The following is a 57671-nucleotide window of genomic DNA, read 5'->3' on the forward strand; positions in this document are numbered from 1 at the left end:
ACTCAAACACCTCTCTGTTTCTAAAAGTTACTACCAGTATTGCATGGACAAACAAATAGAATAAGGTGTATTTCGATTAACGCTTACAGTTATGCGGCGTTTCAGCGAAATATGCGGCGTTTTAAGGAAGTATGCTGAGTTAGGAGAAATTTTGCCGCGTTTCGTGGAGTTTTGCCGCGTTTGATGAAGTTATGCGGTGTTCGATTACTATCAAGATCTTCCATACTGATATTACCAAATTGTTTTTTTCACGTGGGCGGTTCTTTGTGTTTGAGCGATTTAAATCGCGCCGAATGGGTTTTGACAATTTAACGGGTTTTGTGGGGAACTTGTTATGCGGCGATTGGAGGAGTTATGCCGCGTTTTAAGGGAGTATGCGGCGTTAGGAGGAATTTTGCCGCGTTTTGTGGAGTTATGCCGCGTTTGATGAAGTTATGCGGTGTTTGATTACTATCAAGATCTTCCATACTGATATAACCAAATTGCTTTTTTCACGTGGGCGGTTCTTTGTGTTTGAACGATTTAAATCGCGCCGAATGGGTTTTGACAATCCAACGGGTTTGTTTCGGGGAAATTGTTATGCGGCGATTGAGCTTGATATGCGGTGTTTTAAGGGAGTATGCTGAGTTAGGAAGAATTTTGCCGCGTTTGATTACTATCAAGATCTTCCATACTGATATTACCAAATTGTACTTTTCACGTGGAAGGTTCTTTTTTTAAAACGATTTAAATCGCGCCGAATGGGTTTTGACAATCCAATGGGTTTGTTTCGGGGAAATTGTTATGCGGCGATTGGAGGAGTTATGCGGCGTTTTAAGAAAGTATGCTGAGTTAGGAGGAATTTTGCCGCGTTTCGTGGAGTTTTGCCGCGTTTAAGCTTGATGTGCTGGATTTGATAAATGAAGCTTTTGCATTTGAAAGTACGCTGTCACCTGTTGAGATACATATGTTTTGTAAGCGATTCGTTCAAAGGGTAAAATGGCTATATGGATTGTTATAGAAAGCAGGTTTTGTGATGAAAAAGGCCATTATTCTTTTGATGTCTGTACAATTTTTTGTTTACCTTGGATTTGGTATTATCATTCCAGTTCTTCCTGAAGTCATTGTTCAACAGAATTTATCCGAAGTGCATGTCGGAGGTTTGTTGACGATATATGCTTTAGCTTCGTTTTTTACTGCTCCGCTATGGGGTTCCTTGTCAGACAGGACGGGTCGGAAGAAGTTAATTATGATTGGGCTGACTGGATTTAGTTTAAGCTTTTTCCTGTTTGCTCTTTTCATTGAAAATCTGCCATTGCTTTATGTTTCACGTATTGTTGGAGGGATTTTCTCAGGTGCACTCTATACAGCAGTAACTGGGTTCGTCGGTGATATGACGACGGAAGAAAATCGCAATAAGTATATGGGCTTTCTTGGTATGTCTATCGGTCTTGGCTTCATATTCGGACCGGCTCTTGGCGGTATTTTAGGAGACATCAGTTTACAAACTCCGTTCATCGCATCAGGAATTTTGACCTTGCTCATTCTTATTTACGCGGGCATTATTTTGAAAGAACCGGAGCGACAAGGTGAAGCGACGAAACGTGCTTTATTACCAAAAGGGAGTGCAATGTTTTGGAAGTATCGGATCCGGAACTTATTTCTCCTATCGTTCATGGTGACATTCATTCTATCAGGCATTGAATCGACGTTCCAACTGTTCCAGATTTCAAAAATTGAAATTACACCGATTCAAATCGGGTATTTATTCATGGCAAGCGGATTAGTGGATGCGGCCATACAAGGCGGGGTTGTCCGCCGTGTAAAAGACGGCTCGGAGACGAAGTGGATTATTGGTGCGCAAATTATTACGGCCATCGGATTAGTCTTAATACCGTTTACGACAAATCTTTTTTGGGCGGGCTTTGCACTTAGCGTGTTTACAGCTGGGAATGCGTTAGCTCGGACGATCCTTGTGTCACTCACTTCCAAGGAATCCGGAGGCAAGTACGGAACGGCTGCCGGTATGACGTATTCCATGGATAATATGGGACGAATTCTTGCACCTTTACTGTTCACGTTCCTCATTACAAAAATGGACGGTGCCATTTATTACGTCTCTGCCACACTTGCAATCTTGTCAATTATACTTGTAATGCTGTTTGCAAAATCGCATAAGACGTTACGAAGTGCGTGAAAAAAGCGAAGTTCTCACCTTCTTTAAAAGGTTGAACTTCGCTTTTTCGCGTTTCATTTCACTTTTTCTGTAGATAAAAGCTCCAGCGCCTTCTTCATGTCGACATCCTCTTCCAAATGTTCAGGCGTCCACGGTATATGAACATGCGGCGTGATGCCAACACCCGTCATTCCCTCACCTTTATCAATCCGCGATAACCTTGACGTCGGATACATGAGCTGAATTCTTTCATCCCTTTTCGCACTGACCAAAATGGAATTTACTACACTGTTTCTACGTTTACTGTTTTTGTACGATCTAATTCTGGATGTGCTTCTCGTACGACAGATGGACGGGCCATTATGAGGACCACGACAATTAATATCGAACTCGATGCAAGGAGAATCCATTGTGCAGGTACCACGTCGTATAGGAAGCCGAACAGTACCATTCCGAGTGGCATGAGTGCCATCGCCATTGTTTCTAACAAAGAAAAGACGCGACCTTTGTAATCGTCATCAATCATTTTTTGCATCATAACAAACAACGGTGTGTTAACAAGAATGGATAGCAAGCCAAAACTAAGCATAAGACCTAAGTAAAAAGCGAACATACCGTTATAAGGAATATGGATAAGTAGCGGTACTGCCACTGCTCCCATGACAATTCCCATTGCAATTATCCCCCATTTACCAATCCATAAAGGATATTTAATCTCTTTTCTGATAGATAAGTAGATGGACATTAGCAACGTTCCAACTGCTGTTGCGCCTTCCGTATAACCAAAGTGTGTCGAAATCATTTTTAACTTTTCTATGAGTATGAAGGCATAACCAACTTGAAATGCACCAAATAGAAAATTAATGACTAGCGAAATCCAAATAAGCGTCATTAATATTGGTTGCTTTCTCAAATAAGTAACTCCCGCTTTCATACTTTGAAGCATTGATTCTTTTGGCTCTCCCTCTACAACTTCTTTCCTGTTCGCAAAAAGATTGAAGTTCATTGTCGACTCTAAAATGACTGCTGTTACAGAAGCAACCATATACATTGTTAAAAACATAGGCATTGACACTACACCATATAAGTATCCGCCTAATGCAGGGGCTCCAATGGCAGCGAATGAAATAGACATTTGGTTCATGGACATTGCACGTTGGATGCGCGCTTCATCGACGAGACCCGTTATCGACGAAGTGAAGGTGACACCGGAAAACGTCGAGGTCATCGCTAACACAACAGTTGTCGCATAGATGGCAATGAGTGACAGCCCGTACGTCAGACTCACTGCCAGCAATCCCCCAATTGCTAACGTCGTCGCAATTTGAGCGACGATGACGATTGTCTTTCTTGAATACTTATCCGCTACATATCCAGCAAACGGCGCTAATACTGTCCGTGGCAAAATGCTGCATATCAAATTCGTTGCGAAACTTGTAGCTGATCCCGTCACTTGTAAAATGTAAAAGCTGATGGCAAATGCGTAAACTTGTGCCCCGAACGAAGAAATCATCTTACTAATTGTGAAGGTCCATAGATGATAGGTTGCTCTCTTTAACTTTATCGCTTCACTCAAAATAGTCAATCCTTTCAGTAAGTTTAATGAGGTTAAACAAATAATAACACGCACACTCTTTCTTTTCAACCAAAAGTTTAATATAATTAAACATATACAGAAGTAGATACGTTTGATTCAACACAAATGATGTTAAAATGAGTCTCAATACATACTTTTTAGGAGGTGTTCCAATTGTCTACGTTAGGAGAGCGTATCCGAACATTCCGCAAACAACAGAAAATGACTTTGGAAGCGTTAGCTGGCAATCAGTTGACGAAAGGAATGCTCAGTTTAATTGAAAACAACAAAGCGAATCCTTCGATGGATAGCCTGACGTATATCGCTGAGCGGCTTGGAGTTGAAGTGGCTGAGCTGATGGAGGAAGTGAGTCTAAAGGAATTAAGGGAAGTTTTAAAAGTGGCAGAAAAACTATTTAGTGTGGAATTCGATGAGTTAACCGATGAGCATGAGCAGATTATTGTGCTAATCGAACCTTATATCGAGAAATTGTCACACGGCTATGAAGCTGCTCGACTGTTAGACATTTATAGCCGTTCCTTGTACTACGAAAAGAAAGACGGTTGGCAGGAACTTTTAGACAAAGCTGGCGCAATTTATGATCAAATGAATATTACTCCTCGACTTGCAGCAGTCGGTATTTTCCGCGCTATGGTGAAATTCACTGCGCATGATTACGACAGGGCTCTTAAACTTTTATTGAGGGAGCGTTCCGATATTGAAAGTCGCAATGCATTTATTGATCCTTTAACACGGCTCGATTTTTATTATTTAGAAGGGGTTCTTCACTACGCAGTAGGAAACGCAGTTGAGGCCATACAAGTCTTGAACGAAGGAATCGAATTTTCGAAGGAAAAACAGATTTTCTATCGTATTGATCATTTGTACCGAATTGCTACTTTCCATGCCATGATGAATAATGATGTACAATCAATGGAGTATTATGAGCGTAAACTTTTACATTACGGAAACTTCGCGGATGATCAGGATGCAATCTTTTTCACTAAATTTGCAAGTGTTCATTATTTAACCTCCTATAAGAGAGATTTTGAAGAGGCTTTAGCGATCATCAATGCTCAATTTGATAAGCAAGTTGTTCCCAATGCGTTTCTCCCTTATGCTCATTTGGAAAAAGGTAAGGCATTATTCGGCATAAAGAAATACGAGGAAGCACTGAGCTGTTTTAAAGAAGTGAAAATTGCTGACTATGTACATCATCCATTCGATTTATCCATCTTCTATGAAAAAGATGCATATGCTGCACTTTGTTACCTATCGTTGGGAGACAATAAGAAAGCAATAACAGCGATACGAATAGCGGTGGCTAATGTCGATCCAATGCCTTATACACCTTACAAAAAGTTTATTATGGAGACGTTTGTATTTATAAAAGAACGTTTAGATTAGAAAAGAGTTCGGCTTCGCTCGAACTCTTTTTATTTGAGTAGATTATTAATTAAACTCTCTATAGAGAATAGTGAATTTGCATACGAGATACTCAGCAAAATAGCTAGAACTACATATATCGATGCTGTCAGTAGAATAACTTTCTTTAACTTTAATCTTCTAAAAGTGAGCGTTCCTATTAAACATGTTGCTGTAAATAGTAAACCTACATACCAGAGCGTTTTAAGGTAGATTATTTCACTTTCTAAAAGAGCGATTTTCAGTTCATTGTCAGTAGACAATGCCACACGTTGTATGTCAGCACCTTTTCCAATTAACACTTCGCCACTCTGTTTATCAAACGAGTAGCCGCCTGGGTAAATCGATAAGAAGTGAGTAAGTAAGAAAAACAAAAGTAAGGCTAACAGTGTGACGATTAGGATCCACCACTCCTTTTTGTTACCCCTTTGAACTTTCACTACCGTTTCAATGATGATCATCCTCCCTGAAGAAAATATACATTTTCCACCATTATATTATACCCACTCATTTTTATCTAATATTTAAGAAAATAAAAAACGACCGGCCGTAGTTGAACCGATCGTACGAATTGTAAACAATGAATTGTTGCTTTTGTGGCATCTGCCGTTAGGATGCTTCAATAGATTGGTGTTCAATGGAATCGTTATAAATGTCTCGGTTCAACTCTCCAGTTGCACGTGCAGTCGTCACGCCCGCCGTCATGGAGCCGCTGACATTCAAAGCAGTACGTCCCATATCAATCAACGGTTCTACCGATATTAACAGCCCCGCCAATGCAACCGGTAGATTCAGCGCAGACAAAACGAGAATTGCTGCAAACGTTGCTCCTCCACCAACACCCGCAACTCCAAATGAGCTGATGGCAACAATGGCAATGAGGGTAATTAAAAATGTAGGTTCTAATGGATTTTGCCCGACAGTTGGTGCAATCATGACAGCTAGCATCGCTGGATAAACACCTGCACAGCCATTTTGTCCGATTGATAAACCGAACGAACCTGCGAAATTCGCAATGCCATCTGGCACACCGAGCCGATCTGTTTGTGTTTTAATGTTCAACGGCAGTGTTCCAGCACTTGAGCGGGAAGTGAACGCAAACAAGAGCGCTTCCGCTGTTTTTTTCACATACGTAATCGGGTTTAGACCTGATAGCGTAATGATGATGAGATGAATGACAAACATAACGAGTAGTGCGACGTAGGAAGCAAGCACAAACTTCCCTAAGCTATAAATGGCTGCAAAATCGGATGTTGCTACAGTTTTTGCGATGATTGCCAAAATCCCATAAGGTGTTAAGCGCAATACGATTCGCACGACACCCATAATGAGGGAATAAAGCGCATCGATCCCCTTTTTCACGAGATTCGCATTTTCCTCATCCCGTCTTCTAAGTGCTAAATAAGCGAAACCAAGAAAAGCTGCAAAAATGACAACGCCAATCGTGGATGTTGGACGAGCGCCTGTAAAATCCAAGAACGGATTCGCCGGTAGTAGATCTAAGATTTGATCCGGCAATGCTTTATCAGCAACTGACGCAGAACGTTCTTCAATGGAAAGTCCACGTGCCGCTTCCGCTTCCCCTTGTACGATTTCGGATGCATCCAAACCAAAAAGCATAGAAGAAGCAATTCCGATAACGGCCGCAATTGCGGTTGTTCCTACTAAAATCCCTAAAATCAAACCGGCCATCTTCCCAAAGTTTTTGCCGATCGTCACTTTGGTGAATGCGCCAAGTATTGAAATGAATACTAAGGGAATAACAATCATTTGAAGAAATTTAATATAGCCAGTTCCTACTATACTGATCCAACTGACCGATTGAGCTAATATTTCTGATTCTGCACTATAAGCAACATGTAAAATCAATCCGAATCCAATTCCGAGTCCTAAACCGGTAAATACTCGTTTTGAAAACGAAATCTTCTTTCGGTGCATAGAATAGAGCAAGCCGACTAAGATTAAAAAGCCTAAAACGTTAATGACGACCAACAAATTATTCATATTTGAATTCCTCTTTCCCTACTTTTATTTGTTAGAAACACTATATACCCTTAATTCATATCAGTCAAGTAGGTTTTAAGTGGAGAAGGAGTATATTATTCTTTTTCGGGTACTTTTCTGTATACTAATAGAAAGAGTCATTTAAGGAGGACGTATATGGCAAGTTTAATCACCATCTCAATAACAATTATTTATATCTTAAATACCTTACTTGCAATTGCGCTTATTTTTTTGGAGCGTAGAGACCCGACAGCAACGTGGGCTTGGCTTCTTGTTTTATTTTTCGTCCCCTTGTTTGGTTTCTTCATCTACCTGCTATTTGGAAGAAGGTTACGAAATAAACACGCTTCGAGGTGGGAAGGGAAAAATCGCATCGGAATTGAAACGCTCATTGATTACCAAATGGACGCGATTGAGGATGAAACATTCGACTTCAAATTGGACGATACCGCGCATTATTATGACATGATCTACTTACATCTTCGGAATAACCACGCAGTGCTGACACAAGACAATGATGTCAAAATCTTTAATGATGGCGCCGCAAAATTTGATTCTTTATTAAACGATCTCGAAAATGCGAAAGACCACATCCATTTTCAATATTATATTTTGCGTTTGGATTCATTAGGTAAAAAAATCTTGGATGTACTGATTCGTAAAGCAAAACAAGGCGTCAAAGTGCGTGTCTTGTATGATGATATCGGATCACGCGGTTTACGTATTAAGCATTTGAAGGAATTAACGGATTGTGGCGGTGAAGTCGCTGCATTTTTCCCGGCAATTTTACCATTAATTAATCCCCGTCTAAACTATCGTAACCACCGGAAGATTGTTGTCATCGATGGACGGATTGGTTATGTGGGAGGTTTTAACGTTGGGGATGAGTATTTAGGGTTAGATAAAAAATTCGGCTATTGGCGCGATACGCATTTGCGAATTGAAGGAAGTGCACTCCATCCGCTACAGACACGCTTTTTGATGGATTGGAATCAAGCGACAAATAGCGATGACATTGAATACGCAGAACGGTATTTCCCTGCTATTCCCACAAAAGGTTCTGTCGGCTTACAAATTGTTTCGAGTGGACCAGATGAGGAATGGGAACAGATTAAAGATGGCTATTTGAAAATGATTTTCTTAGCAAAAGACTACATTTACATTCAAACACCTTATTTTATTCCGGACGTTAGCTTTTTAGACGCAATTCGGATAGCCTGTTTGTCAGGTGTCGATGTCCGCATTATGATTCCAAATAAGCCTGATCATATGTTCGTTTACTGGGCGACCTATTCAAATGTCGGAAAGCTGTTGAAAGCAGGCGCCAAAGTGTATATTTACGAGAACGGCTTCATTCATTCCAAACAAATTGTCGTGGACGATGAGCTGTCAACGGTTGGTACAGCGAACATCGATGTCCGTAGTTTCAAGCTCAACTTTGAAATTAATGCTTTCATTTACGACCGAGAAAAATCCCATGAGCTCGCAGAATTATTTGAACAAGATATGCAATTGTCAACCGAGTTGACGTATGAGATGTACATGAACCGGACGCGCGGTATTAAGATTAAAGAGTCCATTTCAAGATTGTTGTCACCAATTTTATGATGATTTTTGGCGATGCAGGTGCCCTTTGGTACTGCATCGTTTTTTTGGTGGAGCAGATTACGGTGTTTGGGGTACGGGATGTGGTGTGTTGGCCTGCTTTGTGCGCTGTACGGTTCGTTTCCATGGGTGGTGGGCTCCACTTAGGACGTGGGGAGCTTTGCTTCGGCGTAGAAGCTCACCAAAAGGGGCGCCCGGCATCCTATTGATCGGGATACTCTACAGAGGGCATGCGGGCGTCTGCAAGTACTACTGAAAAGCCAATGACGCGATTGCCAAAAAGAAAAAGCATCCACTTTTTCGGTTGAACCGTTTCGTGGATGCGATGTGTGATTTATTGGACGCCGAGGTATTCTTCTAGTGTAATGTTGCGTTTGAAAATCTCTTCTGATGCAGGTTTTCCGACGTAGCGGAAATGCCACGATTCGTGCATGTACCCCGTGATGGCTTCTTTGCCTTCCGGATAGCGGAGGATGAATCCGTAGCGATGGGCGTTTGCAGCTACCCATTTACCTGCTTCGGTGTCGCCAAACGAGGAGGACGCCCAGTGCTTTTCGTAGTTCACTTCACCGATGTCGAATGCGAGTCCTGTTTGGTGTTCGGAGTAACCCGGACGTGCGCTGTAGCGATCTGCTGCTTCAACGCCGTCTTTTTTGGCGTAGCGATCATAGAGTGATACTTGGTATTCGTATGAACGGTAGGTGCTGAAGGCCGTAATATTAAAACCTGATAGTTTTGCTTCTGCAGCCATTTCATCAAATGCATCTCGAGCTTCTGTGTTTTCACCTGGAGCAAACGTGCTTGGTAATGGATATTGTTTGTTTGCTAGCAGTATTCCGTTAATGTACGTTGGCTCTTTTGGCAATTCCTGCCCTTCTATATAGCCACTTTTGTTTTTATTCACAGGTGGCTTGTTTGTCACTTGCGCTTTGTCTTCTTCTTTTGGAGCTGGTGTGACAGGCTTCTGCTGCTCTTTAGTAGGTGTTGTCGTTTCTGTATCCTTCTGGTCTTTAGTCTCAGTCTCATTTGTCACGTCATTTTCTTCGGGATCTTTCTCTTGCTCCTCTACTGCGTCTGGTGTTTCCAATGGCGTTTCTTGTGGTTCCACTTCAGTCCCGATGCCTACTTGTTTTAGCGTTTTCGTTACATCCCAGCCATTTAATCCGATCCACACGACAAGTGCTGTCATGACAATACTTGATGTGAGTAAGGTGATGGTAAGGGCTTTATTGGTTTTATTGTTGCTTTTCCGTTTCATTTTTTGTTGGCCTTCCTTCTACTTTGCGTATCACTTTTTGTTGCTGTTCTATGGAGAATGAGTAGCAGCCAGCAATCTATCTTTCTCTTTCAAGCTGGTGTATGCTATCATTTATTTTCATAAGTGTTTGAATGATTGCGAGGTTAAGTAATGAATAATCAACGATGGTTATCCATCAGCTTTTTAGCTTTTTTCTTTACGTGGGGAGTTTTTGTGCCTTATTGGACAGGTTGGCTGACAAACGAAAAAGGAATGTCTGTCAAAGCTGCCAGCATCATTATGGGTGCTGGAATGGTTGTCCGAGCGTTTTCCACGTTTCTTATTTTTCCCTATTTAACAAGTCGTACATCGTATATACGCGTCATCAAATGGATGACGTTGCTGTCAGTAGTCATTGCTATTTTCTATATTCCTGAATCCACATTCACTACGTTACTCATCATCACGGTGTTGTTTAGCATCGTTTATCCTATTATTTTACCGGGTGTGGAAAGTGGTGCGTCTGTTCTGATGCAAAAAGAGCGTATCCATTACGGAAAAAGTCGTTCATTTGGATCGATCGGTTATACGATTGCTTTACTACTCGTTGGAGGCGCTACTGCTATTTGGAATGAACAAGCCATTCTCTATATGATGATCGCTGGTCTAGCAGCTGCGGGTATCTTCTTTATGCGACCTGCCCCAGCCGTTTTGAATGAACTTCCTGAAAAACTTGTTCATCCAGTTGAAAAAGCTGGTATTCGTTCTTTATTTGCAACAAAAGGTTTTCCGGTCATTATGCTATTAGCCATTCTCTTACAAGGAGCACATGCCTCTTATTACAATTATGGCTATCTTTTTCTAGACGACCTAGATGTTAACGGGTTTACAATCGGCGTCATTCTGAACATTGCCGTTTTGTTTGAAATTATTTTCTTCACGCAGGCAGATCGTTTTTTATCGAACATGCGCATTTCCACAATGTTTTTGCTTGCCGGAGTCGGCTCCACCGTCCGCTGGGTCATCATTTTCTTGTTTCCAACGGCAGCGATTTTTGTGTTATCCCAAGGGTTGCACGCCTTATCTTTCGGCATCGCCCATTATGCATTCATTCAATATATCTCTAAAAACTTACCACATTCAAAAATCGCTTCAGCTCAAGGGTTTTACGCAGCTTTCGCGATGAGTCTGAGTGCCGCAATTTTAACATTTCCAGCAGGCTATTTATATGATTTATCGCCAGGTGCCGCTTTTCTTGGTATGACGGTGTGCACAATTCCTGCGGTTGTCATTGTGCTCGTCACTCGAAAACGCTTGGCGTATTAAAAGGACGTTTTCCGGATTGTTCAGTTTCCGGAAAACGTTTTTTTATCAGATAAAGAAAATCAAAATGAATACGACGACGAATGCACATGCAAAAATCATTGATAAATAGCGCATCCATTTTGATTCTTTCTCAAATCCTTGTTCTTTAAAGGACCTTGCTCTAGATGCATTCGTTAGCGTGAACAGTGCCATCATTGTAAGGATCGCATAATCGAGTTGTCCTCGGATGACGAAATACAAGGTTAACAACGTAATGAGTACGATGCCTGTCATGAAGATTTTCTTTTGATTCATACTAAATTCCTCCAAAAAAGGCCGGAGATTGCTCTCCAGCCTCCATTATGACATTATCGCTTATTTCTTCTCCGGAATCGGTTCTGTGTTCTTGTAATAGAACTTGCGTCCGATATACGTTTGAAGGATTAGAAGGATCCCTCCGACAGCCCAGTACAACGGTAGTGCTGCCATGACAGAGAATGAGATGAACATAATCATGATTGGTGACATGTAAATGAACAGCTTCATCTGTTGCTTTTGCTGTTCAGGCATTGTCCAAAGGGAGACACGTGCTTGGACGAAATAGACAGCTCCTGCAACGAGCATCATGATTTTGTCTGGTTCACCGAGGTTAAACCAAAGGAATTGGTGCTCTTTTACTTCCGGCGGAGCATACAGAATTGCAAAATACAACCCCATGATGATCGGCATTTGAATGATTAATGGGAGACAGCCCATGTTTAATGGATTCACACCGTGCTTAGAATATAAGCCCATCATTTCTTGTTGCAGCTTCATTTGCTCTTCTTTTTCGCCTTTCTCTTTTGCTTCTTTCAACCGCTTTTGGATGTCTTCCATTTCAGGACGTAGTGCATCCATTTTGATTTTCATATCTTGTTGCGACTTATAGTTTTTCAACATAAGTGGCATGAGCACAAGACGGATTGCAACGGTAATTAATACGATTGCCCAACCATAACCTCCGTTAAATGCCTCCCCAAGATAATGAAGGAGCCATTCCATCGGTTTGACGAAAATATTATAAAACGTACCTTCTTTGTTCTGTACACCAGAACAACCGCTCAAAAATAAAGTGGCGGTCATCAATATCGTAAATAAACCAAGTTTCTTCTTCAATAGATTCACCTTCACTATTTCAAACTACTGAAAAGTATACATCAATTCACTACCTAATTACAATTAATCTTCGTAAAAACCTTGATTTCATCACAAAAGTTATCGACAAGCACGTGACAGCGGTACGATACGGTTCATTCCATAATTGTTTTTGAACTGTTTTCGACGCACGATCATTGCATTATTAGGGCATGTTCGAACGATGACAGGGACGAAATAGGCCAAAATGTAGGCTGTATTCATTCAAGCATTTCAGATTTCTTCAAATGGCACTTTTGTATTCTCGCATAAAAAAACGCCCCGATTCAGAGGCGTCTTTGTCACTTATTATCATTTTCTTTTTGATTCCTATCAGGAGCATCAGTTGAGTTTTCTTTCTTTTTGTAGAGACCGTCTTCTTTAGATTCCTTCGACTTGTCTTCCACTTCCTGGTTGTAGTAATGAACACTCGTTTGTGCACCTTCACTCACCATTTTGTTATCCTGTAAATCATAAGGGTCCGAGAATCCAGCTTTTGCTGCATCGTTTCTGTTTAATTTTTGTGAAGTTACGAACGAATCGACTTTTGTTTTCATATTGTTGACCGCAACCATCGCTTTGTCACGATTTTCTTTCTTACTGAAATACGCATACGCACCTGCTGCTAATGTAGCTAAAAGCAATCCATTTCCACGTTTACGTGCCATACCTATCAATCCTCCATTGATCTGATAAATCGTATTATACGGCTAGTATACCCTTTGCCGTCGTTTAGAAACTTCCTTTCAAATTTCGTTGTTAAAGAGTGCACTCATTTAATTTTATCAGATAATTTACTTTTTTATATTTCAATTCGATGACAAATATAGTTTCATGCCCTATTTTTTGTTATGATAGCAAAAAGGATAGCGGAGGTGACAGCGGCTTGATTAGACCTATGAATTGTAAAGACATTGGGTATATCCAACATATCGCTCATCACACTTGGAGTGATACATATGCCAACATCATTCCTCAAGACATTCAGACAGCTTATCTCAATCGCTCTTTTTCCAACGCAATGATGATGAAGCGTATGGAAAAAACACATATGTTAGTCGTTGAGTGCGAAGAAGGTATTCCTGTCGGCTTCCTTAACTTCACAAAGGAAGATGAAGACGGAGATGCTGAAGTCACTTCAATGTACATTCTTCCTTCTCATCAGCATTTAGGTTATGGCAAGATGTTGGTCGATTACGCCATTTCGATGTTAAGTAGTGCTAAGCAACTGTTTGTGTATGTGGATAGCAGAAATACGGGTGGACGAGCGTTTTATGAAAAACAAGGTTTTGAATTGCTTGATGTATTCCAGGAGAATTTTGAAGGTTGCCCTGTTGAAACAGCTCAATACGTCTATTATCTCCATCAACCCGTCATGGCTTAATTGTAAATTAGTGTGGTGGATACGATTTATAAATGAATGATTCGCGGGAGCCTAGGATTTACTACTATGGCTTCTCGCGAATTTTTTCTTTTCTCCTCATCGTGTCGTGAAAAGCTGGTTATTGACAGCGCGTGCAGCGGTTTATTTCATTAACGGGGCGTTAAAGGATACTTCATGACGCGCGAGCGGCACTTTTCCTCTTCAACGCGTCTTTAAACAATACTTCATGACGCGCGAGCTGCGGTTTTCCTCTTCATCGCGTCATTAAACACTACTTCATGACGCGCGAGCTGCAGTTTTCCTCTTCAACGTGTTATTAAACAATACTTCATGACGCGCGAGCTGCGGTTTTCCTCTTCAACGCGTCATTAAACAATACTTCATGACGCGCGAGCTGCGGTTTTCCTCTTCAACGCGTCATTAAACAATACTTCATGACGCGCGAGCAGCACTTTTCCTCTTCAACGCGTCATTAAACAATACTTCATGACGCGCAAGCTGCGGTTTTCCTCTTCAACGTGTCATTAAACACTACTTCATGACGCGCAAGCAGCGGTTTTTCTCTTCAACGTGTCATTAAACACTACTTATTGACGCGCGTGCAGCACTTTTCCTCTTCAACGCGTCATTAAACACTACTTCATGACGTGCAAGCTGCAGTTTTCCTCTTCAACGTGTCATTAAACACTACTTATTGACGCGCGTGCAGCACTTTTCCTCTTCAACGCGTCATTAAAGGCTTACTTTCTACAGTCCTTCAATTCCAGCGCAACTACTAGGCATTCGCGATATCTCAACAACGCACAAAAAAAGCATCGAGTATACTCGATTGCTCTTTTTGCTCGTTTAACATTACAACGGTCTCATTGTGTCGCCGTCATGCGGCTGATTAGCAAATTGGATATCTTCTTGCAATGGCGGTTTCTTTGTGAAACATAGGATTGCAGCGATATACAACAGAATAGATGACAATGATAAGATACCAGCTAGCACACCTGCAATGATGAACATGATTCCTGCAAGTTTGGCGTTTTTATTGTTCCAAATATTGACGATACCGATGATATTCAGGATGATGCTAAGAATCATCGCTATGATGATTAACCACATAACCCCACCAATTACATCAAAAAACGTGAAAATTGCTTCGATGTCACTTGGTGTCATTGTCGGATCTGCCATGAATTCCATTTCCATTTCCTGACGAATCGCCGGATCGTTCTTCATGAGATTAAAAAAGCCCATCCCGATAAATGCAAAAATCGTTCCTACTGCTGACATGACTACGGCAATAATCGATAAGACTCTTTCAGCCGTTCTGTTCATGCAAACACCTCTTTCTTTTAAACTATTTTCTATCATACCAAAATATACGTACATTCAAACTAAATAGTTTCATTTTCAATTTATTTCTTTCATTTTGTGAGATAAGTACGTTTTAATCTCATACACGGGGGTAATAAAAGACTAACAAATACAAATTCTACTGAGCGAAAGGAGAGCATGCAACATGGGGAAAAAAGTACTGTTCACCTCGACGGACATGCTTTATACCGTCGCAGGCGCATCTGTTTTAACAAGTATCGTCTACGCTGTTACATTAGCTTGGGGACTTTAATTTCCTGTCACTTTGGACTTATACGTATAAAAAAGGCGATTCCAATTAGGAGTCGCCTTTTCGATGGTTTATGCTTTTACGTCTTCGTATTCTTTGTAGCGATTAAATGCAGTAACTACATACGAGCAAACCGCTTCCATTTTGTAATCTTTTTCACGTGCATAAGCTGCTGCCCGGCCCAACAATTCCTTTGCAACGCCTTGCCCACGCAAGTCTTCAGACACATAGGTGTGGTCCATGACCATAACATCGGCGAGAAGCGTCCATGTAATTTCGGCTAGCAGTTTTCCATCTTGTTCATTGCGAAATGCAAATGCATCTCCGCCCAGCTCAACAAATGTAAATTCCATGAAATCCTCTCCTTTTATAATATTCTATCATATTCCGATGCCTACTTAGTTAAACCAAGACTTGATGGAGTCCATTAAATTTTCGAAGAACTGTTTTACTTTATCCCAAAAGCCTGGATCGATTTCTCCAATCTTCTCTTTAATGGTTGCTGCCATATCCGACAATTGATCTGATAATTTTCCGAAGTCGATATCCAAATTTCGAATTCGATCCATTAAATCAACAAGTAATTGCCGGTCCGCGTCGCTCAATTCAATATTCAGCTTCTTCAATTGCTCATTTACAATTTTTTCGACTTCCTCTTTCGTAGCAGGGTTTTGATCAGCAATCGCTTTTTTAATTTCCGTCAGTAGCTCGGCAACTTTGTCTTGATCAATGCCTGAATCCTTCGCAAACTTCGTTGCAAGATTCAATTCGTCGTTTGCAACATCCGTCCGTTCGGTGTCTAGCGTTTCACCAGATACTTCATACGCTTTGTAAATACCGACCAAGGCCGAGTGTCCCGTCACTGGTTTAGGAGCTGCCACTTCAACGATTGCATCTTCAATTCCAGCGGTCAACATTGCTGTTGCATACATTTCGTTCGTCACTTGAGTAATATTGTCTGGTGTGACAATTTTAATAACGAGACCTTTGCCAGCATCTTGCCGCGTTATTTTTGCAGAGGAATACATGCGCGCTTGGCTATTCCCGTCTTTTATATAATTTACAAGGTCTTTACCGTCAACGATGATTTCTTCTATTTCCGTATCTTTATCGACTTTCAAACTCTGTTTGACGGATTCTTTTTCAGCATCTGTCAGGTTCGCACCTAACACAACAATCGGCACACCTAGTTTTTCGTCAATTGCAGTATCAGCCTTCGCTAAACTAGGAAATAACATTCCAATGAATAGTAACATTGCACTTGCTGTCATCAATAATTTTCTCATAAGCAATCCCTCCTTATCTAAGAAGTAGTACGATGCATCATTGAAAAAGTTCCCAATCTACAGTTACTTCAAACTTGTCCATCCGTCGTTTTGCGTCACTTTTCCTTCTTTCATCAATTTTCCAAGCGCACGCTTAAAGGAGGCTTTGCTCAGACCAAACATTTCTTTTATTTCATCAGGGGTCGATTTATCGGTGAAGGGCATTTTCCCCCCTACGTCAGCAAGATAACGATAAACCGTTTCGGCATCATCACCGATTCGTTCTTCTTTTCTCGGAAGTAGGGATCCATTTAACGTACCATCTTCCCGTACATCGATAATGCGCACTTCCACTTTTTCACCGAGACGCGGTTCTTGTTCACGCTCTGTATGATGCACGAAGATCCGGTAATTTTCGGGTGTGCTTAAAAAGAACGAGCCTACAGGTAACAGACGGTACGCTCTTGCTTGCAAATTACGATTGAACACTGTGGCAGGTGCTTCTAAAATCAGTTCTTGTACTTTCTCTTCTGTTGCAAGGCGCGCAAAAATATTTCCACCTAAATCCATTCGTAACGTCATATAGAGCTCATCATCTGTTCTCGGCCATAATGCCTTTACTCGAGGCAAATCGGCTTTATTGACCAGCACTTCGAATGAAGAACCGATGTCGACATACGCCCCTTCTTTCTCATCAATTCGAAGTACACGGGCCCATCCAAATGTATCACACGTCATATTTGGCAAATTGGCAGTTGCAGTCAATTCACCACGACGATTCATATAGAGGAATACTTCGACAGCATCTCCCTCTTCAAGAGGCTTCTCAAATTCAGAAGCGTTGACGAAGATTTCTTCATCTCCTCCGTCTAATATCCATCTAGATCCTTCTTTACCTTTGACATGCAATTTGGCAATTGTCCCTGGCTTGTATGTTGTCATTTTTATCTACCCTTCCATTTCAAAACTTTGCCGTTCTTTCAGTTTACGTACAAAGTCTTCATCTTCTTCCATTGCTTCCACAAGATCTGTAATCCTGTCCATCGCGTTCCAGCTCAAATGATGTTCAATTCCTTCAACATCTTGATAAATGAGTGCTTCTTCGACACCGATGATTCGCAAAAACTGTTCAAGTAATTCATGTCTCCGAACTAATTTTTTCCCAAACTTCAATCCTCTATCCGTCAATTCTAAGCCACGGTATCGCTCATAAGATACGTATCCTTCGCGATCGAGCCGTTGTGCCATTTTCGTTACAGACGAAGGCAAAACAGATAAGGCTTCGGCAACGTCAGAAACTCTCGCCTCACCTTTTGCTTCAATTTGCAAATAGATTTGTTCAATATAATCTTCCATACTTGGTGTTGCCAACCGATGCACCTCCCGTATGCATTGTCGTCCATCTTTTAAGATGGCGGTTTACATTTTCTAACTATCGGGTACATTCACTATACCACTACAAAGGGGTGAAAAAAATGGGCAAAATACTTTGGATTATTATCGTAGCACTACTAGCATTTTGGTTACTAGGATTCCTTATGAAGGTTGGCGGCGGTTTGATTCACCTTCTATTAGTGATTGCAGGAATCATTTTTGTCATCCAGCTTCTCACTGGAAGGCGGTCTGTATAACGTAAGAGTGTAGACAAAGCCAGAGTTGACTTTGTCTGCACTCTTTTTCATGACAATTAATCGACGTTACGCTAAACAAATACAGCCTATCTATAAAACTTTGTAAATGAACCAATTTTAGGGACGCGGTAGAAATACACCACATTTACACATTCACCAACAGACCGAGGGCGCCACTTCCATGGCACCCTTTATGTTCATTTATTTTACCTTCGCATAAATACATGTATTGCGTAAATGTTGGCCATCGCTTGAAAGAGAATCAGATTTCAGAATTCCTTCAAGCTCAAATCCGTTCCGTACAGCGATGGAACGACTTTTCCCATTCTCTTCATCACACCTAATTTCAACACGATTAGCACCTAGTTCTTCGAAAGCGAAACTCGTTAGACGCTCGACTGCTTCCGTCATATAGCCTTTTCCTTCATATTTCGTATCCAGCCAATACCCGATTTCAAACTTTGGAATCGCCCAGTTAATACGGTGTAAGCCAGTGGATCCTATGAACTCGCCTGTTTCTTTTAAGAAGATGTGCAACCGCAGATCTTTCCGTGTGATGAAATCCGCGATGGATTCACGGAGATTCTCTTCGGTCACATGCAGTTCAGGTTCTTGTTGCGCAAATGGTAGCCATGGTTGCAAAGCGGGTAGGGAGTTTTTCAGTGCTTTATAGACGTCTAATGCATCTCCCATTTCGGGTTTACGAATACGTAACCGTTCAGATTCGAATTCTATAGGAAAATTAGGGATACGCTTTGTTTTCTTCCCTTTCTCGCCATGCCCCGCATCTTCCCATATGACAGGTGTCGTTGTTCCAGCTAAAAAGTCCTCACGCGTCATACCGTACGTTACCGCATCATAATAGGAATTCTCTTTCGGCGAGAACCATGCTTTCCGTAAGTGCGCTTCTTTTACAAAGCCTGCACGCTCGAATGTCTTCCGCATCGCCAAGTTGTCTTGACGTGTATGTCCTTCCAAACGGATTTTACGTTCAGGTAAGCCGAAGACGAATTCAGTAATTAACTTGAGTGCTTTCGCTCCATAACCAAATCCTCGATATTCATCCGCAATTCGTAAGTCGAAAAGCGGAATTTCATCTTGTAAATCATAGATTTTCACAATGCCAACGATGTCCTCATCTTCATTTTGCACCCAAAATGTTTTGACTTCGTCTGATTCATAGCCACCTTCTTCAATCGTCTTTTCAATCAAATCGCGTTCAGGATGGGCATTTCCGTGAAACGGCCACGTATTTGTCGTTAAGAAATGTATAAGTTGTTCTTGTTCTTCCATCGTCCATTCACGTAACTGCATGATAGTTCCCCCGTTCCGCTGCTTACGTTATTTATGAATCCGCAGTAATCTTAGCGAATTAAGCACGACAAGTAATGTTGCTCCCATATCCGCAAAGATTGCAATCCATAGTGTCAACCATCCTGGGATGATTAATAACAGCGCCACAATTTTTAAGCCTAATGCAAACATAATATTTTCTTTGATAATCTGCAACGTTTTTCGACTTAATTTCATTGTATACGGCAATTGGGACAGGTCATCCGCCATAAGTGCAATATCTGCTGTTTCAAGCGCAGCGTCTGTGCCCGCTCCTCCCATTGCAATCCCGATGGAGGAAGCTGCTAAAGCAGGCGCGTCATTGATGCCATCTCCGACCATTGCTACACGGCCGTAATCGCCAATCAACTCTTTTACCGCAGTTAATTTATCTTCTGGCATGAGCCCCGCACGCACATCTGTAACACCAGTTTGCAAAGCAATGGCCTCAGCTGTCCGCTGATCATCACCTGTCAACATGACAGTGTGGCGGATACCAATTGCTTTTAGCTGATGTAGCACTTTTGCACTTTCCTCCCGTAATGGATCAGTTACCGCGATCAGTGCTTGGAAAGTATGATTCGCTAGCACTGCCATGACAGATTTTCCCGCTTGCTGCAGTTTCACCGCATGTTGTTTCATGTCATCTGGCAGTTCCGTTAGTTCGGATGCCCATAACACACTTCCGACATGAATGAGCTCGCCATCTACATCAGCGTAGGCACCTTTCCCTGTTACAGATTGGAAATTACTCACTTCTTTTGTAATTGGGCCTTGTCCTTTAGCATAGTTAACAATCGCTCTTGCTAACGGGTGCTGAGACATTGACTCTACAGCTGCAACAGATTGAAGAATATCCGCGTTTGCACCTCTACCAACAATGAAGTCTGTCACTTCCGGATATCCTCTTGTCAACGTTCCCGTTTTGTCGAATGCAACAGCTGTAATACGTCCCATCTCTTCCAAATGAACGCCGCCTTTAATGAGGACACCTTGGCGGGCTGCGTTTCCAATTGCAGTCACGATTGCTACTGGCGTTGAGACAACAAGCGCACATGGACAACCTACAACTAGGACAGCAAGACCTTGATAAATCCACGGTTGCCACTCTGCACCGAACAACGGAGGAACGATAGCAACTAAGATTGCGACGACGATAATGATTGGCGTATAATATTTTGCAAATTTATCGACGAACTTCTGGGAAGGTGCTTTTTCAGCTTGTGCTTCTTCTACAAGATGAATAATTTTTGCAATCGTCGTGTCCCCTACTAGTTTTGTAACGGTCACTTCAAGTGCACCTTCTTCGTTCAATGTGCCCGCGAACACTTCATCGTTTACTTCTTTTAAGACTGGAACAGATTCACCTGTAATGGGCGCTTGATTGACAGTCGACCTTCCACTTTTCACGATTCCGTCCATTGCAATCTTCTGTCCTGGTTTGACGAGTAGAATGTCTCCGATTTGTATGTCTTCAGTTTGTAGTTCTAACACTTCATTGTTCCGTTTAACGACCGCTGACGGTGGGGCAATATCCATCAAGTCCCGGATGGATTGTCGGGCTTTATTCATTGAATACGCCTCTAGCGCTTCACTTAATGCAAATAATAAAACGACGACTGCTGCTTCTTGCCACTCTCCGATAATCGCCGCACCGATAATCGCAATGGTCATTAACGTCTTCATATCAAAGTCTAGTCTTGCAAGGTTTTTTAGCCCTGTGAGGAACATTCCTGTTCCTCCGATGATGATTGCTACAGCGAAAAGACCTGTTGCAACGGTTGGATTTGGGATTTCTTTGTAAGTGTACGTCATTCCCGCAATGACGAAAATGAGAGATAAAAAGGTGACGATATTCTCTTTGCGTCGATAGAACGGTATTTTCGGTTCAGGTTGTCGATTTGTTAACGGGACAACTTTAATGCCATCAAACGCACCTGCTGCTTGCAACTCTTCAACTGTTGCATCCCCTGTAAACGATAATTTGGACGCCCCGAAATTGACCGTCGCTTCTGCTACAGAAGGAATATTTTTTACATTGTTTTCGAATTTCATCGCACAACTCGCGCACGATAAATTCTCCAATCTATACTCAGTTTTCGTTGTCATCCGTTTCGTCCACTCCTTCTCGCGCATGATCATGTGCAATGTTGACTAAGTCGTATACGTGCGAATCGGCTAAAGCATAATAGACCATTTTCCCTTTCCGTTTCGATTTCGCCAGACCGTGCTCTCTTAAATAGCGCAAATGATGAGAAGCGGTTGCATTGGAAGAGCCGATAACAGCCGCTACATCACATACACACATCTCTTTTTCCAGTGTGAGCGAAAACGCAATCTTTAGACGTGTTTCATCCGCAAGTGCTTTAAATATTTGTACCATTCCACTCACGTCTGGCAAACTTTTCTGGACATGGTCCACTACATCGTCTCGGACTATGAACACTTCACATGTATCTTTACTCGTCATATTAGCCACCTCATTCAAATGTTCGTTTGATTATATCCTAGTATATGCAATAAAAAATTGTTATGCAAGGATAAACAAACAGACATTTGAATGTTTTTTTAACGTTCTTAACAAGTAGAACAAGCAATTACTTTCCCTACTTGTGTTTTTTTATCGGAAATAAAGGATAATGAAGATTTATATTGAATTTGATTAGCATTCGACACTGTTTACCTGACATATAGTAAATGACTAGAGGAGGATGATATCATTGTATAATCGCATTTTACTAGCAATCGACGGGTCAGAAAATTCGAGACGAGCAGCTGAACATGCTGCCTGGCTTGCAACCGTTAGCCCACATGCGTCCATCGTTGCGTTGTATGTACTTCATTATGATCGAACGCGAAAGGATGTCATCCAAGACGCAGCTGTTGAGGATTTACACAACGATCGTAAAAAGCGGATTGAACCGATTTTAGCGGTTTTGGACAACCAACAGGCAGCATATGACTTTGTCATTCGCCATGGAGATCCCGGTCCAACGATCGTGGCTTATGCAAACGAAGAGCCATTCGATTTAGTCGTGATTGGCAGTAGAGGGTTGAATTCATTCCAAGAAATGCTGTTAGGAAGTGTTAGTCATAAAGTGGCAAAGAGAGTTGCTGCACCTGTGTTAATCATCAAATGAGGTTGGGAGCGTTTTAAATGGAAAGAGGAAAGTTGAACATGCTGACAGATGTCCCCGGTGTGAAAGTAGGACATGTCACGTTACAGGAAGAGACAGCGGTAGACAGTGCGTGTACGGGTGTCACTGCTATTTTGCCGCATGCGGGGAATTTATTCGAACAAAAGGTGCCTGCCGCAAGTTTTGTGTTGAACGGATTTGGAAAGACGGCAGGACTTATTCAAGTTGAAGAGCTGGGACTAATCGAATCTCCAATTATGTTGACGAATACATTTAGTGTCGGGGCTGTATTGGAAGGTACCTTGCACTATATGCTCGATGAAAATCCTACTATTGGTGATTCAACGAGCTCCTTAAATATCGTTGTAGGTGAGTGCAATGATAGCTATTTAAATGCGATGCGGGAAATGAAAGTCCGACCAACGCACGCGGTTGAAGCAATTCGAAATGCGGAAAGCGGGAAATTTGAGCAAGGGGCTGTCGGGGCTGGTAAAGGCATGATCTGTTTTGGACACAAGGGAGGGATCGGTTCTTCTTCAAGAGTTGCTTCTGAAGGGGATTTGACATTCACAGTCGGTGTGTTGACATTAACAAACTTCGGAAACCAAGAAGAATGTTTGCTAGATGAATGGCTTGTTCGAAATGGTTATGAAGGTTCAATAACGGATTTGGCGTCGGAAAATGAACTTCAAGAGAAACCCGATGGCTCAGTTATCATTGTCGTCGCAACAGATGCACCGGTGAATGAACGTCAATTGAAACGACTGGCAAAACGTGCATCGATTGGACTTGGCAGGACAGGCACGCATATCCATAACGGAAGTGGAGATATCATTATCGCCTTTTCAACGGCCTATACAATTCCCCACACGAGTGAGCAATTGACGGTTACACACACTATGTTGAGAGATGATATACCGCTGATGAACAAATTGTTCCAAGCGACGATCGAGGCGACAGAAGAAGCTGTGTTCCAATCGTTGTTACATGCAGAAACGACGATTGGGCGTAACAATCGAACGGTGAAGCGCTGGTTGATTAAGAGCGGTAATGCGAGATTATAGCACTTGGCACCATTTTATAAGCAGAAAAAAATGCATGATGGCGAGTTGACCTTCATGCATTTCTGCTTTATTTCAATTTCTTATTCAAATCCATTTTCATCTGCTAGGACAAGTTTTACTTTTGGTACTTGTTCTTTTGCAGCGAGTATGAAGAGGACATCTTCCGCTTGCAGTTTCGTTCGACCTGTAGGCATAACGAGTTTTCCCTCACGAATGATAGCGGAGATGACGGTTTCTTTCGGTAAGCCAAGTGTTTGCACTTTTTGATCAAGGAATGGCGAGTTTGCTGAGATTTCGACTTCCAGCATTTCTGCGTTTGCTTTATCCATGGAAATCAGTTCAAGCTGATGAATCCGTTTCGGAGTTGCTGGTGCTTCCAAGCCGAGCCATCTCGCAACATTTGAGATTGTTGAGCCTTGCAATAACGCGGATGTGATGACCATAAAGAAGATCATATTAAAATACAAATAGGGATCAGGGACACCTGCTAATAACGGAAACGTTGCCAAGACGATTGGAACTGCTCCTCGTAGGCCTGCCCATGATAAAAATAACTTTTCTTTGAAAGTATATTTGAAAAACATCGTACATAAAAATACAGCTATTGGTCTTGCTACGAACATTAGAATGAAAGACAATACGAGACCTTTCCAAATAAGGTCCAAGTTTGCTAACTCTTTCGGGAAAACAAGCAAGCCGAGGATGACGAACATAATAAGTTGCATCAGCCATGCAAAGCCTTCATGGAATCTAAAGATTGCGTGGCTATGATTTAGTTCACGTGTACCTATTAATATACCGGCCACGTATACAGCTAACAGTCCACTCCCTCCCAATGAGGAGGTAACCGCGTAGATCGCAATGGCAAACCCCATAGAGAGTACTGCGTATAAACCACTCGCATCGAGTTTTATTTTATTCATCCAAATGGATGCTAAATAGCCTAAACCGAGTCCTAACACGAGACCAAGTCCCATTTGGACGAAAAAGTTTACAATCAAGTTGCCTATTGAGAAGTTTGGGAGCGTAAGCCATTCAATGAAGGCGACGGTGAGGAACATCGCCATTGGATCGTTGGAGCCCGATTCCATTTCTAATGTAGAAGACATTTTAGATTTGATGTTTTGTCCGGACATGACAGAAAATACAGCAGCAGCATCGGTTGAACCAACGATGGAACCTAGGAGGAATGATTCGAGCCAACCTAATCCCAATACATAGTGTGCAGCAATTGCAACGACCGCTGCTGTCATAATTACCCCAACTGTGGCGAGGACACTTGCACCGCCTAAGACCGGGCGAACGTTTTTCCATTCAGTTTGGAGCCCACCTTCAAACAAAATGATGATGAGCGCGACAATCCCGATTGTTTGCGCTAAATGGGCGTCGGAAAAATAGATGAGGCCTGACACATCACTCCCTAACACCATTCCTAAAATCATAAAGAGAACGAGTGCTGGTACGCCTGCTCGCGAAGTGAGTTTTGTCATGAGGACGCCACTAAGTAAAAAGAAGCCCATTAAAAGAATAATTCCATCTATAGAAAATTCGTTCATTCTTTACCCCTTTCCCGACACCGACTTTTCATTGCGTTATGTAAAGGAGGTTTAAAACCTCCTCTTATTGTGGTTCTTCTCCTACAATTTTCACTTCGAGTTCTAAATCGACGTCAAATCGACTTTTCACTTCTTTTTTCACCATTTCTATTGTTTGAATGTAGTCAGATGCAGTTGCATTATTTTTATTCACAATGAAGCCTGCGTGCTTTATGGAGACTTCAGCACCACCAAAACCTTTACCTTGTAACTGACAATCTTGAATGAGCTTCCCGGCAAAATAACCTGGAGGTCGTTTGAACACGCTGCCTGCTGAAGGATATTCGAGGGGTTGTTTGGATTCACGTTGATACGTTAAATCGGCCACTTTTGCATCGATTTCTTCTTGGACACCGTCAGCCAATTGAAAATCAGCCGATAAGACAAAGTACCCTTTTTTCGCAATAATGCTCTTCCGGTAACCTAGTTCCAATTCATCTTTCGTTAACACAAACACGTTCCCAGCTAGGTCCATAACGGTCGCTTGCACAATTACGTCTTTTATTTCCCCGCCATAGGCACCCGCATTCATTGCCATTGCGCCCCCAATGCTCCCAGGAATACCGCAAGCGAATTCCAAGCCCGTGAGACATGCTTTCGCCGCTTTTTGTGAAACTTCAATAATATGAGCACCTGCTTCTGCATGGACACGCGTTCCGTCAATGATGATGCGATCAAGCTTCGACATGTGAAGCACAATGCCTCGCACACCGCCATCACGTACAACCATATTCGACCCATTCCCTAATAGAAGTAGTGGTATGTTATTTTCATGAGCATAGCGGACTGTTGTAGCCATTTCCTCCATAGTTGCCGGAATGACTAAAAGATCTGCAGCGCCGCCTAATTTCGTTTTCGTATATTTATGTAACGGCTCATCAATCAGCAGCTCGCCGTCATGTAAGTGCTTTTGTAATGCTTCTAACCAAATATATTTTGACATCTAAACACAATCCTTTCGAGGTAGTGAAAATCTGATACACGAAGACGGTGTGATGCCTTCCCTACTAGTTATGGCGCAATGCTAATGAATTGTTTCTACGCCACCAAATACTATTTTTCCAAACGATCAGAAAATCCTTTCACTCTTATAAGTATGCTTGCAATCCGCTTTTTTGACAAGCGATTCTTCTTAGGCTGCCTATTTTATTTGTATTTCAATGTTACTGAAATGAAATATATGAATTTTGTGCTGTATCGTTCGCATGAAGTGCTCTGCGTTGTAAAATTGATACGACTTCGGCTGGAAAAAGTTTTTTTAGAACGCTTGCAATTGTATGGAACGGAATAGATCGCTATTGATAGATAAACACCCTTTATCCTCAGTTTGGTTCTTTTTCTTCAGCACTTCTATTTGACCGTATGCACCAATTTCAGGCACTCACGGGCATTTAGAACACTTCTATTTGACCGTACGCACCATTTTCCGATGCTCGCGGGCATTTAGAACACCTCTATTTGACCGACTGCATTAATTCTTAACGCCCACGGGCATTGAAAATATTCCAATGAAACGATTCGCATCTTACATTCTCATTTACTCCCTCTATCGAGGAGCCTTCCACCGCAATCCACACAAAAAATATGCACGAGGACGAATAGCCCTTCATGCATATTTGAGTTGCGGCAAATGGTATTCCTACTCTATCTGTAACTTATATTTCACACTGATCGTCTGTGCAAACGCCTTTTCCTTCACTGCCGAGCACTTGCAATTTGGGTTGAATGCCTTCTTCTTTTGCGACTTTCTCTAATGCTTCTGCAAATGCTTGTGCAGGCTGCGCTCCTGAAATAGCATATTTGCGATTAATGACAAAGAACGGTACGCCCTGAACCCCGATTTGCCTTGCTTCTTCGATGTCTTGTTGAACATCTGCGGCAAATTCGTCAGATTGGAGCATGGCAGATACATGTTCTTTTGACATGCCTGCTTCTTCAGCAATATTCAATAGCGTCTCTTCCTTGCCAAGCGCTTCGCCTTTTAGGAAGGACCCTTGCATTAATCGCTCAGAAACCGCATCCGCCTTCCCTTCAGTGGCGGCAAGCTTTGCAAGCCGGTGTGCGTTAAACGTATTGGCTACCTTCATGCCATCCACATCATAGTGCAATCCAACCGTCTTCGCTTGTTCCGCGACATTCGCCATCATGTTTTTCGCTTCATCCAAACTGACACCGTATTTCTTTGCCAATCCGTCGAGCATAGGCGCTTCCGATGTTGTTGGTGTGTTTGGGTCCAATTGATACGCTTTGAATTCCACTTCGACTTGACCGGCTAAATTTGTAGATGCAAGTGCCTCTTCTAACCGGCGTTTTCCGATGTAACAAAAAGGACAAACATAATCTGACCATATCTCAATTTTCATTAACAGCCCCCACCTTTCTACTTCTATTTTAGATTTCATTCATTATGGCAACAATGAATATGCCTGCTATCGCAGTAGTTAACAATAAATTGGAGGATTATTAATGAAACACTCACTTTGGTTACAAACTGCCTATAAACGCAACGCCTATCCCCCACTGGATAAAGATGTAACATGTGATGTCTGTATTGTTGGCGGTGGGTTAAGTGGACTTGCCAATGCTTATTTCCTTGCGAAGGAAGGGAAAGATGTCATTTTACTAGAAAAAGATGAGATTCTTTGTGGAGCAACCGGTCATTCAACAGGGAAATTGACCGTGCAACATGATGTAGTGTATGCCGATTTAATTAAACAGTTTGGTCGTGAAAATGCAAAGTTGTATTATGAAGCGAATCGGCAAGCTGTGCTGTTTGGGGAATCCATCGCTGAAGGTGATGAACTTCGAAACGCAGATTCCATCTTGTTCTCGCAATCAAAATACGGAACTGAAAAACTTCAAGACGAGATGAAAGCATATGAGGAGATTGGTATTCCGGGAGAACTCGGAAGGAACAGTGAACTTCCACTAAAAACAGAAGCTACATTGACAATTAAACGCGAAGCACAACTACATCCTGTACGATTCGGTCAGCATCTAGCTAAATTAGCAGTGCAAGCTGGTGCCCGTATTTATGAAAAGACGGATGTCCGGTTAATGGATTTAAAAAAACGCGTAGTGTACACAAGTAGTGAGCACGAAATTCAATTCTCCAACCTCCTATTGTGCACGCATTATCCAATTGAAGCGCTGCGAGGTTTGCAAATTTTAAAGTTAAGCGTCAATCGCTCCTATATCGTGTCATGCTATGCAAACATGCCACTTCAAGGGCAGTATATTTCAGTAGATAACCCGAAACGTTCAGTCCGTACCGTATATATTGACGGAAAGACCCATTTCTTACTAGCCGGCGAATCCCATGTAGCAGGAACGGAAAAAGCGACTCAAATTCATTATGAAACGTTATCGTTTGAATTACGGAATACGTACCAACTAGAAGCCTTGAAATATGGCTGGTCTGCCCAAGACCCATCTACACCTGACCTAATCCCTTATGCGGGTATCATTTCTTCTAGCATGCCGTATGTATACATTAATACGGGTTTCCGAAAATGGGGCTTGTCAAACGCCATTGCCAGTGCGCGCATTATTACTGACCAAATCGTTGGACGTGAAAACAAAGCGATATCTTTATATGCCCCGGATCGCACAGGTTTTGGATCGTTCCTTTTACAAGCTTTGCGCAATACTGGACTTGTAGTAAAAGAGTTTACGGGCGGCCATATTACACGAACCGATTCTCCTATATGTACACACATGGGGTGCAGGACACGTTGGAATGAAGCGGATCAGACGTGGGACTGCCCATGTCACGGTTCCCGCTTTCGTACAGACGGTTCTGTCCTAGAAGGACCTGCTACTAAACCACTCGATTTGAATTGAGCCACTTTTCAAGTATACTGACGAAAAGGGGTGTAAGGGATGTCTGTCAGAGAGATTAAAAGAAAGTACACGACGATGGACGACCGTTATCCATTTAATTTGGACATTGTTCGTAGGTTTGACGGATTAGCATTTTCCGCACCCGTGACAATTATTGTCGGTGATAATGGTTGTGGAAAGACGACGTTGTTAGAAGGAATTGCTGCTGCAGCGGGAAGCATTTTGATTAGCGGAGAGCATATGGAAAAGGACCATTCGCTCTCTCCAGCATTTGAACTTGCAGAAGACTTGAAGATTATTTGGTCCTTGAAATCGAATAATGGCTTCTTTTTTCGCGCAGCAGATTTCATTACATATACGCGAAGTGTTGCAACAATGCGTGAAGATGCACGAGCAAAAATAGAGGAAATAAAGCAACGAGATCCATATAGCCTAGAAGTTTTGCCGTATGCAAAAACGTACCATGAACTACGTAGTCTTTACGGAGAAGGATTGGAAAAACGTTCACACGGAGAAAGTTTTTTCGACTTATTTCAAGCAAGATTTCGACCTGGAGGTTTTTATATTCTGGACGAACCGGAAGCACCTTTGTCGCCGCAAAATCAGCTGACACTTCTTGCGATGATACATGAGATGACGAAAGAAGGAGCTCAGTTCCTTATTGCTACTCATTCCCCCATCATGATGGCTTATCCGTACGCCGATTTGTATGAAGTGCAAAATGGTGTTCTGGAGCCGGCTATATTTGATGAACTGTCACATGTTCAGTTAACGAGAGATTTTTTGCATACACCCGATCGCTATTTACGTCATTTATTCAACTAAATTTCTAACACCACTATACTTATTGCAAAAGTAAAATACCGCATGGAAACGAGGTTATGATAACCAAGCTTCATGCGGTATTTTTGTCCCTCATATCACTTTTATTTCAATGCTTCCGTTAAAATCGGGACGATTTGTTTCTTACGGGAAACGACACCTTTAAAGATTGCAGTATTGTTTGTTAGCCCTACATTGAATGCTGCACACGCACGTTCAGCAGCTTGTCCAAGCGCAATGACAGTTGAATCATTGTTTAGAATATCCGTCACAACAAATAGGAAAAGTGACAGGTCCTTCTCTTCAATAATACTGTTTAACAATACTTCAAGCTCTGATTGACGGTCTAATACATCGTTCACTTCAATGGCATTCACCTGAGCGATTTCAATCTTTGCATCACCGATTGTAAATTCTTTTGCGTCTAGAGAAACGAGTTCTTCAAGGGACTTGCCGCTTAAATCCGCTCCCGCTTTTAACATTTCCAAGCCGTACACTTCTGCGTCAACATCTGCAATTGCTGCAAGTTCCTCAGCTGCTTTGCGATCCTCTTCGGTAAATGTTGGGGATTTGAATAACAGGGAATCCGAGATAATTGCTGATAGCATAAGGCCTGCAATTTCTTTCGGAATCTCTACATCATGTTCTTTGTAAAGTTTCTTCAAAATCGTTGCCGTACAACCAACTGGCTCAGCACGGTAGTACAGTGGATCTGCCGTTTGGAAGTTTGCAATACGGTGGTGGTCAATGACTTCAATCACTTGAACTTCTTCAATGTCATCCACACTTTGTTGTTTTTCGTTGTGATCGACAAGGATGACTTGTTTTGTTTCAGAAGCTGCTGTTTCAATTAATCTCGGTGCTTCAAAACCAAATTGCCCTAGAGCGTAAGCAGTTTCACCAGAAATGGAGCCAAGACGAACCGCTTCTGCATCCATTCCGATTTGTTGTTTTAAATACGCATAGCTGATTGCCGATGTGATGGAATCGGTATCAGGGTTTTTATGTCCAAATACTAATACTTTACTCATAAGTATCCTCCTACTATTGTTTATCTTCCTACATATTCTATCACAAAGGTTTGCTGAACAAAATTGCTGCTAGCTCTTCTTTGTTTACGATGAAGTCCGCAATTGTGTACTGGTCTAATACTGCTAAATAGGCTAAGAGTGCTTCTTGCAGAGCACCTTTTAGTCGACAAGCAGGCGTAAGGACGCAAAGATTGCCTTCAGGTTTAAAACATTCTACTAGATGAAAGTCGTCTTCTGTCTTCCTTACGAGCTCGCCAACATTAATATGTTCCGGTTTCACATTCAACCGGACACCGCCGCCACGCCCACGAACCGTTTCAACTAGCCCCATCTTGCCTAATTCATGAACAACCTTTGTTAGATGATTTTTTGATATGCCATACGTGTCCGATATCTCTTGAACGCGTGATAGCTCACCAAATTCTTTAGTACCTAAATAGATCAGTACGCGCAATGAAAAATCCGTATATAAAGTCAAACGCATAACATCACCGCTCTTTCACATTTTATTATAGCGATTATGACAGGAAGGTGAAAGGTATGTGTCTAAAAATAGAACTCTACATTAAAGTTATATATAAAATATATCTTTAAACAACATAATCGTTTATTGTGGAATTAACAAAACAAGAAAGGTTGTGCACTACATGCTCTCTCAACAAACAATCGATATTGTAAAGTCAACAGTACCCGTTCTTGAACAACACGGAAAAACGATTACGACCGTTTTTTATAGAAATATGTTTGAAGCGCATCCTGAGTTATTAAATATTTTTAACCATGCAAACCAATCAAAGGGGCGTCAACAAACTGCTCTTGCCAATGCGGTATATGCAGCTGCAGCAAATATTGATAACCTTGGCGCCATTATTCCTGCGGTTATTCAAATTGGCCACAAACACCGTTCATTAGGAATTCTGCCCGAGCATTATCCAATCGTGGGATATCATCTTCTCGGAGCCATTAAAGAAGTTCTTGGTGATGCAGCAACTTCTGAGATTATTGAGGCTTGGGGCGAAGCATACGGAATTATAGCCGATGCATTTATTGGTATCGAAAAAGACATGTACGACAAAGCGGAAGATACAGCAGGTGGTTGGAGACTGTTCAAAGAATTCACTGTCGTCAATAAAGTACAAGAAAGCGACGTCATCACTTCTTTCTACTTTAAACCCGTTGACGGTAAGGAACTACCTTCTTTTAAACCTGGTCAGTACATTACAGTGCGATTCACCATTCCAGGTGAGGAATACATGATTAATCGTCAATACAGCTTATCGCAAGCTCCTGGGAAAGATACATTCAGTATTTCTGTTAAGCGAGAAGATGCATGCGAACCGATGGGGAAAGCATCCGTTCACCTTCACAAGCAGTTACATGTCGGCGACACGATTGAAATCAGTGCACCTGCAGGAGATTTTTATCTTGATACAGACAGCAAGACACCTGTGACGTTAATTAGTGGAGGGGTAGGCATTACGCCAATGATGGCAATGGTTCAGTCGATTGCACTACAATCACCTGAACGTCCTGTTGCATTCCTTCATTCTGCACGCACACGGAACCACCAAGCATTTGATGAAGATCTGCGCAATATGGGTCAAGACTTAACAAACTACACATACGAAACGCTTTACTCTGAAGAAGGAGATGGGTTCATCACACGCGAATTCCTAGCGCAACACATGCTAGAAGGCAGCGATGTCTATGTCTGTGGTCCAACTCCATTCATGCAAGCGGTCATTTCCGGATTAGTCGCGAATGACGTTGCCAAAGAACAGATTCACTATGAATTCTTTGGACCTGCTGAAGAACTAACACTTGTAACTGCATAAAACAAAGCGCAGCGTCCTTAAACAAAGACTGCTGCGCTCAGAGTGTAGACAAAGTTGATTTTTTACTTTGCCTACACTTATTTAATGAAATTTGTGATACATATAAAGTCCTTCAGCCTGATTGAAAACGCTTGTCAGTTGGAAGGCAGTCTAAGTTCGGGACGTCCTGTCCCAACGACTGCATGACCTGCATCGTGCAGGCCCGCCCGAAGTCAAGCGAAGACGCGAATAGAACTAAAGTTCATGAGCGGACGAGCGCGACGAGCAACAACGGATGCGAGCGTTTGTCAACAGGCTGAACGCAGCCTCCTTACACAAAGACGGCTGCGTTTTGTTGTTCGATTTTGGCAATGTAATCAATCGATATTCGATTAAACTCGTCAGGCTGATCGATGTTACATACATGCCCGGCATTTTTAATTGCAATATATTCAAAGGTCTTACTCATTTTGACAACTTTTTCTACCGGCGGGATGAAAAGGTAGTCTTCATCTCCCATTAAAAACAAGGTTGGAATGGACGTTGTTGACATTTGCAATCGCGACAAGTAAGGATTTATGAGGTGGGTCAATGAGAACCATTTGACGAATTCTTTTTGGCACATCTTTTTTGCTTCATTCACAAAAACCATACGCGATTCCTCATGCTCTTTGCGCGGCATGATAATATATGCTAACAGCTTGTACAATAACATGTAAGGCACTATTCGTTTAGACACATTGCCGACAAACAACAAAAATTTTGTACGGACATCCAGTCGGATGATAGCGCCACCTAATACGAGCGATTTCACTCGGCTTGGAAAATTGTCCGCCATTGTTTGGGCAACTATTGTTCCTAATGACATTCCGACAACGTGCGTCTGTGGCACTTGCAATTCATCTAACACATCAATAACTTCCTTTGAAATATCTGCAAAGCTGTCGCCTTTTTTCCAGCGACCCCTTTCTGATTTCCCGTGGCCACGAAGATCGACTAACAGTATATTGTAGTGTTTCCGATATTCACGTATTTGCTTGAACCAAACCGAAGAACTTCCACCAGCACCATGAATAAATGTAACCCATGGAGCTTCTTCTGCTTTTACATACGTTCGATAGTGAATCAAATGCTTCATCCTTTCGCCAAATGGATGTCGTATCACATGTCTATCCTTCACTCAAGTAAGCGAATAGAGATCTATGCAAGACATCATTTGAGAATAGCTGTAGTTTTCACTACTCCTTTACCATTAAACCATCGTGCGACTTCGACTGACAACCAATTGTGTAGTCCCACAAGTGAAGTTATGTCGAGTTTTTGACAAAAAGAAAGATTGCTACCAGACAAAATCCGGAGCAATCTTGTTTTTCATTGACTAGTATCGATTTGCTTTTTTTGGTAGTTTGAATGATGTATAAATCAAGATTCCCGAAAGCAGTAATCCGATATAGCCGATAAATGGATAGAGATGCGCGACAAGGTTTTTAAATCCGAAAAAGCTTAATGCAAATCCAATAATCAAAGTAATCAGTACGAATGATCTGAACGTTTTTGTACCAATTGTTGTAAAACGTGCTCCAAATGCATAAAACATACTTACAGCTGTGTTAAAAATCATTCCGTACAACACAAATGCCATTAAGGTTGCAAGAATTGGTGAGATGTCATTAATGATCGCTAACATTGGCAAGTCCGCGTCCCCTACTACGTCGACTTTTGAGAATATCGCCAAATGAGATAGTAAAATCATAATACCAAGTCCAAGACCACCAACTAACCCACCAAGTGCAGCTGTTCTTTCATCCTTCTCTGCGCCACCCATGACGAGCGACATCGACGCCCCAACTGCAATATTAAAGGATACATAATTGATACCCGAGATAAACCAATTTGGCAATGTCGTATCCACTTCATTGGCAATTGGATTAAGTGCAGCAAACGATTGATCCATCGTCGTCAAGCAATAGACGGATACAACAATGACCGCTAAAATTAGAAAAGGTGTAATACTACCGATAACTCCTACAACTTTATCGACATTCAATAGAATTGTTGCAAATACAAGAATGACCATTAGTAAACTACCGACAAATGACGGTAATCCGAATTGCTGCTCAAGGTTTGAACCCGCACCAGCAACCATGACGACACCTACGCCAAAAAGTGTCAAGATAATAATAAAATCAATCACCAGTCCAATGTAGAAACCACTAATCTTATAGATGACCTCTTTATGTGATTTCGTCTGCATCCGACTACCAAGTCTCGTCAATATCATTCCTATGTACGCAAATAAAGCTGTAGATATTATTGCCGCCGCAATCCCCATGAAACCGAAACTAGTAAAGTACTGCAAAATCTCTTGACCGGAAGCAAATCCTGCACCGACAATAATCCCGATGAAAGCGCTTCCCATTTTTAACACTTTTTTCACATTTTGTCCCCCCTATGTTGTTAGCAATTCACACTATGTATGTACGAAATAATTAGAAATTTTAGTACATATTTAGCAATCCCGTCTTAATCTACCATGCATTTGCTTTCATTTCAAGAACATTACGTATTATACGTCCCTTTCAATCATTTTCAATTGACAGATTTAACGAGCGAAATGAAAGGACTGCTCCATTAAAGAGCAGCCCACTACACATCATTTATTTAGTAGTTGCTTTGATTCGCGAATGAACGCCGGTAAGTCATCAGGTGTCCTGCTCGTCACGAGCTGGTTATCGCAAACGACAACTTCTTTATCTAAGAACTTCGCACCTGCATATTCCATATCCACTTGGATGGATTTGTAGCCTGTCGCATGTCGCCCTTCTAGCGTTTTTGCTGTAATGAGAAGCTGTGGACCATGGCAAATTGCAAAAACCGGTTTACAATCGTCCATAAATCTCTTCGCAAACTGGACAAATCGATCATCTGCACGAAGCTGATCCGGTGAAAAACCACCAGGTATGAAAAGTGCGTCAAAGTCGGCTGCGTTAACTTCGTCAATTCCTTTGTCAATCGTTACCGTCGTTCCGTCGCTCTTTCCTTTCACTTCCTTGCCTGCCTCTTTTTCAATGGTCACTACTTCGTGACCAGCCTCTTTGAAAGCGTCAGCAGGTTGTGTGTACTCAGAGTCTTCGAATAGGTTTGTAATGACTGTAGCTATTTTCGCCATTTGACTAATCATCCTTTCATATTTCGTAAGCCCTACTACTATTCCACAGTATCCATCATCTAAACTTATGGCCGATATTTTGAGACATAAGGATTATCTTTTTCAAAAAAACGCCAAGGATAATGAACCGCCTCCCCAGAGTTACCGATCCCTACGCGCGGGCCTGTTTCAATTTCCAATGTTTCCAATCCTTTCGCAAGGAACAATGGTTGTTCTGTCCATCGATGTCCATAATAATGCATCGTCACACCTAAAGCTTTTGACAGTTTACCAGGGCCATTCGTCCAATCTTTCATTTTCAACTTTTCACCCCGGTTCTCTTGCATCAAGTGAAGCCCTTCTACTGGTTCAGCTGCACGAAGTAGAACTGCATGAGGAATCCCCCTCGGTCCACAGACGACATTCATTAAGGTGTGTGTATGCATTTGATACGTATACACATACCCCGGTTCGTCAAACATAATTTCCGTCCGCTTCGTCCGTCGATTCCCATAACTATGTGCAGCTCGATCTTCCGGGCCGTGATAGGCTTCCGTCTCAACAATCCTGGCAACAATTAGCCCGTTAGGTGTCTCATGGACAATCAACTGTCCAACAAGTCGCTTCGCTAGTTCAAGCACAGGCGCTTCAAAAAACGTTTGATCGAGTCGTTCGTACATGTTAATTCCCCCTTCACGTCCCTTTATTATGTAAAAACCATCCTGTATACTCAAGAAAAATGGTGAAGGATGAGATACATGGAACAACTCCAAGAAGCACTACGAAAATTTTCTGAAGAACGTGGTTGGACAGGCAACCGAGATGCACGCAATCTGGCAATTTCCATATCACTTGAAGCGAGTGAACTCCTTGAACACTTTCAATGGCAGTCACCTGAGGAAGCGGTGGCTGCAAGAAGAGATGAAATTGCAGAAGAAGCAGCAGATGTACTCATCTATTTGGTACAGTTTGCAGATGCGCTGAATATCGACTTGCTTGAAGCAGCCCGTGCCAAAATGGCTAAAAATGCAGAGCGGTTTCCGATTGGTTGATTGAGGAGCGGGTGATGAGGCAAGTAGTTCGTGCATGGCGGACAAAGCCTACTGCAAGTTCTCGTTAGAAGCTGTTTAGCCAAAAATCGCATGAAGCCAAGTATCGAATTGGTTTCATGCGATTAGATTTATCGTTCATTCAACTACATGAACATTCTTTCATGACAATCCTTGTCCTTCTGCAAATTCCTTGTACATGGCGTGCGAATGCATCAACTCACTATGCGTGCCAATCCCAGTAATACGACCGGCTTCTAGGAATATGAGTTGATCGGCGTCAATAACAGTCGATAAGCGATGGGCTATGATGAGGGTTGTTCGACCTTCCATTAACCGTTGCAATGCTTCCTGCACATGCGTCTCAGAACCACTATCCAAATTGGACGTCGCTTCGTCTAACAGCAAGATTTCAGGGTCATGCAACAATGCTCTTGCAATTGCAATACGCTGGCGTTGCCCTCCAGACAGTTTCATACCCCGCTCGCCCACAAGTGTGTCAAAACCATCTTCCATCTCGTCAATGAATTGAAGCGCATTTGCCGCTTCGGCTGCTCCACGGATTTCATCCAAGGAAGGACGTCTTTCCAGTCCATAAGCGATGTTATCTACAATGGTACCGCTTAACAACGGACTTTCCTGCGATACATAGCCGATTCGTTTTCGCCAATCACCTAACGCAATAGCTTCAATGGGCGCGTCACCGATGAATACACCACCTTCAGTTGGCACATAAAATCGTTCAATCAGTGAAAAGATTGTTGTTTTCCCTCCACCACTTGGTCCAACAAAAGCGGTTACAGAACCTGGTCTAGCTTGGAATGTGATATTTTGTAGCACTTGCTTGCCTGATTCATAAGCAAAGTCAACAGCGCGAAACTCGAGGATGCTCTTATCAATGACGGAAGTCCCTTCAGCTCGTTCACTGTCCATACGCAATATTTGTTGTATACGCTCTGTTGCACCTACCGCTTTTTGAAAAATTGTAAAGACCTGAGCCATTTGTGCAAACGGAATAATGATTTGAAACATAAGAAAAATGATAGCGACGAGTGTCCCTGCAGTTAAATCTCCTTTGGCCACTTGAGCGCCACCGTAGCCAAGGATGACGACTAAAATGCTCATCATGACGAGGGTCATTACAGGGGATATGATCGCTTGAATTTTTGCTTCTTTTAATCCGAAGGTAAACAAAGAGCGAATGGCCTGTTCACCTTTTTCCCCTTCACTCTTTTCAGCACGATATGCTTTCACGAGACGGATATCTCCTAATACACGTCCAAGATGCCCCGAGAACTTTGCCATTTCGCCTTGCGTCGCTCTTGCAATCTTATGCATAATCCGACCAAGCGGGAAAATGATTGCCATACTAATTGGAATACTGACAAGCATGATCAGCGTCATTTTCCAATCCAACACAAACAAAATTGCGACAGCACCGATAATTGAAATGATACCCGTTATGAAAGATACGAGATGATCGGAAACCAATTGTTTCAACATCGTCGTATCTTGTGTAATCCGACTCATCGTCTCGCCTGTTTCATTGTCATCGTAATACGAAACCGGGAGTCTCAATATCTTCGACCACAACTTCCCTCGTAAATCAGCGACAATCGTTTCACCGATGAACGCCAGTAAGTAGAAGGATACACCCCCTAATACCGCCTGGAGAATAAAAACTGCAAACAAAAAAATCGCTGTCTGCCAATTAAATGACGCTGTTGTTAAAGAATCGACCAATTGCTTTGTCACGAGCGGAACAGCAAGACTTGCCCCTGTAGAAAGCAATGCAAGAAAAAGCGCAAGCACTGTCTTTCCTTTCGGCCACTTTAACTGTTGCAATAAAGCAAAGAATTCCTTCATCGATCCTTTCGTTTGGACCGTACTATCCATGTTGACACCTCACAACTCCTATAAAAATACATTCAATAGTAAACAGGATTTCATTTAAATGGTTACTGTAAAAGTTCGTACACATTTATCAATTATCTCTTTCTTGTGCTACGAACCTCGACACTACTTTCAATTTCCAACTTCTCAAGCCACTTCTTCACTTCTGCAGGACTTTGTAACACGAGCACATCTGCATTGACACGTTCCATCATTCGGTAGACACCTGGCCGTTTCTTTTTCGGATACGTCCATATAAATTTTATAAATTCCCAATCCACTTTTTCTGGACATCCTGGTGCCATATCTGGCCGTGTCTTCCCTCGGTTTTGCCATCTACGTTTGAATACACGGGCTAAACAAAGCCAATTTGGAAAATCGAGAAAAATGACCAAGTCGGCGTACTGCGCTCGCATTTCAATTGTGGAATTAAAATTGCCATCGATGACCCATGCCGGCTGCTCTAACTCACACTGAAGCTTTTCCCGGAATTCGAATTTTGGGGTCGGCACCCATCCTTCGTTCCAAAAGAGGGCATCCAGGTGAATGACAGGCAACTTCAGTTTCTCGGCGAGTGTCACGGACAGTGTGGACTTCCCTGCACCACTACAACCAATGAGCAAGATGCGTTTACTATCCATCTTGTCCCTCCTCTATTTGCTGTAACAGTTTGCCGATTGCTAACCAATCTGCTTCCAAATCCGGTCGATGAGAAGGGCGATAGAATACAGATGCAGGGTGAAAAGTAGGTACAAGTCGATAGGCCTTTTCCGTCCAGCTAAACGTCGGTTCATCCAATGACTGCAAGCAGCGGACGGGTTGCTCAAGTAATTGACCGTGTAATTCCGTAACTTTCGCTTCTTTACCGAGCAACCTTTGTAAACCGACATTCCCTAACGTTACAATTAGCTTGGGCTGAACATTCGCGATTTCATAGTCAAGGATCGGCGCATGCGCAATAATCTCCTTCTGCGTTGGCGGACGATTGTACTTTCTTGTCGTCTTTGTCCCATCTCGTTCTCGTTTCTCTCCCCATTTGTACGGTCTACTTCGCACAGCGCTTGTAATATAGACATCTTCACGTGTTAATCCGATTGTTGCGAGAGATTTCATAAGCTCTTTTCCTGCACGTCCAATGAAGGGAATACCATCGACAACCTCAAATTCTCCAGGAGCCTCACCAATAAGCATCAGTTTAGGATGTTGTGGACCTTCTCCATACACAAACCCTTCGACCGGAAATCCTTCAATTCGTTCCTTGCCCAATTGCGCAATGTTTTCAGGTATGCGAAACATTAATCCACTCCCTTTCAGCCTTGTTTCTAACAGATGTACCTGTCTATTCCCTTTCTACTCGATTTTAATTTTACTTGTGGAATTCGATTCGAATAGTTTGTACGAACGATGCTGAATAAAAAAGTGAACATACTATTCACTTATAATCGAATGTGCCAATGCGCGTTCAACACTGTTTGCAAAATTGCTGCCTGCTCCCCAATCAAATCTAAAGAAGACGCCTTCTGAACTGCCAGCTGCAACAACGTGAACACGAGTTACTCCATCGAAATTATCGATTGTCGCCGTTATAGATGCCCGATTATTTGAACGCATATAGTATTTTTCCATGATTAAGACATGCATTTCCGATTCACCGACTGCTCTTTCATAATGATCTACTAATGTACCACTTATACTACCTTGAAGGATAGCAGATTGGATAGCATCTACTGCTTCGCGAGGTGTTATACGGACATTGAAATTTTTAATAGACATATGATTGCCCCCTTTATCTAGTTATGTTACGAAAGAGACTGTTAATTGGTTTCGTTTAGGCTGATTGTTTAAGACAGGGATCACGATAGGCCCGCGATATAGTTTTCGAGGCTCATTTAAAAATCTTAGTATTAGTAAAAAAAATAAATCACCAATATAAAAAACCGCATACATAAGAGACATGAATCCCTTACATTATGCGGCTTACGTAATTTATTCTAATTCAAGCTGTTTCGTTTCCGTTCCGAGTATGATTACGGCAAGGACACCAATAATGATCGCTCCGCAAAAAATGCCAAATATGATTCCGAAGCCGAACCCCTTAGCCACTAGCGAACCAACAAGCAACGGGCCGAATATTCCTCCAATCCTTCCGACAGCAGCGGCCATCCCTGACCCTGTCCCCCGTACGGATGTCGGGTATTGTTCAGGTGAATACGCATACAAAGCACCCCACGCCCCTAAGTTAAAGAAAGAAAGAAAAGCGCCCGACAGTAGAAGCATGGACAACGATTCTGCATTTCCGAATGTAAGCGCACTAATCGCGGTGCCGAGCAAATAGGTCGATAAGACAAATTTACGCCCTGTCTTTTCAATTAACCATGCTGCCGTGAAATATCCAGGTAATTGCGCCAGCGTCATAATGAGAACATATTTGAAGCTGTGAATCATGTCAAAGCCTTTCATGACCATGACGCTTGGCAACCATAAAAACATACCATAATAGGAGAAAACGACTGTGAACCATACAATCCATAACATCGTCGTTTTCCGTGCATATGGTTTGGACCATATGAGCTTTATCTTGGCACCGAATGATTGTTTCGGTTTTCCTGCTCGCTCAAATTTCGGTGAATCCGGCAAGTTGCGACGCAAATAAATGGCGTAAAATGCAGGAAGCGCAGTTAAGACAAGCGCAATTCTCCAACCATATTCAGGAATGATGAAATATGCAATGAGCGCAGCAATCAACCAACCTGCAGCCCAGAAACTTTCCAATAATACAACAACACGTCCTCGTTCCTTTGCGGATACACTTTCCGCTACGAGTGTAGAAGCAACTGGTAATTCCCCACCTAGCCCTGCCCCAATGACGAATCGGAGTGCAAGAAAAACGGTTAGTGTTGTTGTAAGTGCTGATAGTCCGCTTGCTAACGAAAAGAGGATGAGTGTCAGCATAAAAACATTTTTTCGGCCGATGCGATCTGCTAGCATGCCAAAACCTAATGCACCGACTGCCATTCCAATAGAATTGACACTACCTACCCATCCCATTTCAGTAGGCGACAGTTGCCACTCAACTGCTATCGCTGCAATAATGAACGAAAGAATACCGACATCCATTGCATCGAACATCCAACCCGTTCCAGAAATCACAAGTAATTTATTCCGGGAAATCCCCGGTTGTTCTTTTTTCACAATTTGTTTACCCCTCGCTGCATAGTTTGCTGTCATGACACTTGTCATTATACTCTCAATCGAGATCGTTAGACAACCCTTATTTTTAGTTTGAACCAACACCTACATTACATACAAACAACAAAAAAAAGAGCTGCTCACCATGATTGGCGAACATGCTCTCTTGTAGGTTATGAGTTGAAATACACACAAATATTACAGTTATTCATCTTTTTAATAGGGATATCCATATCGTAAATTTCTTTTAATGCTTCAGAGTTAATGATTTCATCCGTAGGACCGTCTTTGACAACGCGACCTTCTTTCAGTGCCACTATGCGGTCTGAATAGACAGAAGCGAAATTGATGTCATGCAAAACAATGACGACCGTCTTGCCGAGATCGCTAACTAAGCGGCGCAAGATCTTCATAATTTGCACGGAATGCTTCATGTCAAGGTTGTTCAATGGTTCATCCAATAGAATGTAGTCCGTATCCTGCGCAATAACCATTGCGATAAATGCACGTTGACGCTGCCCGCCGGACAATTCATCCATGTATTCATGCTGCATATCCATTAATCCCATATATTCCATCGCTTGTTCAACCATGCGGATGTCTTCGGCATTCAACTTACCACGTGAGTAAGGGAAACGACCAAAAGAAACCAATTCACGGATTGTCAGTCGAACATTCATGAAATTGGACTGTTTTAAGATGGATACGCGCTTTGAGAATTCATTGGATTTCATCTTGTCAACGTGTTTGTTATCCAATAATACTTCTCCTGTATCCGCATCGACTAGTCGGCTTACCATTGAAAGTAAAGTCGATTTCCCTGCTCCATTCGGACCGATGAAAGAGGTGATTTTCCCACGATGTATATCGACATTCACCTTCTCAACGACCACTTTTTTCCCATAGAACTTTGACAACTCACGGACTTGGATCATGAGGATCGACTCTCCTTTAATAGTAAATAAATGAAATAGACACCGCCGACAAAGTTGATGATGACACTGAGTGTAGTCGAGAACGTAAAGATTCGTTCAACAACCCATTGGCCTCCAACTAACGCAATAACACTCATGACCGATGCCCCTGCAATCAGCATTGAATGTTTATAGGTTTTAAAGAATTGATACGATAAGTTCGCAACGATTAATCCAAAGAATGTAATCGGGCCAACTAAAGCCGTCGAAACCGAAATAAGGATTGCCGAAATGATGAGCATTGATTTTACGAGTCGATCGTAACTCACCCCGAGATTGATGGCGGTATCACGACCGAGTGATAGTACATCTAGCTCGTTAAATGATCTTGCACCGGCAATGAAAGTAAGGATGACAATTCCTAATGCCCACCATACCAACTCTCCACTTACATTGTTGAAACTCGCAAACATTTTATCCTGCACCCGGAAAAATTCATTTGGATCAATGAGCACTTGTAGAAATGTTGAGATGCTTTGGAAAAACGTTCCGACAATAATTCCGACAAGCAACAGGAAGTAAATCGGCCGCTTCCCTCCACGGAATAGAAAACGGTACAAAATAAGCGCAAACACTACCATTGTCAACACAGATAAGATGAAATTGACATGTCGGTTGACGATTGTAATGTGGTCAGAACCTAGGAAAAAGATGACGACCGTTTGAAGTAACAAGTACAATGAATCCAATCCCATTATACTCGGCGTCAAAATACGATTATGTGTGATCGTCTGGAAGATTACCGTCGAGTACGCAATCGCGACACCCGTCAACACCATCGCAATCACCTTGATGGCCCGTCGTGGCAAAGCATAATCAAAGCTGCCATTTAAATCATGGAATAAATATAAGGCACAAAAACCTAACGCTAAAACAGAAAGGATTGTCAATTTAGTCGCATCACGCATACGCTTTCCTCCTAAACAACAAATAGAGGAAAATTCCACTTCCGATGACGCCTACCATTAAACTTATGGAGATTTCATACGGATAAATAAGAACCCTTCCTAAAATATCGCATATTAGGAGGAATATCGCCCCTAATAGTGCGGTGTGTGGCAATGTCTTTTTCAAATGATCGCCATGAAAGATTGACACGATGTTCGGAATAATTAATCCTAAAAACGGAATCATTCCGACCGTCAAAATGACAGTCGTCGTAACAAGTGCCACCAATATTAACCCAATATTGACAATACGTTTGTAAGCGAGACCTAAGTTCTTGGAAAAGTCTTCTCCCATCCCCGCGACTGTAAACCGATTTGCATACAAATACGTAATGATTAGCACGGGAATGCTTATGTATAAAAGTTCGTATCGTCCTTTCATAATCATAGAGAAATCACCTTGTAGCCACGATGACATATTTTGAATGACGTTCGCTTTGTATGCGAAAAATGTCGTAATGGACGATAAGATGTTTCCAAACATTAACCCAACAAGTGGTATGAAAATAGCATCTTTGAATTTAATACGGTCCAATATCTTCATGAACAGCAACGTCCCCGCTAGTGCAAAAGCAAATGCAACAATCATCTTTTCAAGCGTTGTAGCACTCGTAAACAACAACATGGATACTAAGATGCCTAGCTTGGTTGCATCCAATGTACCTGCAGTAGTTGGTGACACAAATTTGTTTCGACTTAGCTGCTGCATAATTAGACCTGCAATACTCATTCCTGCTCCAGCAAGGAGAATTGATACTAATCTGGGAACCCGGCTGATTAGGAAAATTTCAGTCTCCTGCGATTTAAAATCCAAGAGATCTAACGGGTTAATAGAACTCACTCCAACGAATAACGAGAGAAATGAGAATAGAATAAGTGCAATAACTAAATAACGTTTCTTCATAGAGGGCTCCAGTGTTTTATTTGCTACCAAGTTGACTAATCTACTGAAAACGATTATCAATTAGGTGCAAATCCAATTATATCAGTTGTATATAGTGTGTCAACCTCTACTTGAAAATGATTATCAATGAATAATACAACTATCTCAAACAACTAAACACCTCCTTGGTTACAACAGTCTTCTACGAGTTATGTCAGTTTATCAACAAAACGCTCTGCAAACGAAAAAAGCTAATACGATGGATCGCTGATCATACTAGCGTCCAATCGTATTAGCTATAACATCATTCAAGTAATCTTATTCTTGCCCTTCCTCTTGCATTATTTCCTCTAGATCGACTGCGTTATCAATGACTTCTTGTGGAACGGCAATTTCTTCGATTTCATTGATTTTTGTAAGTACAGATTTTATTTTTTGTACCATATGCATTTCTTCGCCATCAACCTTCATTGTTAAATCCATATCCATGTCAAATGCATTTGTATAATAGGTTTCTTTATCGATATGAATCGTCACATTCAATTTTTTGACATCCATATTTTCATATACTTCGGCTTCTTCTTCAGAAAATCCACCTTCAGCAGGCATCGCTTGGCCAATTAGTTCTTTTATTAACCCGCTTAACTTATCTCCTGAAGCAGCAAGTGTCAAAATATATTCATCATCTGTTTGTTCAAATGTAAAATCATCCTTAAACTCTTTAAACATCTTCATATCTAGCGTCGGATCTGTTTCCCCGCCCATTTGCGCCATCAGTTCATCATACATCTCTTTAGGCATCTTAATCCATTCGCCCATTTCTGGATCATTCACATAAAATCCAGTATCAGTCATGTACATTTCCATATCCATTGCACCAAGATCACCCATGTCCATACTCATCTTTTGGTGCATTGCTATTGGATCTACAATCATATCCATATCCATTTTAATTTTGCTATCCATATTTAGATCTTGACCTGGAATTGTCATCTTCTGTTCAATGTCCATTACCGCATTCATGCTCTTTTGTTCAGCTGAAACTTCCATTGCTTTACTATATACTTCTTGCGCTGTCATTTTACTTTCGTTTTTTACTTCTACCTTCTTGCCCGTTTCCGGATCTGTTTTCGGCTCTGCAGCTGATCCACAAGCAGCTAAACCTACTGCGAGAACGCCAATACCTAACCCTTTTAGCCATTTCTTCATAATTTGTTCGCTTCCTTTCAGCTTTCTATTTTTCTTACAGTTAATCATACGGAGCGGAACGAAAAGGGTTCCATTATTCTTCACATTTCTACTATTTGAATCCTTCATCCTATGCATGAATTCATGACTTTTTTCATTCAATTAAGCGAGCCTTACCTACTCCAAATGACCAATCCATACAACATTCCATCCTACGTTTCGCTTCACTCAACATGCGCTTGTCGATTTATGGAATGTGCGTTTGTTATCCATCGAATTCACAATTTATTCGATTGGATAGCTCGAGTTATCGATCGGATAGACAAAGTTATCGCCAATTCGGGACCTTTGATTCATTGTTCCTTCTTACCAACAAACCACTATCGCAAAAGGCATTTCTGTGCGACAACATAAGTCAGACTACATTTAAAATCCGCTTTACTAAAATCCTGTTTAGCAGGATACATTAACACAGCATTTCAGTACACTTTGGAGTATCAATGTTTAACTTTATGTAAATCGGGCATACTAATACCATCCCACCCCCCTTTCTCTTTATAGATAAGAACTGCACTGACATGTAACCTTGTCAGTGCAGTTTTTTGTTGTGTACAGACATTTGCTGAATTAGTGACTAACGATGAACGCCTCTAACCTTTTCTTTTCATACGCATCCATTTCAACCGTCATAAGCGTTCCCTCTTCTTCGTATTCGGTCTTTTTAACATTGGCTTTGTCATTTAGATAAGAAACAATATCACCACGATCAAACGGAATGAGCAGCTTGCACGTAATGTATTGCTCAAAAATCTTTCTCTTTATGGCGCCGATTAATTCAACCAAACTGTCCGTTTCTTTCGCAGAAATCCATACACTATCCCCTTCTAGTTTCGGGTAAGGTACGTTCGCTAAGTCAGACTTGTTATAGACATTAATCGTCGTAATGTTTTCTACTCCAATATCTTGCAACGTCTCATTCGTTACATCCATCATATACCGGTATTCTTCATTGGATACGTCGACAACATGCAATAAAAGATCCGCTTCACTTGCCTCTTCCAATGTCGAACGGAAAGCTTTGACAAGATGATGAGGAAGCTTTGAAACAAATCCGACTGTATCTGTAAGTAAAAACTCTTTGTTATCTGCCAGCTTCAAATGTCTAACGGACGTATCAAGCGTAGCGAAGAGCATGTTCTCCTCATACACCTGCTTCGCACTTTCTTCATCCATTAACCGTAATAATCCATTCATTAACGTCGATTTCCCGGCATTCGTATACCCAACAATCGACACGACAGGAATACCGCTCTTCTTCCGTTGCTTACGCTGCGTATCTCTACGGTCCCGCACTTGCTCCAAATCTTTTCGCAACTTTGCAATCTGATCTTCAATCTTCCGTCTATCGAGTTCCAATTTCGTTTCTCCGGCACCTTTGTTCTGGAAACCGCCCCCTGTACCGCCTCCTTGCCTGCTTAATGAAGCACGTAATCCGACTAATCGGGGAAGCGTATATTGTAGCTGGGCTAGTTCCACTTGCATCCGCGCTTCATGCGTCCTTGCTCGCCTTGCAAAGATATCCAGAATAAGCATCGTCCGGTCAATGACTTTCACCGCAAGTTCTTGTTCTAGATTTCTAATTTGTGAAGGCGATAATTCATCATTGAAGATGACCAAGTTGGCTTCTGTCTCTTCATAGAAACGTTTTACCTCTTCTACTTTCCCTTTTCCGACATAAAGGGACGAGTGCCTTCGCTCAAGGTTTTGTGTGACCATGCCGACAACTTCCACATCAATCGCTTCCGCTAAATTTTTCAATTCTTCCATCTCATACGCAAAATGCTCAGCATTCTGTTCTTGTACGCCAACAAGAATCGCCCGTTCAATTAACAACTCCATACATCCAAAACCCCTTCCACATCAACTTGTCTATGCTTACTTGTCAGTGGAAATCACCACTTCTTTTAACCGCTCAACCCCACCTTCATGTTCAATAAATCGTAGTGTCACATTGTTAAGCGAGATTGTATGGTTATCGTCGACTTTCGCGGATAATAAAACCGCCCACTCACCCGTCACACCTAATGGGTCTTCAACATGAAATACACATTGCTGTATAACCTTCTTCTCATTGGATTCAACAAGTGCTCCTTCAGCTCTCAGTTTGTCGAAACGGAGCTGCTCCGGCTCTTCCCACTCAATGAAAAACGGGTAAGGAAGTTCATTTGAAATCGGTTGATTAATAAAAAGCATCTTCCATCTTTTTATTTCTCCACTCGTGGTTCTTCGTTGGGCGTCCAACACACCAGATGTCAAGAATCCTTTATTTTGCAACTCTTCGTTAAAGGCTTCTATATTTTCGACAGATAAACAAAGTGTTCCCCAACCCTCTTGAATCTTTACATCGTGTAACAACAGTCTTGTTAGCGGATGGTCAACGCGTTCTGCTAGCTCAAGCTTTTCAACTGCTAACCATTCAATATAAGCATTTTTGACGTACATTAACGCATTATGCGTACCCCATTTCTCATGACGTCCTCCAACAACTGCATGCTGTCCATCTTGTTGCAACTGATCTACGATTTCATCCGGACTTTTATGCGTAAAGTATACGACATGATCCAACTTCAACTGCACGACCCCCTATTACCATTCTTTTCAATAGCGTATCATATGTATACGAACAGTGGCACCTGACAAGATAAAATAAAAACCGTCGGCAGCCAATCGTTTACAAATTGGTTACCCACGGTTCTTTTTAAGTCATTCTTTTAGCATTATCGTTCTTTTTTTACCATTTCCACAGCATCGTAAAATTCTTTGTCAATGTCTGCATTCGGCTTAAATGTCATCAAGCTGACAATCCACGTTACGATTAAACAAATGATGAACCCAGGTACAATTTCATACAGCATATCGGACAACGCTTCAACGTTCCCCCAAATACCGACCGTAATTGCTCCTGCCACCATTCCCCATAACGCGCCTTGCGACGTAAGTTTACGCCAATAAAGGGATAAGATGATAATCGGTCCGAATGCACCACCGAAACCAGCCCAAGCAAACGATACCAGTTTTAAAATCGATTCTTTATTCGGCCAAGCAAGCACCATCGCAATTAATGAAACGACAAGTACAGCCATCCTACCTAAAAAGACATAATGCTTATCTGTCGCATCCGACTTCATCACGGCTTTGTACAAGTCTTCAATTAATGCTGACGACGTTACAATCAATTGTGAAGAAATCGTACTCATAACAGCTGCCAATACTGCAGCTAGCATAATCCCCGCAATGAGTGGATGGAAAATGATTTGTCCAAGTGCAATGAATACAGTCTCAGGATCAGCTAAGCTGACATCCGGATTTTGTTTGTAATACGCAACACCTACAAGCGCTGTTGCGATTGCACCGAATAAGCTCAATATCATCCAACCGATACCAATGCGACGTGCACTCTTTGTCTCTTTTACTGAACTGATCGCCATAAATCGAACAATGATATGTGGTTGACCAAAATAACCCAAGCCCCAAGCAAGAGATGAAATTATACCTGCAGCTGTTGCTCCTTTTACAATGTTAAAGAAGTCAGGATTTACTTCTGTAATACTTGCTGACGTTTCTGCCAAACCACCCGTCAAAAACAGCCCAACAATGGGAACTAACAGAAGTGCCAAGAACATCGTTAATCCTTGAATGAAATCTGTATAACTTACCGCTAAAAATCCGCCAAAAAGCGTGTATGCGATTACAACTGCCGATACAATTAATAAACCGACATGATAATCCAAGCCAAAAGAACTTAAAAAGAACTTTCCACCTGCTACCATACCTGATGACACATAGAACGTAAAGAACACAAGAATGATTAGTCCTGATGCAATCCGCAATAATCTGGACTTGTCTTTCAAGCGATTCTCTAAGTAACTAGGAATAGTAATGGAATCGTTGGACACTTGCGTATACGAGCGTAGACGCGGCGCTACAAGCAACCAGTTCAAATACGCACCTATCGTTAAACCGACAGCAATCCAGGCTTCAACAAGGCCACCCGCATATATTGCACCCGGTAACCCCATTAGCAGCCAACCTGACATATCGGATGCTCCTGCACTCAATGCTGTAACTGCAGGCCCTAATGAACGTCCACCTAACATATAGTCGGTTAAGTTCGTTGTCCTTTTAAAGGCATACCAACCGATGAATAACATAAGAGCTAAATAAAGAACGATTGATATGAGTTGATACAATTGTTCAGTAGACATAGTGTCCCCCCTATCTATTTTATCGTTTTAATCATAGCATTTTGTGTTGAAATATAAAGTGGTAAAAACAAGAAAGTTTTCTCTGATACATCTATGAATTTTTACTATTCGGCGTACTATCTGACGAACAGACAATTTTCCGTTATAATTATCTACAAAGGCAGAACCAAACAAACTAACTTTTTTCCATCATTTTCAACAGATTTCCCGGGAAATGAACAGAACTCGACAGGAGGAGACAGAATGACACACGAACATTGGTTACAAAAGACAATTGAGATGGCAATAGAAAATGTTGAGCAAGGTGGCGGTCCTTTTGCTGCACTCCTTGTGAAAAACGGCAATGTTCTCGGGCAAGGAACAAATCGTGTTCACATCGCACAAGACCCTTCCGCACATGCAGAACTGCTTGCCATTCGTGAAGCATGTACAACCTTACAAACAACTGATCTTTCCGATTGTATTTTATACGCTAGCGGTGAACCATGCCCTATGTGCTTAGGTGCGGCTTATTGGGCAAAAGTAGGGAAAATCTATTATGCATGCAACAAAGTAGAAGCAGCTGAAGAGACCGGTTTTGCTAATCCCTTAAAAAACTTCTTTCCAGACCAATCTATAGACCCTGACAAACGTTCAGTTCCGTTTATCCAACTAAAAACCGACAATGCCCTAGATCCCTTCCTCGTTTTCCAAAAAAGGAATGGTTCCACTTCATGAAATTGACTTGCCAAGTCAATTTCCTATTATCACTATGAAGTTTTGGTCAATCAACTGCAATACTTACTGTAATTTCCCACTTAGCATGATGCGTTTTCATTTGGCGGTCTGCTGCTAATAAAATCTTAGATGGCTATCGGCATTTAGCGCAACAAACGTTCGTTAGGCATTTTTTCTCTCTCGCGTTACTGGAGAGGGTAAACATTCCTACTCAGATCTGGCCATAACTCAGCATAACTCCTGAAATCACGGCATAATTAGAGCAAAAGCTGCATTCTTCCTCATATAACCGCATAAACTACTCAATCTCCGCATACTTCCTCAAATATCAGCATAAACCATTCAATCGCCGCATTCTTCCTCAAATATCAGCATAACTAGCTCAATAACCGCCTATCCAAGTCACAATGCCTCCACTACTACCTACTCCCTTTCAAGTTTAACGTCTTCCATTTAGGGAATCGTCTAGTAAGGAGGGATGTAGTATGCCGTGGACGAAAAATGATTATCCCGATTCATTTAAAAACTTGGATTCTGATGTTAGAGAAAAAGCAATTGAAATTGCAAATGCATTGTTGCGCGAAGGAAACGAAGAAGGTCGCGCGATATCCATAGCGACTGCAAAAGCTCGTGAATACGTACAAGGTGATAATCCGGAAACTCAAACGACTTATGAAGCTTTTGCCAGAGACGATGATTGGATATTGATGAAGAAAAATGGCGAACGAGCAATCTTTAAAGAAAAGACAAAGCATGAACTGTTAGAAAAAGCGAAACCCTATGTCAATGAACATAACGGCAGCCTTACAATTTACCATGAAGATGGTTCCCACGAACAAACATTGTATGCATAACATTGAATTCCGTATGTAGCATGGACTTCAGCCACTGTTTCATACATCTAGTTAACGACAAAAAAACGCCAGAAACCATTTTTCATAATCATTGGTTCCTGGCGGTTTGTATTTACCTCGTTGTTTAAGCAAGTGTGTAAGGACCTCCCACAACTCACTCTTTCAATTACCGGCTCACCACTTCTTCTACCGACATTTCTCGAAGTTTGAACTTTTGGATTTTCCCAGAAGCCGTCATTGGGTACTCCTCTACAAAATGAATGAACCGGGGGATCTTATGGTGAGAAATTTGCCCTTTACAGAAACTACGTATAGATTCTTCGTCAATGGCAGCACCTTTCTTTGGAATAATCCAAGCCATGACTTCCTCGCCATACTTCTCATCAGGCACTCCAACAATTTGCACATCCAAAACGGCAGGATGTGTATAAAGAAATTCTTCGACTTCTCGCGGATAGATATTTTCCCCACCTCGAATGATGACATCCTTTATCCGCCCAGTAATATCAATATAGCCGTCTTCATCCATGACCGCGATATCACCTGTACGTAACCATCCTTTTTCATCGATCGCTTCACGTGTCGCCTCTTCGTTATTATAATAACCCTTCATAACGTGGTAACCGCGCGTGCAAAGTTCTCCTGGTTCTCCAACAGGCACTTCTTCACCCGTCATCGGATCTATGATTTTCACTTCCACATATGGATGTGGTTTACCAACAGTGGATACGCGTTTTTCAATTGGGTCATCCGTTTGCGTTTGTGTAATGACCGGCGAACATTCCGTTTGTCCATAGCAAATTGTAATTTCATGAGCACCCATATCCGAAATGACGCGTTTCATCACTTCAATCGGGCATGTAGAGCCTGCCATAATGCCAGTGCGCAATAAGGATGTATCATACTTTTTAAAATCAGGATGATTCAATTCTGAAATGAACATCGTCGGAACACCGTGTAACGCAGTGCACTTTTCGTCTTGTACTGCTTGCAGTACACGTAACGGATCAAATTGCTCTACAATTACCATTGTAGCTCCATGTGTCACAGCTGCTAAATTACCTAGCACACATCCGAAACAATGAAAGAATGGTACCGGAATACAAACTCGGTCTTCGTTCGTTAATTTCATAAAATCACCGATAATTTTACCGTTATTGACGATATTATGATGCGTCAACATGACCCCTTTTGGAAACCCAGTTGTTCCTGACGTATATTGAATGTTAATCACATCATCGGCGGTCATGGATTGCTGTCGTTTCTTCAGCTCATCATCCGTAATTCCATCTGCATGCGCTAAAAATTCGGACCACTTATAAATGCCCGCCTCTTGCTTATCCGTCATCAGAATGATTCTTTTTAACTTAGGCAATCGTTGGCTTGTTACGAAGCCATCTTCCTTATCATTTAACTCGGGACAGATAGAACGGATAATATCGATGTAACTTGTTCCTTTAAAACCCTCGTCTACGATCAATGTCGTTGCATCTGATTGTTTTAAGAGGTACTCCAATTCATTGGCTTGATAATTCGTGTTGACGGTAACGAGAACGGCTCCCATCTTACCGGTAGCAAATTGACTCAATAACCATTGGGGCTTATTGTCCGACCAAATCGCGACATGCTCCCCTTTTTTTATCCCCATCCCGATGAATGCCTTCGCCAGTTCATCCGTCTCCTGGTCGAACTCTCGATAAGTCTTGCGAATTCCATGTTCGGGATACACATAAGCTTCCTTGTCCGGATTCTTTTGTGTCCATTCTTTCACGACTTCTCCAACTGTTTGATTTAACAAAGACATCCACCTATCCCCTTTCTAAAAATCTATTGTTAGTTACATATTATCACAAAATTCGGAAGGAGTAGTGGGTAAATTTATTCAATTGTCAGCCTTATTCACGATTACCTATACGATTCGCCCAAATTATCTAACGGGAAGACACGACCCCTCTCGTCTTTATAAACGACGTGATGGCGTTCTAATTTCGTCGGCGAATCAAGACCGGCCGCTGCTGCAATGCGGAACAATCCTTCACGCATCGTCAATATATAATTCGTTACCCGATACTTCTTTTCTTCTACGACAAGTCCTCTCTGCAAGTTTTTATCTGTTGTTGCAACACCTGCAGGGCAATCGTTTGTGTGACAACGGTGCGCCATAATACAACCGACGGAAATCATGAATCCGCGGGCGATTTGTACGAGATCGGCTCCCATTGCCAATGCCAATGCAGCCTTATCAGGCGTTGTAATTTTGCCAGATGCAATAATTTTCACTTCATCACGTACGCCATGTTTCTTCAATGCATCATCGAGAAGCATGAGTGCAGATTTCAAAGGCAGTCCGACACTATCAGCTAAATCTTGGTACGTAGCACCGGAGCCACCTTCCGCACCGTCCAAGGAAATAAAGTCGGGCCCTTTTCCCGTTTCATCCATGAATGAAGCCAGCTCTTCTGCGTCTTCTTTCCCACCAATCACTACTTTTATCCCAACAGGTTTTCCGCTATGATTTCGTATCTTTTCGATAAAGTCAAATAATGTCGGATAATCCGAGAACTGCTTGAACCGGTTCGGACTATTAATAGTCGTATACGGTACTACATTCCGGATCTTAGCAATTTCCTCGGTTACTTTCTCTCCTTCGACATGACCACCGCGCATTTTGGCACCTTGCGCGAGTTTAATTTCAAAAGCTTTCACTTGTGGGATTTCCGCTTTTTCTCGTAATCTTTCCCAACTGAATTCGCCATCCTCCGTTCGGAATCCAAAGAGGCCAGAGCCAATTTGTGCAATAATGTGCGCATCACCTGCCAAATGATATGGGGATAGTCCACCTTCACCCGTATTCATCCACGCTTCTTTTGCCAACCCGATTCCTTTCGACAGTGCTGTAATCGCATTTTCACCAAGCGCTCCGTAGCTCATCCCAGATTGTCCAAGCAAACTTCTTACGTGAAAAGGATGTTCGCAATTCGGTCCGATAATAATTGCATCCTCTTCAGGTAATAACCACGGCATCGTTGGAATTTCTTCACGATGTTCCTTGCGGGAAAATAAATTATCGTTATCAATCCTGTAACGCATTGTATGGATGAGTGTTTCATTGTCCACACGCATTTCCTCATTCTGTTTTGTGAACATCGCATTACGAATATAATAGCCGGCCTCATCAAAGTTTCGTTTGGATCCGAAACCGATAACATTGTTTAAATACTTGCCTGGCATGACCATATGTAAATATTCTTCCCGATTAAACGGTTCACCGTCATTGTCATCGTCAAACAAATATTGTCGAAGTTCTGGACCTGTCTTTTCAAGCACATACCGCATTCGACCTAAAATCGGATAGTTCCGTAGAATCGCATGCTGCTTTTGCCTTTTATCATAGAAATAAAGAAATAGTGCTGTCAGTATTGGAATGACGACTAAAAATAGGAGAATGACTGTTGTCGTCATCGAAATACTTTCCAACCAACTCATCTCGACACCCCTTTTCGAACGGATTTTTGTAGTGTACCATTAATCTATTCACTAACTATAGAATACTTAAACAATTAGGAGGAAACGGAATGGTCATCGAATTATTAACTGCACATGCATCTGTCCGAAAATACAAGGATCTCACTCTACCAAAAGAAAAAGTGTATGAATTCATTCACGCTGGACAGCATGCCGCTAGCTCTCACTTTGTCCAAGCCTATTCTGTCATCTACGTGACCGAGCAGGAAAAGCGCGAGCAATTAGCTGAGCTTTCTAAGAATAAACGACAAATTCTTTCAGCAGGGGCTGTTCTTCTGTTCTGTGCCGACTATTGTCGATTAGAAAAAGCAGGGGCGCTTCATCAAAAGGATATTCATTATTCGTATACCGAAAATCTTTTAGTAGGTGCAGTGGATGTTGCTTTATTTGCCCAAAATGTCGCCATTGCTGCTGAAAGCCAAGGATACGGCATCTGTTATATCGGAGGCGTCCGGAATGCACCACACGAAATAAGTGAGCTATTTCAATTACCAAAAGGGGTTGTTCCATTGTTCGCTATGACAATCGGCGTACCTGACGAAGTGAATGAAGTGAAACCGAGGTTACCTGTTGAAGCTGTTATTCACGAGAATGGCTATGACAGCGACAAATATGAGGAGCTTTTACAAGCATATGATCAGACGATGCATGCGTATTATCTTAATCGCGGATCAAACCAGAAGGATACGGAATGGTCCTTGCAAATGGCAGATTTCCTATCCGAGCCAAAACGTACGTATATGAAAGAATTCCTCATCCAACAAGGTTTTGAAATGAACTGACAAGTGCTTGTGTGCACAAGAAAAACCATCCGTCTGCTAGCCTCTTCAGCTAACAGACAGATGGTTTATTCCTATAAGTATTCGATTTAACTCCACAAACCAGCAGTCTCTAATTTCTTTTTCCCTTTGAAAGCGAAAAGTATTGCGACTACGTTTAAGACAAACATTGCAATAATCGCATAAAGTACTGTTGTATAACTACCTGTCATTTGGTAGATAAAACCGTATAAAGGAAGTGCGACAATACCTGCTACCGCTAAACCGATTGCTGCTAATGCATAAATTTGACTATATTCTTTGTTACCAAAGAGTGCTGTCGTCAACAACGGTCCTAACGTTCCAAGTGCTGCAATAACGAAGCCTAGAATGAAAACAGCTATTGTAAACATCATTTTGTTACCAGGGACGAACAGCAAAATGACGATCGGAACAACCCCTAACAACATAGAGAAGATTGATGTGTTCTTTACACCAATTTTATCGCTTAGGAAGCCTAATACTAGGGCTCCAATAACAACACCAAGTGACCAACCACCCATTGCATTACCTGCAAATTTAATGTCGTACCCTAAGCCCATTGCAAATGGTGCGACGTGCTGATTAAAACTTGCAATTGACGTCAACAGGAAGAAGAAGAGCACTAACATATAAAACGCACTCGATTTTTTCGCGACTGCTGAAGTTACACCTGTTTCAGCCACTGATGCTGCAGTTTGTGCCGCATCAATTGGCATTTCAGCCATACCGTATGGTTGAAGACCTTTTTGCTTTGGTGCCATACGGATCGTCAATAATACAACAGGAATGACAATCGCCATTACGCCAAGTCCTAGAATCATATACGTGTTTCTCCAACCTTCACTAGCAATCAAATTCCCTGCCGCTGGTTGAAGTATTGCACCGAATAGTCCACCTGAAGAAATGATAATCCCCATTGCCAAACCATTATGCTTTTTAAACCATCTATTGACAAGAACTGGACCAGCCATTTGACCTGTAAATACAGATCCCATCGCCATCGGAATTGAGAACAAATACCAACCCCATACGGAGTTCATCAAACCAAACATCGCAAACGCTCCACCTTGCAAGACAATCGCAACGATTAGCAGGATACGAATATCATATTTCGCCATCAACTTTCCAGCAATCGGAAGGAACAACATCGTGACGATGGAAGAAATACTAAAATATAACGTTAAACTCCCCATACCTATTCCAAGGTCTTCGGTTACAGGTGTTAA

Annotated in this window: 54 protein-coding genes and 1 pseudogene (1 of these 55 running past the window's edge); 15 read left to right on the forward strand and 40 right to left on the reverse strand. The window is 41.9% G+C overall.

Annotated features, from left to right (window positions below):
• Nucleotides 1-1015 precede the first annotated feature (1015 nt).
• Entirely contained in the window at nt 1016-2176 is a 1161-nt protein-coding gene (locus NRI27_RS15895; protein ID WP_371391595.1) for an MFS transporter, read from the forward strand.
• A gap of 53 nt (nt 2177-2229) precedes the next feature.
• On the opposite strand, the pseudogene NRI27_RS15900 reads toward NRI27_RS15895, so the two are convergent.
• Both NRI27_RS15900 and NRI27_RS15905 read right to left on the reverse strand, forming a co-directional pair.
• Nucleotides 2230-2394: pseudogene (locus NRI27_RS15900) on the reverse strand (S41 family peptidase); the annotation flags it as partial.
• 44 nt (nt 2395-2438) lie between these two features.
• A complete protein-coding gene (locus tag NRI27_RS15905) occupies nt 2439-3731 on the reverse strand; it encodes an MFS transporter (RefSeq protein WP_371391596.1) in 1293 nt (430 codons plus the stop codon).
• A gap of 174 nt (nt 3732-3905) precedes the next feature.
• Here NRI27_RS15905 and NRI27_RS15910 point away from each other — a divergent pair, with 174 nt between their 5' ends.
• On the forward strand, nt 3906-5138 hold the full coding sequence (locus NRI27_RS15910; protein WP_371391597.1) for a helix-turn-helix domain-containing protein: 1233 nt from the start codon (nt 3906-3908) through the stop codon (nt 5136-5138).
• 29 nt (nt 5139-5167) lie between these two features.
• Here NRI27_RS15910 and NRI27_RS15915 read toward each other — a convergent pair whose 3' ends face one another.
• Together NRI27_RS15915 and NRI27_RS15920 are read right to left on the reverse strand one after the other, a co-directional pair.
• Nucleotides 5168-5617, reverse strand: a complete 450-nt coding sequence (locus NRI27_RS15915) for a hypothetical protein (RefSeq protein ID WP_371391598.1) — start codon at nt 5615-5617, stop codon at nt 5168-5170.
• A gap of 148 nt (nt 5618-5765) precedes the next feature.
• Complete coding sequence (locus NRI27_RS15920) at nt 5766-7160, reverse strand: L-cystine transporter (RefSeq protein ID WP_371391599.1); 1395 nt, start codon at nt 7158-7160, stop codon at nt 5766-5768.
• Between the two features lie 156 nt (nt 7161-7316).
• Here NRI27_RS15920 and cls point away from each other — a divergent pair, with 156 nt between their 5' ends.
• A complete protein-coding gene (gene cls / locus NRI27_RS15925; protein WP_371391600.1) occupies nt 7317-8768 on the forward strand; it encodes a cardiolipin synthase in 1452 nt (483 codons plus the stop codon).
• Between the two features lie 331 nt (nt 8769-9099).
• Here cls and NRI27_RS15930 read toward each other — a convergent pair whose 3' ends face one another.
• Nucleotides 9100-10023, reverse strand: a complete 924-nt coding sequence (locus NRI27_RS15930) for a D-alanyl-D-alanine carboxypeptidase family protein (protein ID WP_317945074.1) — start codon at nt 10021-10023, stop codon at nt 9100-9102.
• Between the two features lie 150 nt (nt 10024-10173).
• Between NRI27_RS15930 and NRI27_RS15935 the strand changes: the two genes are divergently transcribed.
• Entirely contained in the window at nt 10174-11328 is a 1155-nt protein-coding gene (locus tag NRI27_RS15935) for an MFS transporter (protein ID WP_371391601.1), read from the forward strand.
• Between the two features lie 45 nt (nt 11329-11373).
• Here the strand turns inward: NRI27_RS15935 and NRI27_RS15940 are convergent, their stop codons facing one another.
• The 3 genes from NRI27_RS15940 to NRI27_RS15950 all read right to left on the reverse strand — a co-directional run bounded on the left by NRI27_RS15940 (nt 11374) and on the right by NRI27_RS15950 (nt 13148).
• Nucleotides 11374-11622: a hypothetical protein gene (locus NRI27_RS15940; protein ID WP_317945077.1), complete on the reverse strand. Its 249-nt coding sequence runs from the start codon at nt 11620-11622 to the stop codon at nt 11374-11376.
• A 60-nt stretch (nt 11623-11682) separates the two neighbouring features.
• The gene (gene yidC / locus NRI27_RS15945) at nt 11683-12462 is read right to left on the reverse strand and encodes a membrane protein insertase YidC (RefSeq protein ID WP_317945079.1); all 780 of its coding nucleotides are present in this window, start codon (nt 12460-12462) and stop codon (nt 11683-11685) included.
• Nucleotides 12463-12782: 320 nt separating this feature from the next.
• Nucleotides 12783-13148 (reverse strand): hypothetical protein, encoded by a 366-nt coding sequence (locus NRI27_RS15950; protein WP_371391602.1) that lies wholly within the window; start codon nt 13146-13148, stop codon nt 12783-12785.
• Nucleotides 13149-13366: 218 nt separating this feature from the next.
• On the opposite strand from NRI27_RS15950, the gene NRI27_RS15955 reads away from it, so the two are divergent.
• Nucleotides 13367-13864 (forward strand): GNAT family N-acetyltransferase, encoded by a 498-nt coding sequence (locus NRI27_RS15955; protein ID WP_371391603.1) that lies wholly within the window; start codon nt 13367-13369, stop codon nt 13862-13864.
• Nucleotides 13865-14716: 852 nt separating this feature from the next.
• On the opposite strand, the gene NRI27_RS15960 is transcribed toward NRI27_RS15955, so the two are convergent.
• The 5 genes from NRI27_RS15960 to mntR form a co-directional block, all read right to left on the reverse strand.
• Nucleotides 14717-15190 (reverse strand): DUF4064 domain-containing protein, encoded by a 474-nt coding sequence (locus NRI27_RS15960; RefSeq protein WP_371391604.1) that lies wholly within the window; start codon nt 15188-15190, stop codon nt 14717-14719.
• Nucleotides 15191-15550: 360 nt separating this feature from the next.
• A complete protein-coding gene (locus NRI27_RS15965; protein ID WP_371391606.1) occupies nt 15551-15832 on the reverse strand; it encodes a GNAT family N-acetyltransferase in 282 nt (93 codons plus the stop codon).
• Nucleotides 15833-15877: 45 nt separating this feature from the next.
• Nucleotides 15878-16735 (reverse strand): DUF1002 domain-containing protein, encoded by an 858-nt coding sequence (locus tag NRI27_RS15970; RefSeq protein WP_371391661.1) that lies wholly within the window; start codon nt 16733-16735, stop codon nt 15878-15880.
• 93 nt (nt 16736-16828) lie between these two features.
• Entirely contained in the window at nt 16829-17686 is an 858-nt protein-coding gene (locus NRI27_RS15975; protein WP_371391607.1) for a CvfB family protein, read from the reverse strand.
• 6 nt (nt 17687-17692) lie between these two features.
• Entirely contained in the window at nt 17693-18115 is a 423-nt protein-coding gene (gene mntR / locus NRI27_RS15980) for a transcriptional regulator MntR (protein ID WP_317945089.1), read from the reverse strand.
• A gap of 104 nt (nt 18116-18219) precedes the next feature.
• On the opposite strand from mntR, the gene NRI27_RS15985 reads away from it, so the two are divergent.
• A complete protein-coding gene (locus tag NRI27_RS15985) occupies nt 18220-18375 on the forward strand; it encodes a lmo0937 family membrane protein (RefSeq protein WP_317945091.1) in 156 nt (51 codons plus the stop codon).
• 201 nt (nt 18376-18576) lie between these two features.
• On the opposite strand, the gene NRI27_RS15990 is transcribed toward NRI27_RS15985, so the two are convergent.
• Genes NRI27_RS15990 through NRI27_RS16000 form a run of 3 tightly spaced genes read right to left on the reverse strand, consistent with a single transcriptional unit; the run spans nt 18577 to nt 22177 of the window.
• Nucleotides 18577-19689, reverse strand: coding sequence for a GNAT family N-acetyltransferase (locus tag NRI27_RS15990; protein WP_371391608.1), 1113 nt, complete (start codon nt 19687-19689; stop codon nt 18577-18579).
• Nucleotides 19690-19716: 27 nt separating this feature from the next.
• Complete coding sequence (locus NRI27_RS15995; RefSeq protein ID WP_371391609.1) at nt 19717-21816, reverse strand: heavy metal translocating P-type ATPase; 2100 nt, start codon at nt 21814-21816, stop codon at nt 19717-19719.
• Nucleotides 21800-22177, reverse strand: coding sequence for an ArsR/SmtB family transcription factor (locus NRI27_RS16000; RefSeq protein WP_317945096.1), 378 nt, complete (start codon nt 22175-22177; stop codon nt 21800-21802). Before NRI27_RS16000 ends, NRI27_RS15995 begins: the two co-directional genes overlap by 17 nt.
• A 250-nt stretch (nt 22178-22427) precedes the next feature.
• Between NRI27_RS16000 and NRI27_RS16005 the strand changes: the two genes are divergently transcribed.
• Both NRI27_RS16005 and NRI27_RS16010 read left to right on the forward strand, forming a co-directional pair.
• Entirely contained in the window at nt 22428-22847 is a 420-nt protein-coding gene (locus NRI27_RS16005; RefSeq protein WP_371391610.1) for a universal stress protein, read from the forward strand.
• 17 nt (nt 22848-22864) lie between these two features.
• On the forward strand, nt 22865-23908 hold the full coding sequence (locus NRI27_RS16010) for a DmpA family aminopeptidase (RefSeq protein ID WP_371391611.1): 1044 nt from the start codon (nt 22865-22867) through the stop codon (nt 23906-23908).
• 80 nt (nt 23909-23988) lie between these two features.
• Here the strand turns inward: NRI27_RS16010 and NRI27_RS16015 are convergent, their stop codons facing one another.
• The 3 genes from NRI27_RS16015 to NRI27_RS16025 all read right to left on the reverse strand — a co-directional run bounded on the left by NRI27_RS16015 (nt 23989) and on the right by NRI27_RS16025 (nt 27866).
• On the reverse strand, nt 23989-25464 hold the full coding sequence (locus tag NRI27_RS16015) for a potassium/proton antiporter (RefSeq protein ID WP_371391612.1): 1476 nt from the start codon (nt 25462-25464) through the stop codon (nt 23989-23991).
• Nucleotides 25465-25528: 64 nt separating this feature from the next.
• Nucleotides 25529-26446 carry a UDP-N-acetylmuramate dehydrogenase gene (gene murB, locus NRI27_RS16020; protein ID WP_317945102.1) on the reverse strand — a complete coding sequence of 306 codons (918 nt, stop codon included), beginning with the start codon at nt 26444-26446 and terminating at the stop codon, nt 25529-25531.
• 712 nt (nt 26447-27158) lie between these two features.
• Nucleotides 27159-27866, reverse strand: coding sequence for a DsbA family oxidoreductase (locus tag NRI27_RS16025; protein ID WP_371391613.1), 708 nt, complete (start codon nt 27864-27866; stop codon nt 27159-27161).
• A gap of 103 nt (nt 27867-27969) precedes the next feature.
• Between NRI27_RS16025 and NRI27_RS16030 the strand changes: the two genes are divergently transcribed.
• A complete protein-coding gene (locus NRI27_RS16030; RefSeq protein ID WP_371391614.1) occupies nt 27970-29346 on the forward strand; it encodes an FAD-dependent oxidoreductase in 1377 nt (458 codons plus the stop codon).
• A 39-nt stretch (nt 29347-29385) separates the two neighbouring features.
• Nucleotides 29386-30171: an AAA family ATPase gene (locus NRI27_RS16035; RefSeq protein ID WP_371391615.1), complete on the forward strand. Its 786-nt coding sequence runs from the start codon at nt 29386-29388 to the stop codon at nt 30169-30171.
• A gap of 101 nt (nt 30172-30272) precedes the next feature.
• On the opposite strand, the gene NRI27_RS16040 is transcribed toward NRI27_RS16035, so the two are convergent.
• On the reverse strand, nt 30273-31199 hold the full coding sequence (locus tag NRI27_RS16040; protein ID WP_317945110.1) for a manganese-dependent inorganic pyrophosphatase: 927 nt from the start codon (nt 31197-31199) through the stop codon (nt 30273-30275).
• A 40-nt stretch (nt 31200-31239) separates the two neighbouring features.
• A complete protein-coding gene (locus tag NRI27_RS16045) occupies nt 31240-31683 on the reverse strand; it encodes an Rrf2 family transcriptional regulator (RefSeq protein ID WP_371391616.1) in 444 nt (147 codons plus the stop codon).
• A gap of 163 nt (nt 31684-31846) precedes the next feature.
• Here NRI27_RS16045 and hmpA point away from each other — a divergent pair, with 163 nt between their 5' ends.
• Nucleotides 31847-33034, forward strand: a complete 1188-nt coding sequence (gene hmpA, locus NRI27_RS16050) for an NO-inducible flavohemoprotein (RefSeq protein ID WP_371391617.1) — start codon at nt 31847-31849, stop codon at nt 33032-33034.
• A 310-nt stretch (nt 33035-33344) separates the two neighbouring features.
• Here the strand turns inward: hmpA and NRI27_RS16055 are convergent, their stop codons facing one another.
• The 4 genes from NRI27_RS16055 to NRI27_RS16070 all read right to left on the reverse strand — a co-directional run bounded on the left by NRI27_RS16055 (nt 33345) and on the right by NRI27_RS16070 (nt 36841).
• Nucleotides 33345-34142, reverse strand: a complete 798-nt coding sequence (locus tag NRI27_RS16055) for an alpha/beta fold hydrolase (RefSeq protein WP_371391618.1) — start codon at nt 34140-34142, stop codon at nt 33345-33347.
• Nucleotides 34143-34391: 249 nt separating this feature from the next.
• Complete coding sequence (locus tag NRI27_RS16060; RefSeq protein ID WP_317945116.1) at nt 34392-35450, reverse strand: YkvI family membrane protein; 1059 nt, start codon at nt 35448-35450, stop codon at nt 34392-34394.
• 216 nt (nt 35451-35666) lie between these two features.
• Nucleotides 35667-36182, reverse strand: coding sequence for a type 1 glutamine amidotransferase domain-containing protein (locus NRI27_RS16065; RefSeq protein WP_371391619.1), 516 nt, complete (start codon nt 36180-36182; stop codon nt 35667-35669).
• A 65-nt stretch (nt 36183-36247) separates the two neighbouring features.
• Nucleotides 36248-36841: a DNA-3-methyladenine glycosylase gene (locus NRI27_RS16070; RefSeq protein WP_371391620.1), complete on the reverse strand. Its 594-nt coding sequence runs from the start codon at nt 36839-36841 to the stop codon at nt 36248-36250.
• 78 nt (nt 36842-36919) lie between these two features.
• On the opposite strand from NRI27_RS16070, the gene NRI27_RS16075 reads away from it, so the two are divergent.
• Entirely contained in the window at nt 36920-37213 is a 294-nt protein-coding gene (locus NRI27_RS16075) for a nucleotide pyrophosphohydrolase (RefSeq protein ID WP_317945119.1), read from the forward strand.
• 159 nt (nt 37214-37372) lie between these two features.
• Here the strand turns inward: NRI27_RS16075 and NRI27_RS16080 are convergent, their stop codons facing one another.
• The 12 genes from NRI27_RS16080 to putP form a co-directional block, all read right to left on the reverse strand.
• Nucleotides 37373-39106 carry an ABC transporter ATP-binding protein gene (locus NRI27_RS16080; protein WP_371391621.1) on the reverse strand — a complete coding sequence of 578 codons (1734 nt, stop codon included), beginning with the start codon at nt 39104-39106 and terminating at the stop codon, nt 37373-37375.
• A gap of 92 nt (nt 39107-39198) precedes the next feature.
• Entirely contained in the window at nt 39199-39744 is a 546-nt protein-coding gene (locus tag NRI27_RS16085; RefSeq protein WP_371391622.1) for a P-loop NTPase family protein, read from the reverse strand.
• Nucleotides 39737-40399 (reverse strand): uracil-DNA glycosylase, encoded by a 663-nt coding sequence (locus NRI27_RS16090; protein ID WP_317945123.1) that lies wholly within the window; start codon nt 40397-40399, stop codon nt 39737-39739. The genes NRI27_RS16085 and NRI27_RS16090 overlap by 8 nt, the downstream gene beginning before the upstream one ends.
• 132 nt (nt 40400-40531) lie before the next feature.
• Nucleotides 40532-40876, reverse strand: coding sequence for a DUF6054 family protein (locus tag NRI27_RS16095; RefSeq protein WP_371391623.1), 345 nt, complete (start codon nt 40874-40876; stop codon nt 40532-40534).
• A gap of 213 nt (nt 40877-41089) precedes the next feature.
• Nucleotides 41090-42331, reverse strand: coding sequence for an MFS transporter (locus NRI27_RS16100; protein ID WP_371391663.1), 1242 nt, complete (start codon nt 42329-42331; stop codon nt 41090-41092).
• Between the two features lie 134 nt (nt 42332-42465).
• Nucleotides 42466-43227 (reverse strand): iron ABC transporter ATP-binding protein, encoded by a 762-nt coding sequence (locus NRI27_RS16105; protein WP_317945126.1) that lies wholly within the window; start codon nt 43225-43227, stop codon nt 42466-42468.
• Nucleotides 43224-44174, reverse strand: coding sequence for an iron chelate uptake ABC transporter family permease subunit (locus NRI27_RS16110; RefSeq protein WP_317945128.1), 951 nt, complete (start codon nt 44172-44174; stop codon nt 43224-43226). Before NRI27_RS16110 ends, NRI27_RS16105 begins: the two co-directional genes overlap by 4 nt.
• The gene (locus NRI27_RS16115) at nt 44167-45117 is read right to left on the reverse strand and encodes an ABC transporter permease (protein WP_371391624.1); all 951 of its coding nucleotides are present in this window, start codon (nt 45115-45117) and stop codon (nt 44167-44169) included. Before NRI27_RS16115 ends, NRI27_RS16110 begins: the two co-directional genes overlap by 8 nt.
• A 297-nt stretch (nt 45118-45414) precedes the next feature.
• Complete coding sequence (locus NRI27_RS16120) at nt 45415-46305, reverse strand: DUF6612 family protein (RefSeq protein ID WP_371391625.1); 891 nt, start codon at nt 46303-46305, stop codon at nt 45415-45417.
• 606 nt (nt 46306-46911) lie between these two features.
• Nucleotides 46912-48183 carry a GTPase HflX gene (gene hflX, locus NRI27_RS16125; RefSeq protein ID WP_317945134.1) on the reverse strand — a complete coding sequence of 424 codons (1272 nt, stop codon included), beginning with the start codon at nt 48181-48183 and terminating at the stop codon, nt 46912-46914.
• Between the two features lie 36 nt (nt 48184-48219).
• On the reverse strand, nt 48220-48915 hold the full coding sequence (locus tag NRI27_RS16130) for a VOC family protein (RefSeq protein ID WP_371391627.1): 696 nt from the start codon (nt 48913-48915) through the stop codon (nt 48220-48222).
• Between the two features lie 146 nt (nt 48916-49061).
• Nucleotides 49062-50549 (reverse strand): sodium/proline symporter PutP, encoded by a 1488-nt coding sequence (putP, locus tag NRI27_RS16135; protein WP_317945136.1) that lies wholly within the window; start codon nt 50547-50549, stop codon nt 49062-49064.
• Nucleotides 50550-50792: 243 nt separating this feature from the next.
• On the opposite strand from putP, the gene NRI27_RS16140 reads away from it, so the two are divergent.
• Together NRI27_RS16140 and NRI27_RS16145 are read left to right on the forward strand one after the other, a co-directional pair.
• The gene (locus NRI27_RS16140; protein WP_371391628.1) at nt 50793-51266 is read left to right on the forward strand and encodes a nucleoside deaminase; all 474 of its coding nucleotides are present in this window, start codon (nt 50793-50795) and stop codon (nt 51264-51266) included.
• Nucleotides 51267-51751: 485 nt separating this feature from the next.
• Nucleotides 51752-52120, forward strand: coding sequence for a DUF2188 domain-containing protein (locus NRI27_RS16145; RefSeq protein ID WP_371391629.1), 369 nt, complete (start codon nt 51752-51754; stop codon nt 52118-52120).
• A gap of 166 nt (nt 52121-52286) precedes the next feature.
• On the opposite strand, the gene NRI27_RS16150 is transcribed toward NRI27_RS16145, so the two are convergent.
• Both NRI27_RS16150 and NRI27_RS16155 read right to left on the reverse strand, forming a co-directional pair.
• Entirely contained in the window at nt 52287-53924 is a 1638-nt protein-coding gene (locus NRI27_RS16150) for an AMP-binding protein (RefSeq protein WP_371391630.1), read from the reverse strand.
• Between the two features lie 101 nt (nt 53925-54025).
• Entirely contained in the window at nt 54026-55606 is a 1581-nt protein-coding gene (locus tag NRI27_RS16155) for an FMN-binding glutamate synthase family protein (RefSeq protein WP_371391631.1), read from the reverse strand.
• A gap of 89 nt (nt 55607-55695) precedes the next feature.
• Between NRI27_RS16155 and nfsA the strand changes: the two genes are divergently transcribed.
• The gene (gene nfsA / locus NRI27_RS16160) at nt 55696-56427 is read left to right on the forward strand and encodes an oxygen-insensitive NADPH nitroreductase (RefSeq protein WP_371391632.1); all 732 of its coding nucleotides are present in this window, start codon (nt 55696-55698) and stop codon (nt 56425-56427) included.
• Nucleotides 56428-56513: 86 nt separating this feature from the next.
• Here the strand turns inward: nfsA and NRI27_RS16165 are convergent, their stop codons facing one another.
• Nucleotides 56514-57671, reverse strand: the 3' portion of a protein-coding gene (locus NRI27_RS16165) for an MFS transporter (protein WP_317945143.1). Its footprint extends 108 nt past the window's final position; 1158 of the gene's 1266 nt are visible here — the last part of the coding sequence; its start codon lies beyond the right edge, outside the window — the gene reads right to left on this strand; it ends in the stop codon at nt 56514-56516.

The organism is Sporosarcina sp. OR05 (genome assembly GCF_041414805.1).
GTDB classification, from domain to species: domain Bacteria; phylum Bacillota; class Bacilli; order Bacillales_A; family Planococcaceae; genus Sporosarcina; species Sporosarcina saromensis.

What these genes read in the sequence shown, in the direction of transcription:
- NRI27_RS15895 (WP_371391595.1), top strand. Translation starts at nt 1,016, where the DNA reads ATGAAAAAGGCCATTATTCTTTTGATGTCTGTACAATTTTTTGTTTAC.
- NRI27_RS15915 (WP_371391598.1), bottom strand. Translation starts at nt 5,617, where the DNA reads ATGATCATCATTGAAACGGTAGTGAAAGTTCAAAGGGGTAACAAAAAG.
- NRI27_RS15920 (WP_371391599.1), bottom strand. Translation starts at nt 7,160, where the DNA reads ATGAATAATTTGTTGGTCGTCATTAACGTTTTAGGCTTTTTAATCTTA.
- cls (WP_371391600.1), top strand. Translation starts at nt 7,317, where the DNA reads ATGGCAAGTTTAATCACCATCTCAATAACAATTATTTATATCTTAAAT.
- NRI27_RS15930 (WP_317945074.1), bottom strand. Translation starts at nt 10,023, where the DNA reads ATGAAACGGAAAAGCAACAATAAAACCAATAAAGCCCTTACCATCACC.
- NRI27_RS15935 (WP_371391601.1), top strand. Translation starts at nt 10,174, where the DNA reads ATGAATAATCAACGATGGTTATCCATCAGCTTTTTAGCTTTTTTCTTT.
- NRI27_RS15940 (WP_317945077.1), bottom strand. Translation starts at nt 11,622, where the DNA reads ATGAATCAAAAGAAAATCTTCATGACAGGCATCGTACTCATTACGTTG.
- NRI27_RS15950 (WP_371391602.1), bottom strand. Translation starts at nt 13,148, where the DNA reads ATGGCACGTAAACGTGGAAATGGATTGCTTTTAGCTACATTAGCAGCA.
- NRI27_RS15960 (WP_371391604.1), bottom strand. Translation starts at nt 15,190, where the DNA reads ATGAACAGAACGGCTGAAAGAGTCTTATCGATTATTGCCGTAGTCATG.
- NRI27_RS15965 (WP_371391606.1), bottom strand. Translation starts at nt 15,832, where the DNA reads ATGGAATTTACATTTGTTGAGCTGGGCGGAGATGCATTTGCATTTCGC.
- NRI27_RS15970 (WP_371391661.1), bottom strand. Translation starts at nt 16,735, where the DNA reads ATGTTACTATTCATTGGAATGTTATTTCCTAGTTTAGCGAAGGCTGAT.
- NRI27_RS15975 (WP_371391607.1), bottom strand. Translation starts at nt 17,686, where the DNA reads ATGACAACATACAAGCCAGGGACAATTGCCAAATTGCATGTCAAAGGT.
- NRI27_RS15985 (WP_317945091.1), top strand. Translation starts at nt 18,220, where the DNA reads ATGGGCAAAATACTTTGGATTATTATCGTAGCACTACTAGCATTTTGG.
- NRI27_RS15990 (WP_371391608.1), bottom strand. Translation starts at nt 19,689, where the DNA reads ATGCAGTTACGTGAATGGACGATGGAAGAACAAGAACAACTTATACAT.
- NRI27_RS15995 (WP_371391609.1), bottom strand. Translation starts at nt 21,816, where the DNA reads ATGACAACGAAAACTGAGTATAGATTGGAGAATTTATCGTGCGCGAGT.
- NRI27_RS16000 (WP_317945096.1), bottom strand. Translation starts at nt 22,177, where the DNA reads ATGACGAGTAAAGATACATGTGAAGTGTTCATAGTCCGAGACGATGTA.
- NRI27_RS16010 (WP_371391611.1), top strand. Translation starts at nt 22,865, where the DNA reads ATGGAAAGAGGAAAGTTGAACATGCTGACAGATGTCCCCGGTGTGAAA.
- NRI27_RS16015 (WP_371391612.1), bottom strand. Translation starts at nt 25,464, where the DNA reads ATGAACGAATTTTCTATAGATGGAATTATTCTTTTAATGGGCTTCTTT.
- murB (WP_317945102.1), bottom strand. Translation starts at nt 26,446, where the DNA reads ATGTCAAAATATATTTGGTTAGAAGCATTACAAAAGCACTTACATGAC.
- NRI27_RS16025 (WP_371391613.1), bottom strand. Translation starts at nt 27,866, where the DNA reads ATGAAAATTGAGATATGGTCAGATTATGTTTGTCCTTTTTGTTACATC.
- NRI27_RS16030 (WP_371391614.1), top strand. Translation starts at nt 27,970, where the DNA reads ATGAAACACTCACTTTGGTTACAAACTGCCTATAAACGCAACGCCTAT.
- NRI27_RS16035 (WP_371391615.1), top strand. Translation starts at nt 29,386, where the DNA reads ATGTCTGTCAGAGAGATTAAAAGAAAGTACACGACGATGGACGACCGT.
- NRI27_RS16040 (WP_317945110.1), bottom strand. Translation starts at nt 31,199, where the DNA reads ATGAGTAAAGTATTAGTATTTGGACATAAAAACCCTGATACCGATTCC.
- NRI27_RS16045 (WP_371391616.1), bottom strand. Translation starts at nt 31,683, where the DNA reads ATGCGTTTGACTTTATATACGGATTTTTCATTGCGCGTACTGATCTAT.
- hmpA (WP_371391617.1), top strand. Translation starts at nt 31,847, where the DNA reads ATGCTCTCTCAACAAACAATCGATATTGTAAAGTCAACAGTACCCGTT.
- NRI27_RS16065 (WP_371391619.1), bottom strand. Translation starts at nt 36,182, where the DNA reads ATGGCGAAAATAGCTACAGTCATTACAAACCTATTCGAAGACTCTGAG.
- NRI27_RS16070 (WP_371391620.1), bottom strand. Translation starts at nt 36,841, where the DNA reads ATGTACGAACGACTCGATCAAACGTTTTTTGAAGCGCCTGTGCTTGAA.
- NRI27_RS16075 (WP_317945119.1), top strand. Translation starts at nt 36,920, where the DNA reads ATGGAACAACTCCAAGAAGCACTACGAAAATTTTCTGAAGAACGTGGT.
- NRI27_RS16080 (WP_371391621.1), bottom strand. Translation starts at nt 39,106, where the DNA reads ATGGATAGTACGGTCCAAACGAAAGGATCGATGAAGGAATTCTTTGCT.
- NRI27_RS16085 (WP_371391622.1), bottom strand. Translation starts at nt 39,744, where the DNA reads ATGGATAGTAAACGCATCTTGCTCATTGGTTGTAGTGGTGCAGGGAAG.
- NRI27_RS16090 (WP_317945123.1), bottom strand. Translation starts at nt 40,399, where the DNA reads ATGTTTCGCATACCTGAAAACATTGCGCAATTGGGCAAGGAACGAATT.
- NRI27_RS16095 (WP_371391623.1), bottom strand. Translation starts at nt 40,876, where the DNA reads ATGTCTATTAAAAATTTCAATGTCCGTATAACACCTCGCGAAGCAGTA.
- NRI27_RS16100 (WP_371391663.1), bottom strand. Translation starts at nt 42,331, where the DNA reads ATGACAGCAAACTATGCAGCGAGGGGTAAACAAATTGTGAAAAAAGAA.
- NRI27_RS16105 (WP_317945126.1), bottom strand. Translation starts at nt 43,227, where the DNA reads ATGATCCAAGTCCGTGAGTTGTCAAAGTTCTATGGGAAAAAAGTGGTC.
- NRI27_RS16110 (WP_317945128.1), bottom strand. Translation starts at nt 44,174, where the DNA reads ATGCGTGATGCGACTAAATTGACAATCCTTTCTGTTTTAGCGTTAGGT.
- NRI27_RS16115 (WP_371391624.1), bottom strand. Translation starts at nt 45,117, where the DNA reads ATGAAGAAACGTTATTTAGTTATTGCACTTATTCTATTCTCATTTCTC.
- NRI27_RS16120 (WP_371391625.1), bottom strand. Translation starts at nt 46,305, where the DNA reads ATGAAGAAATGGCTAAAAGGGTTAGGTATTGGCGTTCTCGCAGTAGGT.
- hflX (WP_317945134.1), bottom strand. Translation starts at nt 48,183, where the DNA reads ATGGAGTTGTTAATTGAACGGGCGATTCTTGTTGGCGTACAAGAACAG.
- putP (WP_317945136.1), bottom strand. Translation starts at nt 50,549, where the DNA reads ATGTCTACTGAACAATTGTATCAACTCATATCAATCGTTCTTTATTTA.
- NRI27_RS16140 (WP_371391628.1), top strand. Translation starts at nt 50,793, where the DNA reads ATGACACACGAACATTGGTTACAAAAGACAATTGAGATGGCAATAGAA.
- NRI27_RS16145 (WP_371391629.1), top strand. Translation starts at nt 51,752, where the DNA reads ATGCCGTGGACGAAAAATGATTATCCCGATTCATTTAAAAACTTGGAT.
- NRI27_RS16150 (WP_371391630.1), bottom strand. Translation starts at nt 53,924, where the DNA reads ATGTCTTTGTTAAATCAAACAGTTGGAGAAGTCGTGAAAGAATGGACA.
- NRI27_RS16155 (WP_371391631.1), bottom strand. Translation starts at nt 55,606, where the DNA reads ATGAGTTGGTTGGAAAGTATTTCGATGACGACAACAGTCATTCTCCTA.
- nfsA (WP_371391632.1), top strand. Translation starts at nt 55,696, where the DNA reads ATGGTCATCGAATTATTAACTGCACATGCATCTGTCCGAAAATACAAG.